This is a genomic window from Acinetobacter sp. Ac8 (assembly GCF_055392545.1).
This window is the reverse complement of record NZ_AP043689.1, coordinates 3,391,960-3,448,631: the sequence shown is the minus strand read 5'-3', so window position 1 is coordinate 3,448,631 and position 56,672 is coordinate 3,391,960. Positions and strand designations below refer to the sequence as shown.

Below are 56,672 nucleotides of genomic sequence, written 5' to 3'. Positions count from 1 at the left end.
CGCTATCCTGCGGTAAATGCTTCAATCGACGGTGATGATATTGTTTATCATGGTTACTATGATATCGGTGTTGCGGTTTCTTCCGATCGTGGTTTAGTGGTCCCAGTATTACGTAATACTGACCGTATGAACTATGCTGAAGTTGAATCAGGTATTGGTGCGTATGCTGCAAAAGCACGTGAAGGTAAATTAGCAATTGAAGATATGACTGGTGGTACTTTCACAATTACCAACGGTGGTACTTTCGGTTCATTACTTTCAACACCTATTTTGAACCAACCACAAACTGCTATTTTAGGTATGCACAAAATCCAAGAGCGTCCTATGGCTGTAAATGGTCAAGTTGAAATTCTTCCAATGATGTACTTAGCGCTTTCTTATGACCATCGTATGATTGATGGTAAAGAAGCTGTAGGCTTCTTGGTAACTGTTAAAGAGTTACTTGAAGAGCCAGCTAAACTAATCCTTGACCTTTAATTCTTTAGAATAACAACACGAGTTTAGAGTGATCCTTTAAACTCGTTTTTGGAGATAAGCATGTCTCAGTTTGATTTAGTGGTAATCGGCGGTGGACCAGGTGGTTATGAAGCGGCAATCCGTGCTGCTCAACTTGGTTTCAAAGTTGCGTGTATCGAAAAACGTGTACACAAAGGTAAGCCATCTTTAGGTGGTACTTGCTTAAACGTAGGTTGTATTCCTTCTAAAGCACTTCTAGATTCTTCACATCACTATGAAGACACTCTTCATGGCTTAGATGTTCACGGTATTACAGTTGAAAATGTCCAGCTTGATCTTCAAAAGCTTCTTGCTCGTAAAGACAAAGTTGTAGATAACTTAACTGGCGGTGTTGCTCAATTGCTGAAAGGCAATGGTATCGAGTGGTTACAAGGTACGGGTAAATTACTTGCTGGTAAAAAAGTTGAATTCACACCATTAGAAGGTGGTGATGTTCAAGTTTTAGAACCTAAATTCGTAATTCTTGCAACTGGTTCTGTACCTGTAAATATTCCTGTAGCAAAAGTTGATGAAGACCTTATCGTTGATTCAACAGGTGCGTTAGAATTCCAAGAAGTGCCTAAACGTTTAGGTGTAATTGGTGCAGGCGTAATCGGACTAGAACTTGGTTCAGTATGGCGTCGTCTTGGCTCTGAAGTTGTAGTGTTTGAAGCATTAGATGCATTCTTACCAATGGCGGATAAAGCGTTGGCAAAAGATTATCAAAAACTTTTAACAAAACAAGGTTTAGATATTCGTATTGGCGCTAAAGTTTCAGGTACTGAAGTGAATGGTCGTGAAGTGACTGTTCAATATAACCAAGCAGGCGAAGATAAAACTCAAACTTTTGATAAATTAATCGTTTGTGTTGGTCGTAAAGCCTATGCAGAAGGTTTATTGGCTGAAGATTCAGGCATTAAATTAACTGAACGTGGTTTGGTTGAAGTGAACGATTGGTGTGCAACGTCTGTAGACGGTGTATATGCAATTGGTGACTTGGTACGTGGTCCAATGCTTGCGCATAAAGCAATGGAAGAAGGTGTAATGGCAGTTGAGCGTATGCATGGTCATGCTGCTCAAGTGAATTATGACACCATTATTTCAGTGATTTATACACACCCTGAAGCTGCGTGGGTAGGTTTGACTGAAGAGCAAGCTAAAGAGAAAGGCCATGACGTTAAAACTGGTCAATTCCCATTTGCTGTGAATGGTCGTGCTTTAGCTGCCAATGAATCTGCTGGATTTGTGAAGTTTGTTGCAGATGCAAAAACGGATCGCTTATTGGGTATGCATATCATTGGTCCTGGTGCTTCTGACATTGTTCACCAAGGTATGATTGCACTTGAATTTGTATCTTCTGTTGAAGATTTACAATTGATGACTTTTGGTCACCCAACTTATTCTGAAGTCGTTCATGAAGCAGCGCTTGCTGTTGATGGGCGTGCGATTCACGCGATTCAGCGTAAACGTAAATAACACAAAAAAGAGCGGTTTCGACCGCTCTTTTTACTTTTGATGGTTGTTTTTAATTGAATAATCATCTAAAAATAAAAGAACAAACTTTAATAAATGCCGATAGTTATTGCGATGGAAGTCTAATTATTGGTGTGTCATAACAATGTGAAAAGTAGTAAAAGGTAAAACATGAATCTACATGAGTATCAAGCGAAAACGCTGTTAAAAAAATATGGTATGCCAGTTCAAGAAGGCATTTTAATCACTACGCCCGAAGAAGCATCTGCTGCCTTTGAGCAAATTAGTGGCAAATTCGCTGTGATGAAGGCCCAAGTCCATGCAGGTGGTCGTGGTAAAGCGGGTGGCGTAAAAGTTGTTAAGTCAAAAGAAGAAGCAGCTGAATATGCAAAAAGCCTGTTAGGTACTCGTTTAGTCACGTATCAGACAGATGCCAATGGTCAGCCGGTAAATAGTATCCTTGTTTGTGAAGATGTTTATCCTGTAGAACGTGAATTGTATTTAGGTGCAGTGGTTGACCGTTCTAGTCGTCGTGTGACATTCATGGCGTCTACAGAGGGTGGCGTAGAAATTGAAAAAGTTGCTGAAGAAACACCTGAAAAAATTATTAAAGTTGAAGTAGATCCACTGGTTGGTTTATTGCCATTCCAAGCGCGTGATGTTGGTTTCCAATTGGGTTTAAAAGATAAGCAAATCAGCCAATTTGTAACCATCATGACAGGTGCGTACAAAGCATTTGTTGAAAATGACTTTGCACTATTTGAAATTAACCCACTTTCAGTTCGTGAAAATGGCGAAATCTTATGTGTAGATGCCAAAGTCGGTATCGACTCAAATGCACTTTATCGTTTGCCTGAAATTGCTGCGATGCGTGATAAATCTCAAGAAAATGAGCGTGAGTTAAAAGCATCTGAATTTGACCTTAACTATGTTGCTTTAGAAGGCAATATCGGTTGTATGGTGAATGGTGCTGGTCTTGCGATGGCAACAATGGACATCATCAAATTGTATGGTGGTCAGCCAGCAAACTTCCTTGATGTTGGTGGCGGTGCGACTAAAGATCGCGTCATTGAAGCATTTAAAATTATTCTTTCAGATTCATCTGTACAAGGTGTATTGATCAATATTTTTGGTGGTATCGTACGTTGTGACATGATTGCTGAAGCGATTATTGCAGCGGTTCAAGAAGTAAATGTAACCGTACCTGTGGTTGTTCGTTTAGAAGGGAACAATGCAGAATTAGGTGCTAAATTACTTGATGAATCAGGTCTAAAATTAATTTCTGCGAACGGCTTAGCTGATGCCGCAGAAAAAGTTGTTGCTGCTGTGAAAGCGTAAGGAGTATCAATCATGAGCGTATTAGTTAATAAAGACACAAAAGTATTGGTACAAGGCTTTACAGGTAAAAATGGTACATTCCATTCTGAGCAATCAATTGCATACGGTACAAAAGTAGTTGGTGGCGTAACACCGGGTAAAGGTGGTCAAACTCATATTGGTCTACCTGTTTTCAATACAATGCGTGAAGCAGTAAAAGAAACGGGTGCAAATGCAACATCAATTTATGTACCTGCTCCATTTGTACTGGATTCAATTGTTGAAGCAGTAGATTCTGGTATTGAGTTAATCGTGGTGATCACCGAAGGTGTTCCAACCTTAGACATGTTAAAAGCGAAACGTTACCTTGAAACTTATGGTAATAATGCACGTTTAATCGGTCCAAACTGTCCAGGTATTATCACACCAGGCGAATGTAAAATTGGGATTATGCCAGGGCATATTCATCAACCAGGTAAAATCGGGATCATTTCTCGTTCTGGTACATTGACTTATGAAGCAGTTGCTCAAACGACTAAGCTTGGTTTAGGTCAGTCTACTTGTATTGGTATCGGTGGTGATCCGATTCCAGGTATGAACCAAATTGACTGCTTGAAACTTTTCCAAGAAGATCCACAAACAGAAGCAATCATCATGATTGGTGAAATTGGTGGTAGTGCGGAAGAAGAAGCTGCTGAGTATATTCAATCTAATGTGACTAAACCTGTTGTTGGTTATATTGCGGGTGTAACAGCGCCTAAAGGTAAGCGTATGGGTCACGCAGGAGCGATTATCTCTGGTGGTAAAGGTACTGCTGAAGAGAAGTTTGCTGCATTTGAAAAAGCGGGTATGGCATATACGCGTAGCCCAGCTGAACTTGGTTCAACTATGTTTGATGTCTTAAAAAAGAAAGGCTTAGTTTAATTTAAAGTTTAAATTTTTAAGCTAAAAAATGGGAGCCAATCGGCTCCCATTTTTATTGGTTGTAGAGTATTGGTTGTCGCTTCTTGATGGTTAGCGTTTAATCTTGTGAGCAAGATAGAAAAAAGGGAATTTATATGAGCGTGGTGATCTGTGATTAGCCTTTGACTAAACCACCATCCACAATCAAATTTTGTCCTGTTACAGCGCGAGACCACGGTGATAAAAACATCAGTACGGCATCTGCAAACTGCTCAGGTGTGGTGACTTCTTGTAAGGGCGTAGAAGCAGCGATCAAATCAAACACTTGATCAGGTGTTGCACTGCTGGCATCAGTCTTGCGTAATAGACCACCTGAAAGCATATTTACATTAATGCCATATTGACCTAAATCGTGTGACGTTGTGCGGGTAAAGGCCAAAAGTGCTGCTTTAGCCGCAGTATAATCATGATAGGGAACCACAGGATTCTGCACAAGATTGGTTCCAATATTGATGATTCGACCAAAATGATCTTTTTTCATATCTTCTAGTGCAGCTTGGGTGGTGTTTAAAGCGGCTTTTACTGCACTGTCCAATTGCTGTTGCATACTGTGCCAGCTCAACGTTTCAACTTTTGGACGTAGATCACCATCAAATTTAAATGCCAATAGCGCATTATTAATCACTGAGGTGATTGCATGTCCATAATGCAGTTTTGCTTTTTTAAACATCGTGTTGACTTGATCTGCATCAGTTACATCTGCTTTGTAAATAAAAACCTGTTCGGCATGTTCCTTGGCAAGTTGTTGAGCGGATTCTTCACTATTGAAATAATTCACCACAACTCTTGCGCCTTCACGAATCAAAGCATGGGTAATTGCAAGTCCTAAACCACGTGCGCCACCAGTCACTAAAATAATTTGATCTCGTATTTCCATGTTCAAATCAACTCATTTGATATCAATTTAATTTTAGCACTTTTATTGATCAGACTCTTCGATTGAGAGATGAGTTACAAAGTTTATCAATTGCACTGAATCAAGATGAAAAATATAAAAAATATCTAGAGGAATTTAAGCATCTTAGTGCATTAATTACATATGAATATTCAAATAATTAAACTTTTTAAATCCTATCGATGAAATGATGGCTCAGAATGATAGTGGATTGGTTTAACATATTGATCATATTATCTATAATTAAAATGATACGCATTTGATATTGGATGTGCTTTATCCATTCTGATCTATATGTAGGCTACAATTAGGCTGATCATTTAAATTACTTATAAACAAATAGAGGAGACAACCATCTTGTTTTATGATTGGTATAACTCCGCTAAAAATGATGAATTGATTAGACCAAACATGCGACCTATTTACCTGCTCAATTTAATGGTCATGTATATATTTTTTATAAACTCAAATGTTTATGCTTTTGATGATCTGGCACTTATGCCAGAAGATGCACAAAATCAAGTTGTGGAATATCAAGATGAATTATTGGGACAACCAGATCAATTGCAAGATGAGCAATTATTTAAAATTGAAAATCAAGAAAATAGCCTAAGTGATACTGAAATAATCACTGCGCGAAATGATATTTTTTTTGAACAAGATCAATTGCAAAAAAAGTTAGCAGAACAGCATGAGCATGAATTGGCAGATTATTCAATTTTAACCAATAAATTTTATGAAAATGAGCGTATTCGTGTGTTTAATTATACTGCTTATAATGTACAACAATTAAAGACCTCATTGCTCAATCCTTCAAATGATAATCCTGCGTCAAGTGAGCTTTATCTTTCTTTTGGTTATGGTATTGAATTTAAGATCAATGCTTTAAACAAAGTGGGTTATGAATACATCTCTAGTTTTCCTTATGATCGTGGTCAATTATTGCGTCTGTTTTGGATTAGAACACTGACCTATTAACTATAAATATCTTATCGATCATTTTTATTACCATGAAGAAATCATGTTGGAAATACTACAACTTGAAACATAAGCTTGTTTAGCACTACACATTAAAAGACTAACTTAAACAAAATGAGATGAAGAGGTGAGTCATCATGTTAAACAAAGTTATTGTGTTGGGTGTAGTTGCTATTTCATTAACTGGCTGTATTGTTGCACCATTTGATGATGGTCATCGCGGTGGTCATGGTCGTTATGATCAGCGACATGATTCGGATCATCGCTGGGATCAGCGTCGTGATGGTCGTTATGACCGAGATCGCAATGATCGTGACTGGAATTGGAAAGGGCGTTAATTCTTTATCTTCAATATAAAAATGGGCAATCTATGCCCATTTTTTTTAATTAATTTTTATTTTTGTAGGGTGGCACTGTTGCACTTTACATTGAAAGTTTAAATATATTTGTGTAGGCAATACTATCCTTTTTTGTAGGGGGATGCCACAGGAGAGCAATACCCTAGATTATTTTTTTAAATAAACCTGCTTGTACTACACCAGCTTTGGTTTGTTTCTGTAATTGCCATGTTGAGGGTAAATTCAGTTGATTTAAGCCACGATCTGCTTCTACATAAATCAATGCTTGATCAGATAAGTATTGATCCGCTTTTTGAGCCAATTCATCCCATAAATTTAAACTATAGGGTGGATCTAAAAACATTAAATCAAACTGTTCATTTAAATTAGATAAGGCTTGTTGTGCTGTTTGAATTTTCAGCTGACAGTTGTCAGCTTTAAGCAACTGAATATTGTCTTTTAAAAATTTAGCTTGCGTGGCATTGGGTTCAATCATGATGACATGACGTGCACCACGTGAAAGTGCTTCAAATCCTAAAGCACCTGAACCAGCACAAAGATCTAAGACTTTGGCATTTTGAATATCCCACATCAGCCAGTTAAACAATGTTTCACGAACTCGATCAGGGGTAGGACGTAAACCATCGATATCAGCAAAAGGAAGAACTCGACGTTTCCATTCTCCACCAATAATACGTAATTGGTTTTTCACTTTATTATTCACTGATATCAGCCTCAGGTACAGGTGGAGGAGTGGGTTGAGCTGTAGTCGTATTATGACCTTGAGCTGGTATACGGTTTTGGCTAGCCGTATTGGATTGTGTATTAGGCTTCGGTTTAGGCAAGGCATTTGGATCTGCTGCAAGTGAAACATCACCACTTGGCAGTTCACCCGGTTTGATGCCTGCTGTCATTAAGCCACCACTGACTTGATGGTTAAGCGGTACAATTGGATTCTTTTTGCGAGTCAGCAACCAGTAATCAAACACAGGACGAGCAATCTTGGCGGCAGAACCACCATGCTTACCATTTTCCCAAATCACAGCAATGGCAATTTCAGGGTTTTCAGCAGGTGCAAAGCCAACAAATAAACCGTGGTCTAACTGGCGTGCTGAAAGTGCAGCTTCATTATAGCGTTTGCCTTGGGCAATACTCTTGACCTGTGCTGTACCGGTTTTACCTGCGATTTGGTACATTGGTGTACGGATACCACGACCTGTACCTGTTTGAATAACATCAACCATTGCATCACGCATTTTAATCCAGTCTTCATCTGTACCACTGAAGTTGATTTTTCCTGTCGGGGCATTGAGTACTTCATGCTTTTTCGCCCCTTTGGATTCACGTAATACATGCGGTGTGACATGTGCACCGTGGTTGGCGGTAATTGCTGTTGCCATTGCAAGTTGTAATGGAGTCGCGGTAAACGCACCCTGACCAATACTGACAGAAATGGTTTCACCTTTAAGCCATTTGCTTTTTCGGGTACGCATTTTCCATTCAGGACTTGGATATAGACCTGTACTTTCGCTTGGTAAATCTACTCCGGTTTTTTCACCGAAACCAAATTGGCGCATCCATTCATTCATGCGATCTATACCCATCTGGTAAGACAAGATATAGAAGTAAGTATCACAAGAAACCACAATGGATTTATGTAAGTTGACTGAGCCATGTCCAGTCTTTTTCCAGTCACGGAATTTATGTGAATCACCGGGTAAATGGAAATAGCCAGGATCGGAAATTGCAGTTCCCCAATCCACCGTTTTAAAGTGAATACCGCCTAAGCCTTCCATCGGCTTAATGGTAGAGCCGGGAGGGTAAGTTCCTTGGACCGCACGGTTATAGAGCGGTTGATCTAGGTTGTCACGCAAGGCTGTATAGTCTGCGTGACCAATACCTGTTACAAATAAGTTTGGGTTAAAACTTGGGCTTGACACCAGTGCTAATATTTCACCAGTACGTGGGTCAATTGCGACGATTGCACCACGACGATCTTTAAGCTGTTCTGCTGCAATGGTTTGCAGACCATAATCGAGCGAAAGATATAAGTCATTGCCTCGAGTCGACTCTTTACGGCCTAAATGACGTAAGACATTACCATGTGCATCGGCTTCAATCGATTCATAACCAGGAACACCATGCAGTAAATCTTCATAGGATTTTTCTACACCAATTTTCCCGATCAGGTTCGTTCCAGCATAACTATCTTTATCAATTGCTTTGAGTTCTTTATCGTTAATACGACCCACATAGCCAATAACATGGGCAAATAGCTCACCATGTGGATAATAGCGGGTCATTTGTGTTTCGATATCAACACCCGGGAATTGAAACTTGACTTCACTAAAGCGCGCAATATCTTGTTCTGTTAGGTTTAGCTTTAAGGTGACTCGTTCTGTTTTTTTAGAGGCTTTAATCCGACTGTTAAAACGGTCAATATCTTCTTGATTGAGATTTAAAATTGGAATTAAACGCTTAACCGTATCATCTATATCTTCGACATCGGCTTTGCTGAGGGTTGCAGTAAAAACAGGGTAGTTATCTGCCAGTAAAATCCCATTACGATCATAAATATAGCCACGTGCTGGTGCGATAGGCTGGAGTCGAATACGGTTTTTATCTGATGCTTCACTAAATTCTTGGTGATGGAAAATTTGCAGATAAGCATAACGTGCAACCAGAAGGCACATAAAAAATGAAACAATACCAATCGCAAAAAAGACACGACTACGAAAGATGCGTTTTTCTTGTTGGACATTTTTTAGAGGAAACTGCTGCTTCATACGTCGTCGGCTTTAGTACTTAAAGATGGGTGAATTTAGGGGTCAAACATTTTACCCCAGATTGAGTCTTAAAAATTAAAAAACACAAATAACTCATCAAAATATATTTTAACTCAGTCTCTGCAACAAATTTGTTATGCCTTATACAGGTCCATTGACATTTCACCTGAAAAATACGCATCGTTGTAAACATAGAGGAATTGTCAACAGAGCCTATATGGATTTGACCTTAGCGACATTAAATTTATAGCGTTTTGTATATGAGTGCCAAAATAATTCTGTTAAAGTCGAGCCTTAAGGATAAATAGATTCGACCTAAGTTAAGATTAGGGATAATGGAGAAAATAATGAAAAAAATCTTTCCCTTATTAATGTTAGTAGCTGTCGGAAATTTCGCGCATGCTGATGTTAAAGATTATTTGCCAGATATGAAGGGAATTTTACCAGAGGCAAAGTTTAAGCCTGAAGATGCTTCTAAATGGAATATCGGTGCGGGTGTAACGCAACAGATGGTCCATGCGAATGGTGAATGGGTAAATCCTTATGGAATTGCGTATACTAAATTAGGTGTTTTTTATAATGGCGACCATGAATTTGCTGGTCAAGTCGGCTATAGAATTCCTGTAGTATTAAATGGTAAAGATAAAAATGGATTCTATCTTGGGGTCTATGGCGGAACACTTAAAAGTAAAAAAGTGGACGGAAGTGATGAAGTCCAATATGGTGGTGGTGCCGATTTATCTTATGTTTTATTGAATAAAGAGCGTATAAGTACATTTAGTGTGGGGATGGGTGCAGGTAGTGAACTTCATAATAAAAATGGAGATATGGTCCTGGAAACTCGTCCACAAATACAATTTGCTTATACCTTAAGTGTCGGGTTCTAAAGTTTTTATGATTTTATCCATATCCTTCGACCGCAAATAGAAATAAATACGAGAGTCATGCATGTTGGAATACGTTAATGGTTTGTGGCACGCTTTTACAGCTCGACCTGATCATCTTGCCATTTTAAGTATCATCCCAGTGACAGCCTTTGTAACGTGGGCACACGTTTGGATGGCACTGAAAATGGTATTTTATCCAATCACGTTTTGGGGATTCCATATTGGTCCCTTACCTGTGGGTTGGCAAGGGATTGTGCCACGCAAAGCTGGGCGAATTTCAGGCATCATCACAGACAATACATTATCCAAACTGGGTTCTTTGCGTGAATTTTTAGATGCAATGGACCCTGAAGATATGGCTCGGATTATCGGTGAACAAGTTGGTTTTGAGCTTGAGCATTTGATTGATGAGGTGATGTTAGATCGTAATGCTGTTTTGTGGGAAAACTTACCTTATTCGATTAAACGACGAATTTATGGTCAAGCGCATAAACAATTGCCGGGTGTCTTAAGAGAACTCGTGACCGAACTGACCATGAACGTCGAGTCACTGGTCAACATGCGGGATATGGTCGTGACTCAAATGGAAGGCGATCGCCGTTTGATGGTCCGTATGTTTTTAAAAGTTGGGCAAAAAGAAATTAACTTTATTTGGCATATTAGTGCTGTAATCGGGAGTTTCTTTGGTATTTTCCAAATGTTTGTTTATGTCTTTGTACCACAACATTGGACGGTACCTTTCTTTGCAGCAGTTTGGGGCTTTTTAACCAACTGGATTGCAATCTGGATGGTTTTCAACCCAGTAGAGCCACATTACGTACGCTATCCCCAATTTTTTGAACGGACAAAAGATCGAAAATTTCCATGGATTAAACCTGTTATTCCAAGAATTGGCACTTATAATGTTCAGGGTGCGTTTATGAAACGCCAAGAAGAAGTGTCAGATGTTTTTGCAAGTGTCGTGACTGAAGATTTGATTACGTTAAAATCAATCATGACTGAAATGATGTATGGTCCTAAGAAAGAAAAAACCCGTCGTATTGTAAAGCGTCATATTAACGAAATTATGGAAACTCCATTGGTTCGGACCTCTTTACAATTGTCTTTAGGACTAAAAGAGTATGCAAAACTCAAGACAGACTTGATTGATCGGTCAATTGAAATTACGATGGTGCCTGTTTGCGACCCTGCGTTTAATGCGAGCCGTGCACAGAAAATTTTTCAGATGTTTAAAGAGCGGATTAGAGAGTTAACCCCAAAAGAGTTTCAAAACCTGTTACGTCCTGCATTTCAGGAAGACGAATGGATTTTGATTGTACTCGGTGGTGTGACTGGATTTTTTGCTGGTCTAATACATTTATTTGTGGCTTTCTTATAAATTTGATGCCATTACGATGATAAGTTTTAATTTGTCATGGCAAACGGTATCATACATATTGTTTTAAATGAGGATGTTTTTTTATGCGCATTATATTACTCGGACCACCTGGAGCAGGTAAAGGTACACAAGCTCAGTTGATCTGTAAGCGCTACAATGTCCCACAAATTTCAACCGGTGATATGCTCCGTGCTGCAATTCGTGAAGGTACTGAATTAGGTCTTAAAGCTAAAAGTGTAATGGAATCAGGTGGTTTAGTATCTGATGAGCTTATTATCGGTTTAGTGAAAGAACGTATTGCACAACCTGATTGTGTAAATGGTTGTATTTTCGATGGTTTCCCACGTACGATTCCTCAAGCTGAGGCTTTAGAGAACGAAGGGATTAGCATTGACCATGTGATCGAAATTGAAGTACCAGACGAAGAAATCGTAAAACGTCTTTCTGGTCGTCGTCAGCATCCAGCATCTGGTCGTGTTTATCACACCATTTATAACCCACCGAAAGTGGAAGGTAAAGATGATGAAACTGGCGAAGATCTTGTGCAACGTCCAGATGACGAAGAAGCAACGATTCGTAAGCGTTTAGGCTCTTATCATAATGAAACTGAACAGCTTGTTGGTTTCTATCAAGGACGTGCAGCTTCTGGGGAGAATGCACCGACTTATAATAAATTGAACGGTTTACGTCCAATAGAAGATGTCCAAAAAGATTTATTTGCGATTTTAGATAAATAAGACCGCATTCAAAGCATTTTTTTAAGCTTTGACAATAACAGAGACCTGATTCATATTAGGTCTCTTTTTTTGCAAGAGTGGCGTAGAGAGTGAAGTTTGTATTAATTGCCTTGGTCATTTTGAGTATATTGCTTCTTTTAGGCTTATTGTATATGAGCTTTAAATTGCTACGCAAAGCACAAAGAGAAGAGCTTCAACAACGCCGTGAAATGAAAAAATCAGGCAATTACCAAGTGCATCCACAGGTGGCTGAAGAGTGGAAACGGCTTGAAAAGTTAAAGAAAGATTTGGAAAATAAAAAGTAAAATAATTAGGGAGATTCATGCAGAGGATAAATTAATCCTTATCTATCATCGCGCTTCATTCTTCCAAATTGATGAATTTAACTGATGAATTTGTATAATTGAGATGTGTAAACAATTAATTCTAAGTGTTTTGATTATCCATCTACATGCTAAATTCACAGCATTCATATTATAAGAAGACTGTCCAAATGAAATTGATTGCCATAGCAGCACATCGTAGCGAATATTTAGAGCCTATTCATTTTTCAAAGGGGACTTTGCTGAACATAGGCGAAAAGTATCAAGGCTCGGAGAATTGGGACAATTGGTATTTCTGCACAGTCGACAATGGATTAGAGGGGTGGGTTCCTACTCAAATCATTGAATGGATCAATAAGCATCAAGGCTATGCAATCGCAGATTACACCGCGAAAGAACTCAATGTAGATCATGGCGATCTATTGCTTGGAGAAGAACAACTAAATGGCTGGATTTGGTGTAGCAGATTATCTGATGATCAGTCTGGTTGGGTGCCCTTAGAGGTGTTAAGTCAGATTTGATTGAGAACTATTTTAAGATGCTAGCTGTTTCTTCAGAAAATAACTTCCTTAGAAAAATGACAAAGCATGATCTTAATTAAACGATGATTATGCTTTGCTAAAATCTCTTGTTTATTCGCTACTTTGTTTTGACTTCGCGTGCAGCGCCAAACTCATATTTATCAGGCCAATTACAAACATCTGACACAATACATTCATTGCATTTGGGTTTACGTGCAATACAGCAGTAGCGGCCATGTAAAATTAACCAATGATGCGAGTCTATAATAAATTCTTTTGGAATCACTTTAATTAAACGATGTTCGACCTCAAGCACGTTTTTACCTACTGCCAGTCCAGTGCGATTGCCAAGACGGAAGATATGCGTATCTACAGCCATTGTAGGCTGACCAAAGGCGGTATTCAGTACAACATTGGCAGTCTTACGACCTACGCCGGGTAAGGCTTCTAAATCAGCACGATTGTCTGGAACTTGGCTATTGTGCTTCTCAATCAGAATTTTACAGGCTTTAATCACATTTTCAGCTTTGGCATTATATAAACCGATGGTTTTAATATATTGCTTTAAACCATCTACACCCAATGCATAAATCTGTTCAGGAGTATTGGCGACAGGGAATAACTTATCAGTGGCTTTGTTGACACTTACATCTGTGGCTTGAGCCGATAAGGTAACGGCGATAAGCAACTCAAATGGGTTTGAGTAATTGAGTTCTGTTTTAGGATTTGGGCGTTGCTCACGTAATCGTTCAAAGAAAATCTGAATCTGCTTTTTGGTCATATTCTTTACAGTCATGATGCATCCTCTTGCAAAACAGATAACTGTTGAATCAATTCATTTAATTGATGTTGCTTATTTTCATCTGCTCGAACACTTAATTGTTTCTCTAGTTTTTTAATTTGAGTCCGTAGCTTAGCCAATTCAATGGTGGTTTTCGCATCTGTAACAATTGGATTTTTTATTGTGGGTTGGTTGATTTCAATGGTAGGTAAAGCCTGACTTTGCTGTGTTATTTGTGCAAAGAGTTCAGTGTCAATTTCTGCACGAACCACAGGACCTTTACGATGGATGCGTTGCTTTTCTTCACGTTGAATATGTGCATAGTAACGACCACGTAAGTCATTTTGTTCTAAGAGACGTTGTTCGTCATTTGGAATTGGCTGAATGTCTTCAACTAAATCAATGCAATCTACTGGACAGGGAGCAATGCATAGTTCACAGCCAGTGCATAGATCTGTAAGTACGGTATGCATCAGTTTACCAGAACCAATAATGGCATCTACAGGGCAAGCACTGATGCATTTGGTACAACCAATACATTCATCTTCACGAATAATGGCTTTCATGCGTTGTGGACGGCCATCGCTTTGAATTGGCCAGACACTTGGTTCAGCAATGAGTTTATTACGATTGAGTATATCAGCAAGCGCATCTGCAACAGGTTGCCCACCTGGCACACATTTATTGGCTTCTTCGCCTTTTTCTACAATAGATTTTGCATAAGGTAGACACCCATCACGGTGACCACAGAGTCCACATTGTGTTTGTGGCAAAATGGCATCTATTTGCTGAATGAAGGAAAGCGATGAATTCATGTGAATAAAACTTTAAAGAAAAATGAACAAATGCTTGGTAAAAGCGAAGAATATTTTGCAATTTTAGCATGTTTTGTAGTGAAAATCTTTGCTCTAATTTGGCGCTAAAAATGCGCTAATTTAGATCAAAATATCGAATATTTTTTGGTTAAAAACGCCAACAAATTGACATTTTATTTGGGGTTGATTAGAAATTATCATATTGAATTTAAATATTATTTGAAAAAACATTTGAAAAAAGGTTGTGGATTATATACAAAAGGGATTAAATACTTTGCGCCAAAATTTATCATTTTATTAAAAGGGTTGACCTTTTTTGTATCATTTTCTGCTGAGGAATGAGCGTTGAAATATAATAGCCTGAATGACTTTTTAAATTACGTTAAAGCACGTGATCCAAATCAACCAGAGTTTTTACAAGCTGTGGAAGAAGTTATGACCAGTTTGTGGCCATTTATTGAGAAAAACCCAGAATATGCTGAGCACGGTTTGCTTGAACGTCTTGTTGAGCCAGAACGAGCGATTCAATTCCGTGTTTCATGGGTAGATGACAAGGGTCAAACTCAAGTTAACCGTGCTTTTCGTGTTCAATATAATTCTGCTATTGGTCCATTTAAAGGCGGCATGCGGTTTCATCCATCTGTAAATCTTTCTATTTTAAAATTTTTAGGTTTTGAGCAAACGTTTAAAAATGCCTTGACCACACTGCCTATGGGCGGTGGTAAAGGTGGTTCTGATTTCGATCCGAAAGGCAAGTCAGACGGCGAGATCATGCGTTTTTGCCAAGCATTAATCATCGAACTTTACCGTCATCTTGGTTCTAATACAGATATTCCAGCAGGGGATATTGGTGTGGGGGGCCGTGAAGTGGGTTACATGGCGGGTATGATGAAAAAGCTCAGTAATGACACTTCATGTGTATTTACGGGTAAAGGTTCATCATTCGGTGGTTCTTTGGCTCGCCCAGAAGCAACAGGTTTTGGTACAGTTTATTTTGCTGAAGAAATGCTAAAAACTCGTGGTGAAAGCTTCAAAGATAAAATTGTGGTGATTTCAGGTTCGGGCAATGTGGCGCAGTTTGCTGCAGAAAAAGCCATGTACTTAGGTGCGAAAGTGGTTTCATTGTCTGACTCAAACGGTACAGTACATGTAAAAAATGGCTTTACTAATGAGCTTCTTGCTGAAGTGATGGAACTTAAAAACGTAAAACGTGGACGTATTTCTGAGTTTGCTTCAAAACACGGTTTTGAATATTTAGAAGGTCAACGCCCTTGGTCAATTCAGTGTGATATTGCATTGCCATGCGCAACTCAAAATGAATTAAATGAAGAAGATGCAGATGTACTGCTTGCCAATGGTGTAATCTGTGTTGCTGAAGGTGCCAATATGCCTTCAACACTAGAAGCTGTAGAAAAATTTGTAGAAGCAAAAATCCTTTATGCACCAGGTAAAGCATCAAATGCAGGTGGTGTTGCCACTTCTGGTCTTGAAATGTCACAAAATTCGATTCGTTTGGGGTGGACATTTGAAGAAGTGGATGAGCGCCTACATGCAATTATGAAAGAAATTCATCGTAACTGTGTGAAATACGGTACTCAAGCTGATGGCACAGTGAACTATGTAAATGGTGCAAATATTGCTGGTTTTGTTAAAGTTGCCGATGCAATGTTAGCGCAAGGTGTGTTCTAATTTTAGTTTGATTTTGAACTTAAAACCGATGCTTTTGCATCGGTTTTTTTATCTGAGTAATTTGAAAAACAGCGACAAGCTTATTTGCTCGGAATGGTTTCAACAATTGAGTCGAGTTCATATTGGTATTGAGACTGATCAGCTGCAGGATTGGCAATTTCTGTGCGTTTGACCTTAATAATTTGAGTAGACTTTGAATTATGGGTAAAGCCGTCAATAGAGTCATAAAAATAACTCGCTTCTTTCTCAGTATAATTCTTTTGACCAGTTTCGCTTAATGTTAATTCACGGACTAAAAGACAGGTTTGTGGTGCAACACCAGTACAAGGTCGAGTTTCAGGACTGACCTCTAAAAAAATAATTTGTGGTTGAGTTGCTGTATTTGAAACTTGGGTCTCTATAGATGCAGGCGTTGGAACTTTTTGAGTTGTGGATTCTTGGCTACATGCCATGACGAGCAACGGTAAGAGTAGTGCAATGCTTAATTTGTGATTCATGATTTTACCTTTATCGATCTTGCTGTATTAAAAAATGAGCTTTGCTGCAATCACTATGGATTGTTAAGTTTCTATTATTGAATGTATATATTCACTGCTTTTTTTAATTATTATGCAGTGTTGAATGTTCTGCATCGATTAAAATTGAGGCGCAAACCTTAAGATAGAAATATTTTGATTATCTGGCTGAAAAAACATAAAACTGATTTAAATCTAGGTGTTTATAAATAGTTAAACAAAGAAAAGCTGAAGTTCAACTTCAGCTTTTCTATACAATTATTTTACAGTTTCACGTTCGATAATCATGTCTTGTACATAAGCGTATTTAGACTGATCAGCAGCAGGGTTTTTAATCTCATAACGTTTTACACGAACCACTTGGCGCTCAGCAGGGCTATGAGTAAAGCCTTCGATTTGGTCATAGAAATATGTCCAATCTTTATCTACTTGGGTTTTTACACCATTGTCAGCATATTTGATTTCGCGTACTTGTAAACACTGCATTTTTCTTACACCAGCAGAACATTCTTTAGTTTCTGGGCTGATTTCTAAGAAAATTGTTTCACCTTGGCTTTGGTATTTAGTTTCAGGTGTCATTTTACCTGTAAATACAACTTTACCACCTGTCGCGTTTACCAAAGTAAGCGTTGGGCTTTCAGTGTTTGCTGTATCGAGTACAAATGCTGTTTTATTTGATTGGAACAATGCCGCAGCAAAACTTTCTTGTTTCATTAATTCAGGAGAACACATCATATTGGTTGATGCGATATTGCCAGTAACCAATAAACCGTTTTCAACTTTTGCACTGGTCATTAGTCGGTTACAGCCAGTCGCAACACTTAGACGTTGGTCTGCAAAATTAAGTACGATAGGTTGTTTGGTATCTGCTGGTTGATAAGACCATTGATAAGCATTTAATGTTTGCTCTGCATTACCTTGTTGTTGTAATACTTTCACAGCGGTATCACCCAATTTTTGAATATCGCCAGATTGGCAAGCCGCTAGGGCTAAAGGAAGTACAGCTAATGCTAAATATTTGAATTTCATATTCTATTCACGTTTTAAAAAACTATGCATAGGATAAACCATGAAACACTAAAAGATATGGATACAATTTATTAATTCGGTTTCAATATGTATCCATATAACTAAAAGTTAAACAATAATTAACAAATTGTTATCATTTCTGCTGAATTGTGATCAATCAGCTTATTTAGTCAAAACGATAAATATCCATACCTAGCGCACCCATTGAAAAACTACTGTGCACAATACTAAAGCGATGGCCTGTACCCATGGCGAAAAAAAGAGGCGCAAAGTGCTCAAGTGTTGGGTGATTTTTCTGTAGATAAGGAATGCTATCCCATTCCAATACAGCATCATAATTACTATGGTTGAGTTTGCTCACCACATAATTTCTAAATGTAGATGCCCATTCAGGAACGTTCTCATCTTTGCCGTTCCATGACAATTCTCTTAAATTGTGAGTGATACTGCCTGAACCAATCAATAAAATTTGTTTTTCACGGAGTGGGGCAAGTGCTTGACCAATTTGGTAGATTTGATCAGCATGCATATTCATCGGTAAAGAAATTTCAATGACTGGAATATCCGCCTCAGGATACATATGTAATAAAGGCATCCATACACCATGATCACGAGGTCGAGTACTATTTGCATGTGCAGGGAGGTGAGCTTCAGCCAAGAGATGTAGAATTTCTTCCGCCAATTCAGGATTTCCTGGTGCGGGATAGCGAATCTCATACAGCGCTTGAGGAAAACCACGAAAGTCATGCCATGTTTCAGGGCGTACACCTGTATTGACTTCTAAAGCCTCACTTTCCCAGTGGGCGGACATCACCATGATGGCTTGTGGTTTTGGCAAATTTAGACCAAGACGATGTAGTGCAGGACCGACTTGTTCAGGATCTAGCGCAAGCATGGGAGAGCCATGTGAAATGAATAAACCTGGGAGTGTTTGTAAGTTCATATCTTTGTGCCTAAATGATCATTAAATACAGCGTGAATTGCCCATTCTAGCTAAAATGCATGCTCTCAATAAGCCTTTTATTTCAACAGACTGTTTCAACAATGCAACTTTTGCCCAATTATATGACTAGCCAGCACGATGATACGGATGATTATGGTTAATACTCATCGCACGATAAAGTTGTTCAATCAGCATAACCCGAACCAATGGATGGGGCAGAGTTAGTTTTGACAGTGACCAGTGCCAAGCAGCAGCTTTTCGCACAGCTTCAGAATGCCCATCTGGTCCGCCAATGGCCAGTGCAACATCATAACCTTCAAGCATCCAACCTTTCATGGTTTCAGCCAGCTTTTCAGTACTAAATTCACGTCCGCCTACTTCAAGTGCAATCAATACTTCATTGTGTTTCAGTTGGCTGAGAATACTATCACCCTCAATTTGGCGATATTTTAAAATATCTGCTTCTGAATCATTTTTGCCACGCTTTGCCATCGGAAGTTCAATAATTTGCGTCTGTACAAAAGGTTGGATTCTTTTGAAGTAATCCTCAAAACCAGTTAATACCCAAGCAGGCATTTTTTGACCAATGGTCAGAATACGGATTTTCATATTAACAATTTCTAACGTGGTAATTGCATCATTATAGCGCGATATTGGTTATTCTCAGGCGTACAACAAGAACTGAATGTCTAATTGCTGTTTTTTTAAATTATAGCCATACCAACACGCTTTTTAATTGGATTTATACATGCAAATAGCTTATCCAAATTTTTTAAATTTAAACTATCTTTTCATTATATTGATCAGTTGTGGGCTTTCAACAGGGAGTGTCGCTGCAGAACAACGCTATGATCAGCAAGCTGAACCTGATCGTTTAAACAGTTATTTACAACAAGTGATTCACCCACAAGCGTTTCGAAATTATCAAAATATTCAAGAGCTCGATCGAGTTGCGGCATTCATTAAACAACAACTTGAACAGTTTGCGATTCCTTGTGAATACCAGCCTTATCAAGTCAAAGGCAAAACCTATCGAAATGTAATCTGTCACTTACAAATGGGTCATGCCAAAAAAGTGATTGTTGGTGCACATTATGATGTTTATGGGAATTTCAAAGGTGCTGATGATAATGCTTCTGGTGTGGTGGGGCTGATTGAGATTGCGCGAATTTTAGCAGCCAATAAGGCCAGTCTTAAACAGAATGTTGATTTTGTCTTTTATACATTGGAAGAACCTCCGTATTTCCGTACTGAACATATGGGGAGTTATATCCATGCACAATCCATTTTAAAACAAAAAGATCAAATTCAAGCGGTGTATATTTTGGAAATGATTGGATATTTTGACCATAAAAATGTTCAGGATTATCCATCGGGATTAGCTTTGTTTTATCCCAAACATGGAAATTTTATTGGCGCAGTGAGTAATTTCACTTCACGTGGTTTGGGCGAAAAATATTGTGATGCCATGAAAGCGTTAAAACGCCTTGATTGTCAAAGATTGATAGCGCCATCATTTGTACAAGGCGTGGATTTCTCAGATCATTTGAATTATTGGCGCTTCGATATCCCTGCTATTATGATCACAGATACGGCTTTTTTTAGAAATAAGCATTATCATACCCAAGAGGATACTGTTGAAAAACTCAATTTAAATAAGATGGCGGAAGTCATCAATGGTGTGGTGTATACAGTTTTACAAGACTGATATTTTTCAATCTGGTTATATCATTTGCTATTTTGATCAAAGGAGAGCTTATGCAATACGGTGCAATGCAATTGCTCTCGATGTGGATTAAGGATCGGAAAATACAGAATCAATCGGTACATACCTTAGATGCTTATTTTCGAGATGTATCCAACTTTATTGATTTTTGCTATGACAAGCAGATCGAGTTAAAACAAGTCGAAGCTGCTGATTTAAGAGAGTATGTAGCTTATCGTGTCGAAAAAGATCAGCTTTCGACCAGTAGTTTACAACGGCATTTAACTTCAATTCGTCAGTTTATGAAGTGGGCCAAACAAGGTGGTTATTTAGAAATCAATGCAGCGGATGATTTTCAGATAAAGCGGCAAGCTCGACCATTACCAGGGATGATTGATATTGAAACAGTCAATCAAATTATGGATCAGCCCGAACCTGAAAAGCCAATAGAAAAGCAGTTGTGGTTACGAGATAAGGCTATTTTGGAATTGCTCTATTCGAGTGGCTTACGATTGGCAGAAGTGCAAAGTTTAACCATACGAGATATTGATTTTACCCGTCATTTATTGCGTATCACGGGTAAGGGGAATAAAACTCGAATTGTACCTTTCGGCTCTAAAGCGAGAGAGAGTCTGATTGAATGGTTAAAAATCTATCGAATCTGGCAGGGGGAGTTTAGCCCTGAATCTTTGGTATTTATTACTCAACGCGGCACAAGTATTAGCCCACGTCAGATTGAAAATCGAGTCAAATACCAAGCACTACGTGCAGGGGTAAATGTTGATTTACACCCACATTTATTGCGTCACTGCTTTGCCAGCCATATGTTATCCAATAGTGGAGATCTGCGTGCAGTGCAAGAAATGCTAGGACATAGCAATTTAACCACAACACAGATTTATACCCACGTCGATTTTGATCATCTGGCACAAGTCTATGATCAAGCGCATCCAAGAGCTGCTGCATCAAAAATAAAAAATTAATTTTGAATATAAGGCTTTATTAAGCGTTGATCTTTGTATTTTGTAGCGAATAGACCTGTTGAGAAGTACTGTTGTTTTTTTAATAAAATGCACAGTGCTTAAACACATTTAGCACAGAAAAAAGTCGAATAGATAATTGTTTTTAAAAATGCTCTCATGTATATCTAGGTTTGGTATTTATTCAATACATTTCTATTGATTCAATTTTGCAAAAAAATTAGGTCTTTCAATGATCCCTGAACTTGAACAAAAATATAAGCAACTGACTGACGCTCAAAAAGAAATTTTTAAGGGCTATGGCTTACGTCAAATTAAACATTTTGTAGAATTCAGCCTCCCCAAAATTGAGGCAACCTTACCGCAAGAAGGAAAAGTATTGGGTATCAATGCTGAGGGTAAAGTTCAAGCTGTAAATACCGCAACCAATCAGACCTATTTATGGATATCAGACCAACAATGGCAAGCGGCACAAACAGTGTCTAATCATATTGATTTAAAAGAAGACTTTATTGAGATTTGGCAAGTGCTGGAGCTCAAAAATCAAGATTTGATTGATTTAAGCCATATTCATCGTGATTTTTTAGCAAGCATGGCGAAATAATGCAAAACTAAAATTGAAAATCTTGTTTTTGAATTCGATAGAGCTTCTCTTCATGTAGTGGATGGTGCTCATCAAAATCAGGATGCAGAAAGTCATGAGAAAAGCTCATTCCAATTTTTTTCATGACATTTTGCGAAGCAAGATTATGTTTAGATGTAAATGCAACAATCTCTTGAAAATTCAGTTCTTCAAATGCAAATCTTAAACAAGCTTGAGCTGCCTCAGTTGCATAGCCTTTATTCCAAAATTTTGGATCAAGCCGCCAGCCAATTTCTATACATGGTGAAAATTCAAATTTTGAGGGTTGTTGATGTAGTCCCACACACCCAATAAACTCTTGGTTTTCAATCAATTCAACGGCCCAAAGTCCCCAGCCTTTGATTTCGATTAAATATTTAATCTGATTTGCCAGTTCGTCACTTTGCTCACGATTTAAAATTTTGGGGAAAAATTGCATCACTTCAGGGTTTGCTGTGATTTTTGCAAATGCATCGTAATCAGAAGCTTGCCATTGTCGAAGTAAAAGACGATCTGTACATAATTCATAAATCATTTTTATTAAACATCCTGATCAAAGCACTGCTTAGATAGAAAAGAGCGATAATTGTTAACGCATTGCCTCAGTCATATTTGGTTCGATATGCAGATCTTTGTTTTACGATATAAAATTTTGCATCGCCCAAGATAACCCGCATATTGACCAGCGTTACAGCTTTGGATTTTGTATACGATAAAGTACATGTTCAGCCAAAGCATGGTTTTTGTCTAAAGCGGGATGCATAAAGTTTTCAACATAATCCATACCAAGTCGTTGCATCACTTTTTCCGAAGCTTGATTCAGTATAGATGTGAAAGAAACAACTTGTTCTAAAGCTAATTTTTCAAATGCAAATGCCAAACATTGCTGAGCTGCTTCTGTTGCATAGCCCTGATGCCAATATTGTTGTGCAAATCGCCAACCAATTTCAACACAAGGAGAGAAAGCATATCTTTCCGCTTGATTGGCTAGACCCACAAAACCGATAAATTGCTGATTTTCTTTTAACTCAACCACCCAAAATCCCCAACCATATTTGGTAATTGAGTCTTGAAATCGATGTGCCAAAAGGTCACTTTCATTTTTTGACAAGGTCGCTGGAAAATACCGCATAACGTCTGGATCAGCATTTAAATCTGCAAAAGCTTCAAAATCAGGAGCTTGCCATTGTCTAAGCATAAGTCTAGGCGTTTCTAATTGAACGGGGGGATTAAATGTTTTCATATTCACCAAATACGTATTTTTGAATTACAGATCTTCAAGAGGTAGCTGAAAGCTTTGTTTAATAATTTGACTTGGGACATCCGTTTTTACACTGGTAATACCATTCTTTTTGGTCAAATGTGTCGACTGAAATTTACGATAGCTTTCTAAATCAGGGACCACCACTTTTAACATCGCATCACATTCACCCAGAATAATATAACACTCCATGACCTGAGGCAGTTCTTTCATTGCTTCAATAAAGGTATCAATGGTTTCAGCATCTTGCCCTAACAACCAGATTCTTGAGAATAGCATCAATTGAAAGCCAATTTTTTGTGGATCCACCACTGTTGTATAGTTTTGGATAACTTTGGCTTCTTCTAAGAGTCGAACTCGTCTTAGGCATGATGAAGGCGAGAGCCCAATCTCACGAGCCAGATCATTATTTTGGATTCGACCATTGGCTTGTAAAGCACGAATGATATTTTTATCAATACGGTCTAGCTTGATTAGAATAGTCTTAGATGAAATTTTCATAAATTAGAATTTAATTTGAAAAATAATCATCATTATAGAATATTTGAAATCCTATTTTAAGCATTTTAAAAGATACTGTTTTCTTCTCGCAGTCAAACTTCATAAAGGGAAAAGAGATGTCTGTATTTGTACTTTTTGCCTTAACGGTACTTCCGTTAATTTTCACACCAGGACCAGATATGTTATTTATCCTGTCACAAGTGATAGGTAAAGATGCGAAAGCAGGCATGATGGCGACAATCGGTATTTGTTCTGGCTATCTGGTTCATTCGATTTTGGTTGCGCTTGGCATTGCCGCAATTATTGTTTCATTCCCAGTATTGTTTGAGACGATTCGATATTTGGGGATCGCCTATTTATTGTATTTAGCATTTCATTTGATTAAATCAGTATTTAGCCAAAAGACATTACGTATTGAGCAGAAAGCAGTTTCAAATCCTATTCGCAAAGGCTTTGTTACGGCATTGTTGAATCCAAAAGGCATGTTGATCTATTTTGCGATTTTGCCACAATTCATCGATAAATCAGGTAACATCGTGTTTCAAGGCTTAGCCTTGTCAGCAATTTTTATTGCTTTGATATTCTTGGTGTATTGTGGTTTGAGCCTTTTGATTGCTCAATTGACCAAAGAGCAGCACATCAATGAACGTAAGCAAAAATGGATTGATGGTGGTTCAGGAGCTTTGTTGACCATTGCAGCCGCATGGTTATTGGCAAATTAATCCAAGCAGAAACAAACGGGTGATTCTGAAAAGAAGCCCGTTTTTGCATATTTAGTATTTTGTTACAAGTTTAATGCCAAAAAGTTCACAAATTTAATCAATAAACATACTTAGAAAAATTGCTGAATCTGTCTAAAATGACAGAGTGTAGCAGTATCGATGAAAGACTAGTGTCATCCCTTTGATTGATTGATAATTTATCTTAATTCTTTTGATTATTTATACAGAATCAATACAAATAATGTTATTTATCAATATATAAATATTGTCGAAATAGTAGCCTTACGTGTCTAAGTTAAATTATTTAGAAAAAATGTGAACTGTACGTTCAAGCTTTTTTATGACTTTTTACAGTAGTTTTGCGAATTGTGACTTGACCGAAATGCCAATCACATTGCAAGATAGGACACCTAAATAATTTTAAATGAAGCGTTATTATAACTCTTCTTAACATTTACTTTTGCTAAAACAGCCGAGGATTACATGAAGGCTCTTGTTGCTGTAAAACGTGTGGTTGATGCCAACGTTAAAGTTCGCGTTAAACCGGACAATAGTGGGGTAGACCTTACTAACGTTAAAATGTCAATTAACCCATTCGATGAAATCGCAGTTGAAGAAGCGGTTCGCTTAAAAGAAAAAGGAACAGTTTCAGAAATCGTTGTTGTTTCTATTGGACCAAAAGAAGCGCAAGAACAAATTCGTTCTGCTATGGCGCTTGGTGCAGACCGCGGTATTTTAGTTGAGGCTGATGACAGTCAACTTGGCGCTTTAGAAGTTGCTAAAATCCTAAAAGCTGTTGTTGAACAAGAACAACCGCAACTTGTGCTTTTAGGTAAGCAAGCAATTGATGACGACTCTAACCAAGTTGGTCAGATGTTGGGTGCTTTACTTGGCGCTGGTCAAGGTACATTTGCTTCTGTAGTAACAGTAAATGGCGATAAAGTTCAAGTAACTCGTGAAGTTGATGGTGGTTTACAAACTGTTGAGTTAAATACTCCAGCGATCATCACTACTGACTTACGTTTGAATGAGCCACGTTATGCTGCGCTTCCAAACATTATGAAAGCACGTAAAAAGCCACTTGATACGAAAACTCCTGCAGATTTCGGAGTTACAGCAACTTCTAAACTTAAAACAGTTAAAGTTGAACCACCTGCAGAGCGTAAAGCTGGTGTACAAGTGAAGTCTGTAGACGAGCTTGTTGAAAAACTTAAAAATGAAGCGAAAGTGATCTAATACAGAAGGATAAAATCATGAGTATTTTAGTTATCGCTGAGCACGACAATAAGACACTTAACGGTGCAACTTTAAACGTTGTTGCTGCGGCTCAAAAAATCGGTGGTGATATCACTGTATTGGTTGCAGGTTCTGGTGCTCAAGCAGTTGCAGATGCTGCTGCGAAAGTTGCTGGTGTAAGCAAAGTTTTGCTTGCTGATGATGCGGCTTATGCAAACCAATTGGCTGAAAATGTAGCGAAACTTGTTGCTGAATTAGGTAAAGGTTATTCACATATCCTTGCTGCTTCAACAACAACAGGTAAGAACATCTTGCCACGCGCTGCTGCACTTTTAGACTCAAGCATGATTACTGACATCATTGCTGTTGAAGATCCTAAAACTTTCAAACGTCCAATTTATGCAGGTAATGCCATTGCTACAGTTCAATCTGACGAAGCAATTGTTCTTGCAACTGTACGTGGTACAGCTTTTGATCCTGTTGCTGCTGAAGGCGGTTCTGCTGCAGTTGAATCAGCGGCTTCTACAGGTGATGCAGGTATTTCTAAGTTCATTTCTGAAGAAATTGTGAAATCAGAACGTCCTGAATTAACTGCTGCGCGTATCGTTGTATCGGGTGGTCGTGGTGTTGGTTCTGGTGAGAACTATCATAAAGTACTTGATCCTCTTGCTGACAAGCTTAGTGCTGCTCAAGGTGCTTCACGTGCTGCGGTTGATGCTGGCTTCGTTCCTAACGATATGCAAGTTGGTCAAACTGGTAAAATCGTTGCGCCTGATCTCTACATCGCTGTAGGTATTTCTGGTGCGATCCAGCATTTGGCAGGTATGAAAGATTCTAAAGTGATTGTTGCAATCAACAAAGATGAAGAAGCACCAATCAATGCTGTAGCTGACTACTGGTTAGTTGGTGATTTGAATACTGTTGTTCCAGAGTTAGTTTCTAAACTTTAATTCTCGAATTAAGTTTCAAAAAAACGCGCTTAGGATTTCCTAAGTGCGTTTTTTTATTTTAGAAATTTATTGAATAAATAGATGGATGGTGTGCACGGATAAATAAAGTCGTGATGGTGGGTTATTCTCTATTCGAATAAAGAAACTCTGAGTAGCTTCTCTCATCAGTCCTTTTTATAGTCTAAATCAACTTAAAAGTTCCTTTATTGTCATTTTTTCTCATAGGGATAAGGAACCTTGCAAAATTCATATGATTCGCGCTACACGATCTTTTTTTGATTTATAAAAGTGGTTTTAAACATAAGCTGTCATAAAATAAAAATAGTGATCAAAAATGCTATTTTCATTTTTTCTGATCTTAATTTTTATGTTTAAGATGCTGTATCTTGAGTGATTATTTTATCAATAAGTAATTGATGTAACGAGATCAATGCTTTGGCGAAAAGAACAAGAGAGAAACAGTGGATAAATACCTTGAAGTCCAATTTTAAACCCGATAAGATCAAAGCATAAACACAATTAAATTTTCCATCGTATACTGGCGACATACAGAAAATTCCAGTGTAAATCAGCTGTTACAGGCATAACATTGTATTTAATCCTGTAGTGTCTCTTGACCATTCTTTTAATTCTATACTTGTTGGCGCGTTAGACTGGCTGATTCTGTCGTTTTAAATCCTTGCGTTTTTCCATTATTGCTCAATTCCTTATCATCTCACCTAGAATAGCTATAAATATGAAGTGTCCTAAATGTTACGCTGAGAATATCAATGAAGCCATGAAATGTGGTGTTTGTGGTACTCGTTTAAAACAGGTTAAACAGACCAACAATTTAACAGGCAATAGCAATGTTGAATTTTCTGTACGTCGTGAAAATAAGCAAGAGCAGTCAAATCCCACGCATAATATAAAACCTCGTCAGACTCCGCCGAACAATGAAACCGAGAGCAATCAGCATGCTTCTGTAGGTGATAAGGCGAGTGCGTTACTTGAATCGTGGCAGCAGAGAGTCGCAAATACTCAAAGAGAGTCGCAAAATCAGCCTAAAAAGAAAAATTTTAAAATTGTCTGGATACTTTTAGCTGTATTTATGTTTGGTCCCGCAGTGCTTGGGGTTATTTCAAGTGTAGTTATTCCTATCGTAATGTCTGTTATTGGGTCATCCAATCAAGATGAGGCCGCTACAACAGATGAAGCACTACCCGCAAGCGAAGAGGTGGTGTCTAATGAATACCAAGCACGTTATTTTGATATGCAAGCTTATCAAGCACGCTTAGCACAGTATTATGATGCCAAGCATCGTTTTGCGACGAGCCTAAAAGATATTGAAAAGTTTGAACAGACCCAGTTTAGTGATTTTATTTTTGATCAAATTGAAATTACACAGCAAGGGATTTTAGTGGGTAAATTCACTGATGCACCTGCAAGTCGAATATATATGGTTCCACAGCTTGAAAATAATCAAATTCGTGATTGGCAGTGTTATCGCGTAGCAATCAGTGATGATTTGCTGCAACACTGTGAATTGCTTCAGTCAGATCCATATAAATTATAGAAATTTACAACACTCTATATTTGGAAGTGTTTAGATTTTTTTGATCAGTGGGGTGGACTTAGTATCACTTTCTCATATTTTTTGCCATATCGGATTTTATATGGCAATTTTCATGTTTGAGTTGTTTTAATCGATCCGAAATAAAACTGTTTGATGTGATTTATTTTTACTGATAAACATCGCAAAAATAGTGAATGAAGCACACCATTGAGTATGATTGGATAGATAAAAATAGGTCAGGTTTTGAGATAAAAATACTCAATCATTTATAAATTTAGCGATGCTTAATTGAGCGCCCAATCAGGCGATTTTTTATTGTCAATAAATCGTTAAAATTGTTTAAAAATACTACAAAAAATCATGATTATAGTGTGGTCGGATAGGCACAAAATCGCTTGGTTTTATGCTATACTGTGCGACTGAATTTTAGATTTTGGCTCAACGCTTTTTGAGCTAAATTTTGACTAGCTAGATTATATAAATGAGCAGTTGCTGCTTGCACTGTTTGTAATAAGGAGTATGCATGAGCGTATCGGAAATTAGACCGATTGCCATTGAGGATGAACTAAAAAGCTCATATCTCGATTATGCCATGAGTGTTATTGTATCTCGTGCATTACCAGACGTGAGAGATGGTTTAAAACCTGTTCATCGTCGTGTGCTGTTCGCTATGCACGAGTTAGGCAACGACTATAACAAAGCCTATAAAAAATCTGCACGTGTTGTTGGTGACGTAATCGGTAAATATCACCCACATGGTGATTCAGCTGTTTATGAAACAATTGTTCGTATGGCTCAAGATTTTAGTCTACGTTATCAATTGGTTGATGGTCAGGGTAACTTTGGTTCTGTCGATGGTGACAGCGCAGCAGCAATGCGTTATACCGAAGTCCGTATGCGTAAGCTCACCCATGAAATGTTGGCTGACTTAGAAAAAGATACAGTCGAGTGGGAAGATAACTACGATGGCTCTGAGCGTATTCCTCAGGTTATGCCAACACGTATTCCTAACTTATTGATCAATGGTGTGACAGGTATTGCTGTCGGTATGGCGACCAACATGGCGCCACACAACATGACAGAAGTAGTTAATGCATGTTTGGCTTATGCAAATAATCCGAACATCTCAATTGAAGGATTGATGGAATATATTTCTGGTCCAGATTTCCCTACAGGCGGCATTATCTATGGTAAATCAGGAATTGTAGATGCTTACCGTACAGGTAAAGGTCGTTTGCATATTCGTGGTAAATACCATTTTGAAGAAGACCAAAAAACTGGTCGTACGACGATTGTTTTCACTGAAATTCCTTATCAGGTCAATAAAGCAAGAACCATTGAACGTATTGCTGAATTGGTCAAAGAGAAAAAACTTGAAGGTATTTCAGAACTTCGAGACGAATCTGATAAAGATGGGATGCGTATTGCAATTGACTTAAAGCGTGGTGAAAACGCTGAAGTTATTGTCAATAACTTATTTTTAAATACTCAACTTGAAAATTCATTCAGTATCAACATGGTTTGCCTAGACAATGGTCAACCTAAGCTGATGAATTTAAAAGACATCATTGCGGCATTTATTCGTCACCGTCAAGAAGTAGTGACACGCCGTACCATGTTTGAATTACGTAAAGCGCGTGAGCGTGGTCATATCTTAGAAGGTTTGACTGTTGCTTTAGCCAATATTGATGAAATCATCGAAACCATTAAGACTTCTGCGAATCCAGCTGAAGCACGTGAGCGTTTACTTGCTGGCGAATGGGCGGGTGGAAATGTTGTTGCATTGCTAGAAAAAGCGGGTGCAATTTCAGTTCGTCCAGATGAGATTGAAGGTGAAGATCCAAGTCGTCCATTTGGTTTGGATGGTCAGCTTTATCGTTTATCTCCAGCTCAGGTTGGTGCAATTTTAGAATTACGTTTACATCGTTTAACCGGTCTTGAACAAGATAAGTTACAAGCTGAATATTCTGAAATTTTAGCTCAAATTGCTGAACTTACAGCAATTTTAAATGACTTCAATCTTTTGATGAATGTGATTCGTGAAGAGCTTGCATTGGTTCTTCAGCAATATGGCGATGCACGTAAAACGGACATTGTTGAATCACGTATTGATTTCTCTCGTGAAGATTTGATTCCAGAAGAGCAAGTTGTTTTAACTGTTTCAAAAACAGGTTATGCAAAAACACAACCATTGTCTGATTATGCTGCGCAGCGCCGTGGTGGACGTGGTAAATCTGCAACATCGATGAAAGAAGACGATTATATTCAACATTTAATCGTGACATCGAACCATGCAACTGTTCTGTGCTTTACCAATGTAGGTAAAGTTTATCGCTTAAGAGTATTTGAAGTACCTCAAGCGTCACGTGGTGCAAAAGGCCGCCCAATGGTGAACTTATTACCACTGGATGCAGAAGAGACCATTACAGCGATTCTTCCTGTAATTGATGCTCCGAAGAAATTTACTGAGCGTTTAACTGAGTTTAGAACTTTTGTCCGTGCCAACGTTGCTCAACTGCGTGAAAACACAATTATCGACTCACATTACGAAGCACTAAAAGCTGCGTTTGCAGAGCTTGGTGAAAATCCAGATGACTTATCAGATGCTTTACGTAAGCAACTCAAAGAAATTGGTATTGAGCTTTCTGCTTCTGATCTTGATGATGAATTAATTGCTGAATTTGCTGAACGTGTAGAAAGTGTGCGTAAAAACTTCTATGTATTTATGGCAACAGCATCAGGTACAGTAAAACGTGTTGAATTAGAGCAGTTTGGTAATGTTCGTTCAAATGGTTTACGTGCGATTGAGTTGAAAGAAGAAGATACTTTAATTGGTGTTGCAATTACTGATGGTGAACAGCAAATCATGTTGTTCTCAAATGAAGGTAAAGCAATCCGTTTCTCTGAAACTGATGCTCGTGTGATGGGTCGTACTGCGAAAGGTGTTCGTGGTATGCGTGTGGCATTGGCTGCAGCACAAACAGAAGAAGATGTTGAAGTTGATGTAGATTCAGATGATGAAGATACTGCGGATTCAAATACTAATGTGGTGAGTCGAATCGTTTCGTTAGTTGTTGTACCAGAAACTGGCGAAGTATTATGTGCTTCTGCAAATGGTTATGGTAAACGTACACCAGTAGATGACTTCCCAACCAAAAAACGTGGTGGTAAAGGTGTTATTGCCATTAAAACATCTGAACGTAATGGTGAGTTAGTGGGCGCCGTTGCCATCGATGAATCTAAAGAATTGATGTTGATTTCTGATGGTGGAACACTGGTTCGTACCCGTGCTTCTGAAGTAGCGCGAACTGGTCGTAATGCCCAAGGTGTCCGTTTGATCCGTTTAGGTAATGAAGAAGTCTTGGTCGGTGTGGTTGCAGTTGAAGCTGTCGAAGCTGATGATGAGATTATCGATCAGTTAGACGCGATCGAAGGCGAGACTGCTTTAGAATCAGAGAATTTAATTGATTCTGAAAAATTAGTTGATGATGAAACTGTTATGGATGAAGGTGAAACTGAGTCTGATAATACTGAATCTGACGAGTAATTTTTAGAGAAATAAGAAGAGCGCTTAGGCGCTCTTTTTTTGTATTCTGATCAAGCTTATAAAATCTACAGTTCTGTTTAAATCTTATCAATTAAGCTAACTAAAACAGTTTTTTTCTAACGAAAACCAAATAAAAAATAAGTAAAAGTAAATATGAACAAAGCTATAATCGAGTTTTTGAATATAAAATAATATGCTTAAACTGATCTACTATGTTCCAGAATCACACCTTGAAGCAACCAAACTTGCAATTTTTCAAGCAGGAGCGGGTGGTATTGGCGATTGTGAACATTGCGCTTGGCAAGTGTTAGGAACAGGGCAATTTAAACCGTTAAGCGGTGCAAAGCCTTTTATTGGTGAGTTAGATCATTTAGAGCAATTGCCTGAATGGCGAGTGGAAACCATCGTTCCTGAACACAAGGCCAAACAAGTGGCAATCGCTTTAAAAGCAAGTCATCCTTATGAAGAACCTGCTTTTGAGTTTATTCAAATGATTGATATTGAATAATAGTTTAAAAATCTCAACCCTCTTTTGAACAGAGAGGAGGAATTTATAAGCTAAAATTAAACTTTTTGAATAAACAAATCACGATCAAAACGGTATTGTGGGAAGAATACGCCATCTTCAGCACGTTCACCGGCACTAATCACCATGACTGGAAATTCTTTATCACCTAGATTAAGGATCTTGCGAACTAAGGGTTCATCAAAACCTTCCATCATGCAACTGTCAAAACCGTAAGCACGTAAAGCCAATACCAAGTTTTCACAAGCCAAGGCTGTTGTTTTACTGGCCCAAAGCTTTGCATCAGCTGGGTTAAATGCTGTGACAGGAAGTTGTTTATCTAAAGTGCGTGCAACTTTAAAAGCTACCTTTTTAAAGTTGCCTAAAGCATTCAGATAACCTGTTTTATAGTTATATGCGATAAATTTATAATATTGTTTTACCGCTCTTGGCGCTTCAGGCATGGGGAAATGGGTTAAATTGTTTTTTGCCATTTCATCAATACGGTCAATACGTGCCACACATACAATCAGTTCTGCAGCTGTTTTTGCTGATAATTGGCTTAAACAAGCTCTGACTAATTGTTTCTTTTTCGCTTGAGACTGAACCACATAGAACGTCCAAGGCTGTAGATTTGATGAGTTTGGTGCCAATAAAGCCAAATCTAAACAAGCATCTAAAACATCGGCAGGAATTTGCTTTTCAGTGTATTTACGGACTGAGCGACGACTTTCTATGACTTTACGGAAATTTTCAATATCGATATCTTGTGGAGCGGGTTCGTAATAGCGCTTCTTGGTCGTTGTATCTTGTGACATGATCTTTACCCATAATTAAATGAACAGTTTTATTGGATTCAAAATGAGCAAAGCCACTGAATATTAGTCATGCAGTGGCTTTGATCAGATTACTCAATTAATTAAATTGAGAGAAGTTTGGCTTACGCTTTTGCATAAATGCAGCAACGGCTTCAGCCATTTCAGGTGATTTAACGCGTTGCATAAAGATCACCGCTTCATCATCCACGCATTGAATAATCTCTTCAAGATTATGCTTCATTAACGCTTTGGTTTGTTTGATTGAAGCCAATGGAAGTGCTGCAAGGGTTTGTGCTTGATGCAAAGCGTGACCATATACATCGTCTTCAATACTATTGATTAAGCCAGCATTGAGTGCTTTTTCACTGTTAAATTTTTGTGCAGTTAACAGCAATTCAGCCGCTTTATGATATCCCGCTTGTTGAATTAAGAGTTTGCTTGAAGCACCCTCTGGAGAAAGTCCCAAGCTAACAAATGGAATTTGGAATAGGGCAGTATTGTCTGCATAAACGAGGTCAGCATGTAAAAGTACTGTTACTCCGATCCCAATCGCCACACCACGGACTGCACAGATCAATGGTTTAGATAAACGTGCAGCAGATTTTAATAATACAAATGGAGGGCCATCACCTTCTTTACCTTCAAGTGGTTGTTGAATGAAAGCCATAAAGTCTTTCATATCATTACCCGCACTAAAGTCAGCATCTGCACCACGTAAGATCACCACACGAACATCACGATCTTGATCAGCTTCATCTAAGGCTTTTGCAATCCATAGATACAATTCACCATACAGTGCATTTTTTGCTTCTGGTCGATTAATTGCTAAAGTCAGTACACCATTCTCTAAATTTGCGTTTAAATGTTGATGTGGCTGTTGAATACAACTAAGTGTCATCGTACTATCCTTGCTTTAAAATTTAATTGGATTTTATGCCCTCATTATGTCGCATATTTGAAATTCTGTTGCAACTGATGAGTTCATAAAAAATTACTTTTATGACTTATAAATTTGATTATCTTGTTTATATTGGACGCTTTCAGCCCTTTCATCTCGCGCATATGCAAACCATTAAAATTGCATTACAACAGAGCCAATATGTAATTTTGGCCTTGGGTTCTGCGCAAAATGAACGGAATACTAAAAATCCTTTTCTGGCATCAGAACGGGAACAAATGATTTTGTCTAATTTTTCTGAAGCGGATCAAAAACGAATCAAATTTGTACATGTTATTGATGTTTATAATGATACTAAATGGGTAGAGCTGGTTAAGTCCTTGGTCAATGCTACAGTTTTAGAGACAGATAAGATTGGTTTAATTGGTCATTTTAAAGATGATTCATCTTATTACTTAAAACTATTTCCAGAATGGCAAATGGTTGAACTGGATAGTTTAGTCGGTTCTATCTCTGCGACCCCGTTACGTGAAGCGTATTATCGTGGTGAAATTTATCAGGTCGAATTTCCTTTGGGCACAGCTGAGTTTTTAGAGAAGTTTCAGAAAACTGAAATTTACCAACAATTAAAGTACAAATACCAAACGCAAGACAAATCAAATCTTTAATGTTTTTTGTGTGCATTGCAATACACTGAACAGAAATATATAGAATATGAATGGAGTATTGCATGCAGTTTAAATCAGTCGCTATAAACGCGGCTTTATTGGGTAGCTTCGTTATTTCGATTTCAAGTTATGCCGCGTCTTGGACATTGACACCCAATAGTGATGTTGGATTTCATATCGACTCATTGGGTATGAACATCGTCAAAGGGCAATTTAAGCGTGTTAATTCTGCCCTTAATTTTGATACGAGCGCTCCGCAAAATGCATCTACTGAATTTGTGATGGATGTAAATAGCCTAAGTATTAATAAATCTTCCTTGAAAAATATGATTATGGGTGAAGACTTATTCTATGCTGCTAAATATCCTTCCGCTTCTTTTAAAAGTACCGCATTTAAACCGCTTGCTAATAATAAGTATCTAATTTCAGGTAATTTAACCTTGCGGAATGTGACTAAGCCTGTAACTTTTAATGCGACAATTAAACCCAATCTAAATAATCCAAAATTACTGGATTTTAGCTCTACTACAGTCATAAAGCGTAGTGATTTTGGAATGAAAAAAGCTGTGGGTGGCGTTGGAGAAAAAGTGAATATCCAAGTGTCTGGGCAGTGGAAAGCACAATAGAAAACAGCCGAGATAGAAAGGGGCAGGGTGCGTTATTTTTTTAATCTCATCGTTATTTCGAGCCTGTTTTTTGAGTCTAATATTTTAGATGTTCAATTAAAAAATCAATGAATAAGCGGATGTGTCGTTGTTCATATTTATTCTTAGGATAAAGCAGGGAAAATTGCCGTTGAGTACCTGAATATTGTTGTAGGACTTCGACCAGCTTTCCTTGTTTTAAATCATTTTCAATAATAAAACGGCAGGTTTGCAATAGACCACCACCATGTTGAGCTAAGGTAATGGTGGCTAAAATATCTTCACTGCAATTCAAGTGTCCTTGCGTTTGAATCTCTATAACTTCATTTTCAATGAGCATAGACCAAGGCACTTCTTTTCCTGTGCTGGGTAAGATAAATTGAATACATTGATGATGTTGTAAATCGGCAATCTCAGTAGGTGTGCCATGTTTCTTTAAGTATTCAGGAGAGGCGACAATCAGTAAGTCGGCTTTTTCTAAACAACGAGCAATTAAATTGGATTCAGGCACATTACGCCCCCGAATAGCAAGATCAAAACCTTCGGTAATGAAATCTACATTTTTATTGGTGAGCTGTATATCCAAGTTAATTTCAGGGTAAAGCTGCTGGAATTTAGGTAACAGAGGTAGAACTCTAAAGTGACCGAAAGGTGTTGGTAAACTCATCCTGATTATTCCAGAAGGTTGAGCTGATTTATTTTTTAATCTTAATTCGACTTCAGCAATTTGTTTGAGGGCCTGCTGACACTCTAAAAAATATTCCTCACCCGCTTGGGTTAAACGAACATTGCGTGTTGTTCGATTAAACAGTTGAATCCCTAAGCGACCTTCTAAACGAGCAATGGATCGGCTTACCGCTGCGGGTGTTAAACCAGCTTGATAGGCAGCCTTGGAAAAACTTCGTTGTTCTGCAACGAGACAAAATATTTCAACACTACTCAACATTGTTCGTTTGAATGTTGTGTTCATTATATACACCATGTAATAACTGAATTGATATTATGAGTATTTATTGTTCATGATGTTAAGAATAGCATGAAGTTAAAGCAACTTAAGGAATAAGCAGATGCAACTTTTTTACACAGCGGGTGCATGTTCACTTGCGCCTCATATCGTATTACAAGAAATTAACCAAGATTTTAATTTAGTGAAAGTTTCTTTTAAAAATCATCAGACAGAACAAGGTCAGGATTTTTTGAAAATTAACCCGAAAGGTCAAGTGCCATTTTTAATCAGTGATGATGGCTTGCATTTAAGTGAGGGTGCGATCATTAGCCAGTATTTGGCTGAGGTTGCTAAACGTAGTGATTTATTACCTACATTTGGTGATTTAAAGCGCTATAAAGTATTGGAGTGGATGAACTACATTAGTTCGGAATTACATAAATCGTATGCACCATTTTTTCAAAAAGGGTTTGATGATACGAGTAAAAATATTTTTAAAGAGAAATTATTAAAACAATATACATGGGTCGACGAGCAAATTCATGATTCAGAAAATCTGTTGGGGCAAGGATTTACCATTGCAGAGATTTACTTATTTGTTGTGACTCGTTGGGCAACATTGATCAATTTAGACTTAAGTCATTTGAAATCTTTACAGGCTTTTATGGCGCAAATGCAACAACATCCATCTGTACAAAAAGCCATGCAAGCTGAAGGTCTTCTCTAGGAAAAAATCCAATGCCGTATGTTTTATAAATACTGAGTAAAACTACGGCAGCTCTAAGTTTGAAGTATGTGATTGAAGCAAAGTATTTCTATGATGTTTTAACACTACTTTATAGCGAAAATCGTGGCTGGGTTATTCTAAAAGTTTTTCGCTATACGTATTAAGATAAGATACTTTAATTTAGGATGGTCGTAGCTCTATAAAGCTTAATCCAGAATAGATTGAGTATTACTAATTAAATCCAATGTGAGTTTTTCCAGTTGCTTAGATTGTTGTTTCCAATGATGCCAATATAGATGTAAATCGGTTCTTGCTTTGGGCATGATTTCAAGCAATTGTCCTGTTGCTAATTCTTTTTGAATTTGCATTTTAGGTACCATGCCATAACCCAAATCGAGCAAAATCGCATCTACAAAAGATATTGCAGAAGGAATAAAGTGGCATGGATAGCTGCTTGGCATCAAACCAAAAACGTGTTGTAAAACTTCGGCATGTTCATGGTCTTTATCATTAAAAATAACAGCTGGGATATGCCGTAACGTTTCACGTTGAATACCATGCTGAAAGTAAGTGTGAATAAAATTCGGTGTAGCAACCATCCTATAGCTCATTGTACCTAAATGAATCGCCTCACAGCCTTTCATAGGTTTTGATTCGGTCGAGATACAGGCATTGACCAATCCCGCTTCAAGAAGGTGGTGGGTTTGGGTTTGATCATCAATTTTTAAGTCTATAACAATTTTTTCTGTAAGTAAGGTGTGTTGAATTGTGGGTAATAGCCACGTCACTAATGAATCGGCATTAGTGGCGATATTTAATTTAAAAAATTGTGATTGTGAACTTTGTCCTTGAAGATTCTGAATTAAATTTTGTTCCATCAAGCGATGATGTTGCAGGAAAAGTAACACTTCCTGACCTGCTTGAGTAACTTTACATGGTCTTTCTCGAATGATCAGCACTTGCCCTAGTTGTTTTTCCAAAGTTTGTAAACGTAGCGTTACCGCTGATGCTGTGATATTCAAACGAATCGCAGCTTGTTCAAAGCTACCTGTTTCGGCAACTGCTAGAAATGCTTCACTATGCTTACTTTGTAACATGCTGATCCTCAAAAAATTGGGCGTTTTTTATATAAAGATATAAGTTATTTAAAAAAACCCACATCAAGAATAACTAAGAAAAACTTAGCTAAGATGATATTTATTTAGAAATACTCATTTAAAGAGATAAGTTTGGATAATAGCACAGTCCATTCAAAACTTTAAAAGTGTAGTTTTAAAATGTTGCAAAGTTATATGCAGGGGTTGGCTGTTGGGTTTAGCTTGATTATTGCAATTGGCGCTCAAAATGCTTTTGTACTCAAACAAGGTTTAAAAAAGCAACATGTATTTTGGGTTTGCGTGGTCTGTGCCGCATCTGACTCGATTTTAATTTTATTGGGTGTACTGGGATTTTCTAAAGTCATTCAAACGCATCCAGAGTTTGTTGATTGGGCAAAATATTTTGGAGCAACGTTTTTATTGATCTATGGGGCGCAACATTTTCTACAAGCTTTTAGAACATCGACAGGTTTAAAACCGAGTGAAAAAAATGAATCCAAGCTGATGAAAATGCTTCTGATTTGTTTAGCTTTAACTTGGCTTAATCCACATGTTTATTTGGATACAGTGGTTTTAATTGGTTCTATATCGACAAAGTTTGAATCTACCGCACTTTATTTTGCGATTGGTGCAGTAACAGCATCGTGGTTATTCTTCTTTAGCTTAGGTTTTGGTGCACGCTTTTTACTCCCGGTTTTTCAAAATCAACGCGCATGGCAAATATTAGATTTTATTATTGCATTGGTTATGTGGGGAATTGCAATCTCTTTGCTGCTTTGATTGGTATTGTTGGATCTAGTCAGAGTAATGATCTTTTTATGAGGAAAGAGGGAACAATCTATATCGGGCTTGAGGATGTTCTCAATAAGAAGATTTAAAGTCCCTGACTCGTTTAAAGTCATGTTAACTTTAGAGCGAGTAGGGACTTTTGCAGTTAAGCTTTTTGTAGTGCTTTTAAGTCTTCTAAAACTTGTTCAGCATGTCCAGCCGCTTTAACTTTACGATACTCTTTAACCAGTTTGCCTTGATGATAAATAAATGTTGAGCGCTCAATCCCCATCACTTGTTTACCATACATATTTTTTTCTTTAATCACATCAAAGTGTTTACATAATACTTCTTCTTTGTCACTGATCAGATTAATGGTCAATGCTTGCTTCTCCGTAAAGTTTTGATGTGCTTTTACAGAGTCACGAGATACACCAATGATGGTGGTATTTAAAGCATCAAATTGATCTTTTATACAAGAGAAACCAACCGCTTGAGTGGTACAGCCAGGTGTAGAATCTTTTGGATAAAAATATAAAACTAACCAATCTGTAGAGAGCTCAGTGAGGTTGATTTCACCCGTCGTCGTTGGGAATTTCTGATTCGGAAGTTGTATTTGTTCAGTCATTGTTTGTCCTTAAATGCTGTTGTGTTTAAGTTCAAGTGCTAAAAAGGCATAATTTTCATGATAGAGAATATCACCTTTATTCAGTAAAAGCGGCTTTTTAAAAATTGGACCATCGATCAGCGTGGTATGAAATTCACCAGCTTCACCACATGGATCAATCCCACGTTCGATTAATTCATCCACAAAATCAGCTGTTAAAACTCTACCCAAATCTTCAACCCGCATACCGAGGTTTAAATTAATCGTCACAATGATGCTGACAAAACCCAGTTGAATAAATTCACCCACAATGTCGAGCCGAGGTTTTTGCCATAATGGCATACATAACTGCAATTGGCTTTGTTCACAGACAGATTGGTTCCATTGCGCATGTCCAATCAGATCAATATCACCAGTAACAAGTGCTTCTGCACCCAGTTGTTTGGTTTGATTGAGGAGATTTACAAATTGATGTTCATAGTCATTCCACGTGGCTGATGCTTTAAGTATAGGTAAACCAATCAGCTCGGCTTGGGCATCAATGATATCAAGCGGCATGGCATGAGAACGAGATCTTTGTCCATGTTCTTCTAGCATGACAATGAGAGCTACGGCTTGCCCACTTTGCAAAGCGTGATATAAAGCTAGGCTACTATCTTTCCCGCCACTATACGAAGCAACAAATTTTTGTTGCTGTATCACAGTATTCCATTGGTCCTGCATATGGTTTTGTATCATCCAATTGTAAAAAGAGCCTGCATGGGCAGGCTCTTTGCAACAAGAAGAAATTATTTCTTCGCTTGTGCTGCTTTCATTGCTTCTTCAGTTAAGGTTTTTAATTTACCTGTTAACTGAGGACCAAAACATGTTTGAAGGTCTTGGTTATTTTTTTGAACGAAAGCAAGTGTTGCTGGGCTTTTCTTTTGGTTAATGGCACTTTGAATTTGCCATTTTTGATCGTTGGTTAACTTACCATCAGATTCAACAGCACAGCTACAGTATTTACTTACTTCAGCAGAAGTTAATTTACCACCTTTAGCTGTTTCCGTTTTACACACGCCAATAAGTGCAGATTTAACATTTGCACTCTTATAGGCTTGTTGAACTGCATTTGATTCAGCAGCAAAAGCCGTAGATCCCATTAAAGCCGAAGCTGAAAATAAAGCAGAAAGAATAAGACTTGATTTTAAATTTTTCATAAACAGTACCTTGTTATTGCGGTATATAACGTGTTGGGTCTGCAATACCTGCATCCTTAAAACCTTCTTTACGAAGTCGGCAGCTATCACATTTGCCACAAGCACGTCCTTGGTCATCTGCTTGATAGCATGAAACCGTTTGACTATAGTCTACGCCATGTTCGATGCCTAAGCGTATTATATTCGCTTTGGATAAATGTAACAGAGGTGTTTCAAATTTAAGAGGTTTTCCTTCTACACCGACTTTCGTTGCAAGACGAGCCATGTTGGCAAAGGCCTCGATAAACTCTGGGCGGCAGTCAGGATATCCTGAATAATCAACAGCATTGATACCAATCACGATCGCTTGAGCATCAAAAACTTCTGCGGCTGCAAGTGCATAAGACAAGAAAATGGTGTTACGTGCTGGAACATAAGTTACAGGAATACCATCTGTTTCATGATCAGGAACATCAATGTTAAGGTCTGTAAGCGCTGAACCGCCTAAATTACCTAAATCGATATTAATCACACGATGTTCTACACCTGCACGTTGCGTTAAAGCGCGGGCTGCATCGAGTTCAGTGGTAGAGCGTTGACCATACATAAAACTTAGGGCAATACAGTCATAGTTTGCTTGAGCCCAAGCCAAACACGTCGTTGAGTCTAAGCCACCAGATAATAAGACTACGGCACGAGGGCGCATATCCAACTCTCCAAATATTAATAATTGACGATAAATTTAACGACCAGTTTCATCGTTCCAAAGCAATTTATGTAATTGCAACTGGAAGCGAACAGGGAGGTGGTCTTCTAAAATCCATTGTGCTAAATCGCGTGCAAGCTGAGGCAAACGTGCCGCACCTTTTTCCACTGCAAAAGCAGGAGAAAACCATACTGTGCTGACTTTTTGCGCTAAAGCGTATTGTTCAACTTGCTGTTTAGACCACTCATAGTCTTCACGATTACAAATCACAAATTTGATTTGATCATGTTGAGTTAAATGATCGAGGTTGCTGAGTAAATTTCGTGCAACCTCACCCGAAGTTGGGGTTTTTAAATCTAAAACTTTTGAAACACGTGGGTCGACTTTAGAGACATCTAAAGCGCCGCTGGTTTCTAAAGAAATTTCACAACCTAAATCTGCTAAACGTTGCATTAAGGGTAAGGCATTGGGCTGAGCGAGCGGTTCGCCACCTGTGACACAGATATAAGGCGTTTTATAATCTAATGTTGTTTGAATTATTTGGTCAAGCGATTGGCGTTCGCCACCTTCAAAAGAATAGGTGGTATCGCAATAGGTACAGCGTAATGGGCAACCTGTTAAACGAATAAAAACAGTCGGTAAACCCGCAGTGTTGGCTTCACCTTGCAATGAATAAAAAATCTCCGTGATACGCAGCCCCGCAGACGGATCAGAAACAGGAATAGTCGAAGAACGAAGAGAATTCATGAAATTTACCACAGATTACAAAATGAAAAATCTCTACGATCACGATTGACCGTAGAGATGAGAAGCGATTGCTACGCTAGATAACTAAAATTCCACGAGGGAATATAAATTAGTCTTCGCGAAGCAATTCGTTCAAGCTTGTTTTAGCACGCGTTTTAGCATCAACTTTCTTGACAATAATTGCAGCATATAAACTATATGTACCACATTTAGACGGTAGGCTGCCTGAAACAACGACAGATCCAGCTGGTACACGACCATAATGGATTTCACCTGTCTCACGGTCAAAAATCTTAGTCGATTGACCAATGAATACGCCCATTGAAATGACTGAGCCTTCTTCAACAATCACACCTTCAACGATTTCAGAACGTGCGCCAATGAAGCAGTTATCTTCAATGATTGTTGGGTTTGCTTGAAGTGGTTCAAGCACACCACCAATACCTACACCACCTGAAAGGTGAACATTTTTACCGATTTGCGCACATGAACCTACAGTCGCCCATGTATCAACCATTGTGCCTTCATCTACATAAGCACCAATGTTTACATAAGAAGGCATCAATACAACATTTTTCGCTTGGAAAGAACCTTTACGCGCAACAGCAGGTGGTACAACACGTACACCAGCAGCTTTAAATTGTTCTTCAGTCCAACCGGTAAATTTAGTCTCTACTTTGTCATAGAAACGAAGATCACATGATTCAATTGGCTTGTTATCGTTTAATTTAAAAGACAATAAAACAGCTTTTTTCAACCATTGGTGAACAATCCATTCACCGTCAATTTTTTCAGCTACACGAAGTGTACCGTTATCTAAGCCAGCAATGGCTTCTTCAACAGCTTGACGTACTTCAGCAGGACAATCTACTGCTGTAAAGTTGGCACGGTTTTCAAACGCTTGTTCAATGATCGTTGAAAGCTGAGACATGATCTTCCTTCCCAAAAAATTTTAAAAGATTCTACACCAAATTCGACTCAGATTAGATATAAAATCTAGTTTCAATCGAAAAAACTAATCTTATAATTTAAAATAAAACAACCAAATAAGTGAATTGTTAAGTTTTTATTTATTTTATTCCTTTTAAAAACAACAATTAATATCCAATTGTATCAAAAAATAACAAAAAGTAATCAATTTCTCTATTAATTGTGAAGAACGAATCACATATGATCGTTTCGAGTCCAACACATTAATGATTAAAGAACAAACTCTATTTTTTGAGGAGACATAAATGAAAGTGTTAAAATTATTGGCTGTTACAGCTGCATTATCTGCTTCTGGTTTAGCAATGGCTGATGGGTCTGTTGTTGACCAAGGTTATGCATTTGAAGCAAACCAATTAATCCCTACAGGCGCTCGTCTTGAAGTGGGTACAACTGGTTACGGTGGTGCTTTACTTTGGACTGCTAACCCTTATGTTGGTTTAGCATTGGGTTATAACGGTGGTGATATTTCTTGGTCTGATGATTTAAAAATCAATGGATCTAAGTATGACTTAGACATGGACAACAAATTAGCGTATTTAAATGCTGAGATTCGTCCTTGGGGTGCAAGCCAAAATGTTTGGGCACAAGGTCTATATGTTGCTACTGGTGTAGGCTACGTAGATAATGAATATGGTTTAGAGCGTCGTATTTCTCAGGGTCGTAATTTCTCTGTGAATAATACTGACTTTAATGCTACATCAGATGTTCAGATAAAAGGTAAGCAAAAATACGATAACCAATTTGCACCATATGTAGGTTTTGGTTTTGCTCCAAAAATCAACAAGAACTTCGGTGTATTTGGTGAAGTAGGTGCATACTATACTGGTAATCCTACTGTTTCACTGCAACAAGTGAGTGGTACAGACCAAGTCAACGGTAATGGCGATCGATTAAGTGATGCTATCCGTGGTGAAGAAAATAAAATTTCAAATGATGACAAATATAAATGGTTACCAGTTGGTAAAGTGGGCGTAAGCTACCACTGGTAATTTATTGTTGATCATGTAATAAAAAACGAGCTCCGGCTCGTTTTTTATTTTGAACTTGGTATTTTTGATAGCTGAATTTTTAGATGAATCAAAAGCGATAGCCCACTCGAATTCCATGTGCAAAAGCATCATTATGGCCCACTTCAGATAACGTTGAGTTTTGGACAATTGAAGTATTGGCGTCTAAGTTGCTAACTTTTGCTTTATTGAATTTAAAATATTTAACCCCATAAGAAATAAAGCTCTGGGGATTGATGTTATATAAAGCACCCAAGCCTAAAGCATAAAAACCGTCTGAAGGATTGAGTGTTCCAGCGGGATTAGCATTGCCTGAGTCCCATGAAATATCTGTAGTGGCAACCCATTGCTGTGAAAATACATGCGCAAGCCCAAGCTTTGCAGACCATTGATCCTTGTTGTAATCAATCAGATTAAAAGGTTTGATCAGTTCAGGGTATTGTTCAGCAGCAATCTTAACCACTGCACCAAATTGTCTTGGTTGAATTTCAAAATCTTTCCAATTGACCCACCTCAAATTGCCATAAAGAATATTCGATGGTGTTAAACCTGTCTGAAGATCCAGATTGACGGATTGAGGCGTGGTGATTTGTGTTTTAGCAAAAGGAATAATACTTAAAGCTTGCGCTGAAACATCCTCAGTGATTGCAGATTGATGATTGATCTTGGAACGATAGGTAATCGCAGTTTTTACTGCATACTCTGGAATTTGATAGCTTAAACCTGCGAGCCAACCATGACCTGAACTTTGTTTTAGCTGTGCATGATAGCCACTCATCGCTGAATAGTTTGCTCCAAAGACTTTGAGTTCACCCTCGAACTGTTGATAAATGCCACCAGCATATATATTCCAATTCGCACTAGGTTGATAACCCAATAGCATCGAAAGATTTTGACTTTTAAAATTAAATTGACCCGACTCTAAAAGTTGCTTTCCAGCAAAGCTCTGTGGGCGATATTCATAACTAAGATCAACACCATAAGGCTGATCATAAATCAGTCCAAATGAAAGTTGTGGAGCAATTTGCAGTTTTGCAGCAGCATTGACAAAGTGGTAATTGTTGACAAGGTTGCCTGTTGAAAAATCTTCAACGCCGAGTTGTTTGAATTGCTCATGTTGAGGGAGTTGCCCTGAAACATTTGCATAGAGCTCTGCATAAGACAATTCTACATAATGATTTGGTTCTAAAAAAGCAAGGATAGACTGGTCAGATTTCTCCATACCCGCGGCATGGCTAAAAAGAGGAACAAAACTTCCAAGGGTTAAGCCCCAAGCAATAGAATTCATTCATTCCCCCCGAAATAAATTGATCAGTGATAAAGATAAGACTAAATTTTATACTAAAAAGCCATGCTTATAATAAAATATTAAATAAAATCAAATAGATTAATTATTCTTAAGAGTTTGTGTTTAATTTTTAAATGATAAAAAAGAGAGCCGTAGCTCTCTATCTTTGATCATCATGACTATTTGATGGTTTATTTATTGGCGATTTATTCCTTGATGACTTCATTTCTTTCTTAATCATTTATCTCAAAGTTTAATCATCAGGATAGGCGATTTTTTTCAATGCTTTGATATCGGCTTCTGGAGAGCAGAGTGAAATAAACTCATAGCCATAGCCACGAAGTAAGTGGCCTTTACGAACTGCAATCCATGTTGTATTTAAACCAAAAATATCAGTATCGATTTGTTTTAGTCGTTTATCGCGTTCTGTGTCATAAGCAACATCATTGACAATACCGACACCCATTCCCAGTTCAACATAAGTTTTGATCACATCGGCATCCAGTGCTGACATGACGATATCTACATCTAAATTGGCATCTTCAAACGCTTTATCAATTTTAGAACGTCCTGTAAAACCGCCGTGATAGGTGATAATTGGAAATTCAGCCAATTTTTCCAAGGTAATCTCTTTAGGATTCAGCTTAGTCAGTGGGTGATCTTGTGGCGTAATGATACTGTGTTTCCAGTTATAGAAAGATACACTGCCCAAATTATCTTCAGTGGTCAGTGATTCAGTTGCAATACCGATATCAGCCAAACCAAGCAATAACATTTCAGAGATTTCAACAGGACTGGCTTGTTGCAAAATCAAATGAACTTTGGGAAATGCTTTTTTAAATAAATTGACAATCGGTGGTAACACATAACGTGCTTGTGTATGTGTTGTTGCGATTGTAAGCGTACCTTCATCAACTTTATTAAAATCATCGGCAAGACGTTTAATATTGTCAGCATCAATAAGCATGCGTTCAACAATACTCAACAGCGCTTGACCAGGTTCTGTCAAACCTAATAACCGTTTGCCTTTACGAACAAACAGCTGTACACCCAATTCATCTTCTAAATCTTTAATATGCTTACTGACACCAGATTGCGAAGTATAAAGTGCAGCAGATGCTTCGGTTAAGTTATAATTTTGACGAACTGTTTCTCGGATAATTCGTAATTGTTGAAAGTTCATGATGTTCGATACCTCAAATGTGGATGAATAGGGTAATATTCATCCTGTCGTCGATTACGCGACTTGATTTTCAAATAGGTGAAGTGTAGATGCACTTACCCAAACTGTTTGATTTGGTCGATATTGATGTAATTTTGCTTCATCAGGATTTAAAGCAATTTCAATCAGTTGTCCTTGACGATCTTGTAACTCTGCCATGACTTTACCCGCAATCCACAACTCACGTAAGAAGGTTGCTTGAATTGTATTTTCAGTCGGTTGCGTGTGAATTTTCAATTCATTTGGGCGAGCAAAGGCAATCACTTTACCATTTGCGGTTTGTGTCGCCGTAGGCAGTTGGATGCGATCTTCACCAATTTGAATGATGCCTTGATGGTTTTCACCTTCAAAACGGTTTGCTTGACCTAAAAAGTCAAATACAAACGGGGTTGCAGGCTTTTCATAAACTTCACGCGGTGAACCAATCTGTTCAATATCACCTTTGTTCATCACCACGATTTGATCAGCAACTTCTAAGGCTTCTTCTTGGTCATGGGTTACAAAGATTGACGTGATATGTAATTCATCATGTAAAGTCCGTAACCAACGGCGTAATTCTTTACGTACTTTGGCATCCAATGCACCAAACGGTTCATCTAAGAGCAATACACGTGGTTCAACAGCTAAGGCACGTGCCAATGCAATACGTTGGCGTTGACCACCAGATAATTGTGCTGGATAACGATCTGCCAAGAAACCAAGTTGTACCAAATCCAATAAACGGGTAACACGTTTTTTGATTTCAGTTTCATTTGGTCGAGTCGCCTTTGGACGAACACGTAAACCAAATGCAACATTGTCATAAACAGTCATATGACGGAACAGTGCGTAATGCTGAAATACAAAACCAACTTGACGTTCACGTACGTGAATATTGGTTGCATCTGTTCCTTCAAGGATAACTTGTCCTCTATCAGTTGATTCTAAACCAGCAATAATGCGCAGTAATGTGGTTTTACCACAGCCAGAAGGACCAAGCAGGGCAACCAATTGACCTTCTGGAAAATCTAGCGATATGTTTTTAAGTGCATGGAATGCACCGAAGTTTTTTTCAATATTTTTAACTTGAATACTCATGTGCAATTCCTTAAGAAACAGTTGATTCTTTACTTTCGCGATCTTGTTTTTCTTGGCGATATTCAACCCATGTTTTTAAAATTAGGGTAATGATGGCCAAAAATGCTAACAATGTTGAGACGGCAAAAGCAGCACTAATCGAATTTGGTTCGTTATATAAAATTTCAATATGCAACGGCAAGGTATTGGTTTCACCACGAATATGGCCTGAAACCACAGATACTGCACCGAATTCACCCATGGCACGTGCATTACACAAAATCACGCCATAAATGAGACCCCATTTAATATTTGGAATGGTAATTTTCCAAAAGGTTTGCCAACCCGAAGCACCGAGCACAATTGCAGCTTCTTCTTCTTCTGTTCCTTGTGCTTCCATCAATGGAATTAATTCACGTGCAACAAAAGGAACAGTAATAAATACAGTTGCGAGGATAATGGCCGGTGTCGCATAGAGGATTTTAATATCATGTTCAATTAACCATGATCCAATCCAACCTTGTGAGCCAAAGATCAAAACCAGCATTAAACCAGCAATGACGGGTGAGACTGAAAATGGTGTATCAATAATGGTGGTTAAAAATGATTTTCCACGGAAATTAAACTTGGCAACACACCATGCTGCTGTAACACCAAAAATCACATTCAAAGGTACTGCAATGGCTGCAGTCAATAATGTGAGTTTGACCGCAGATAGGGTATAAGGATCAACCAGTGAAGCAAAGTAGACTTGAATCCCTTGTTTAAATGCTTCAACAAAAATAAGCACCAACGGTAGAATTAAGCAGCCTAAAAAGAAAATCAGACCAATAATCAGTAGGATATTACGTACCCAGGCAGGTTCACGTGTCGCATCACGAGATTGCAGTTTTTCAGCCAAAGCATTGCTGTTGGTATTTAAGCTCATCGTGCTGTTCTCCCTGTACGGCGACTTGCCCAAGCTTGTACCAAGTTAATTAGGAACAAGATAAAGAAAGAAATCACCAGCATCACCACTGCAATTGTCGTCGCACCTGCATAATCATATTCTTCAAGACGGGTAATGATCATTAACGGAGCAATTTCAGTTTCGTAAGGAATATTGCCTGCAATAAAGATGACCGAACCATATTCACCTACACCGCGAGCAAATGCCAATGCAAAGCCAGTCAGTAATGCTGGAAATAAAATCGGTAAAATGATTCTTGTCACGATCTGAAAACGATTTGCACCCAATGCAGAAGCGGCTTCTTCTAGCTCAGTTTCAAGATCACTTAAAACTGGCTGTACTGTACGAACCACAAAAGGAATACCAATAAAAATTAAAGCAAGCGTAATACCTAGTGAGGTATAGGCAATTTTAATCCCTAAAGGCTCAAGCAAATGACCAATCCAACCTGTTGATGCATATAACGAGGTTAAGGCAATACCTGCGACCGCTGTAGGTAATGCAAAGGGTAAGTCCACCAATGCATCTACTATACGTTTACCAGGGAATGAATAACGGACTAAGCACCAAGCCAATAAAAAGCCGAAAATGACATTGATCAAAGCTGCAATTAGGGCAGTGGTAAAACTGAGCTGTAATGATTTTAAAATACGTTCAGAGCTCAAGATTTCCCATAAACCATCCCAACCTACGCCTAATGATTTTATGAATACGGCAGACAGTGGTATCAGTACGATTAATGATAGATACGCTAGGGTGAAGCCTAGTGAAAGACCAAAACCTGGCAGCACTCGGGATCGCTGCGACATGATGACTCCTCAAAAGAGAGAAAGCTTATTGAAATCAATAAGCAAATTTAAAACGATTTTGCAAGCTTAAAAGGCAATGATTAAATTGCAAATTTAAATAACAACTTGTTGTCATCAGCATTACTGATAAAGAAATTTTGCTGATTAAAAATTAAATGATCATAAATTTCAGGAAAGTGTCCAAAGCCTGATGCAACATTGATATGTCCAACCTGACCTAAATTTCGAGGTCGAATTTTCCACGCTTTCGCAAGCTTCTGTGCATCTTCAAAATTTAACCAAGGATCATTTTCAGAAATAATCATTTCAGCAGGGACTGTGATTTTCAATTCGTGAAAATAAGCTTCATAGTCACCGATACTGTTTCGAGCAAAACCAGCCTCACCAAAACGTGCTGGATTAGCTGGTGCAACTAAAATAATTTTTCTTACTTTAGTTGCGATTTCAGGGTGCTGCGCCAAAGCAGCAACCGTGGTTAAACATCCGAAACTATGTGCAACAATTTGAACAGGTTGCGTAGCATTGACGACAGTCGCAACAAATTGGGCAATCCAGTCTTTAAGAATAGGTAAGTTCCAATCTTGTTGTTGTACGCGCGAGCAAGACATGAGTTCACGTTGTAATTTAGACTGCCAGTGATCGTAATCACTACCACCAACGCCTGGAACAATAATTGTATGAATCATGTCTATGCTCCTGTTTCCTTTCGCTTAAGTTTATTTTAAACAGTTATTTGCTACTTGCATTGGCTTTTACGATTTGATCAAAAACACCATTATTTTCAAAATGTTGCTTTTGAACTTTAGTCCAACCACCAAACTCTTTATCAATTGTGACCAATTTTAACGGTTTGAATGTTGTCGCATACTTTTGCAAGATTGCTGCATTACGCGGACGGTAGAAGTTTTTCGCTGCAATGTCTTGACCAGCAGGTGAATACAGATAGTTTAAATATGCTTTCGCTAAGTTTAAGTTACCGTCTTTTTCAGCATTCTTTTCAACAATTGCGACAGGTGGTTCTGCCAAGATCGACAATGATGGAGTAATGATTTCAAATTTACCTGGTTGTTCACGTGTAGATAAATACGCTTCATTTTCCCAAGCCAATAACACATCACCAATACCGCGTTCAGCAAATGTCGTCGTAGAACCACGTGCACCAGAATCAAGTACTTTAGTTTGTTTATAAATTTGACGTACAAACTCTTGTGCTTTTGCGTCTGAACCATATTTATGTTTTGCCCAAGCCCATGCTGCTAAATAGTTCCAGCGTGCTCCACCTGAAGTTTTAGGGTTTGGTGTTACAATTTCTACACCTGGTTTTACCAAATCGCCCCAGTCTTTGATGCCTTTCGGGTTACCTTTACGGACGAGGAAAACGATTGTTGATGTGTACGGTGTAGAGTTTTGTGGGAATTTCTTCTGCCAGTCTTTTGGCAATAAATTTGTATTTTGTGCAATCGCATCGATATCTGCGGCCAATGCTAAAGTCACAACATCTGCTTGCAAACCATCAATAACCGCACGCGCTTGTTTACCAGAGCCACCATGTGATTGTTTAAACTGGATGTCTTGACCCGTTTTAGATTTCCAAAACGTTGCAAATTGTTTGTTAAAATTATCGTACAATTCTCGTGTTGGATCATAAGATACATTTAAAAAATCTTTTGCAGCAACGCTGAAAGATGTGGTTGAGATCAGTACTGCTGCCACAGCAAATTTAAGTTTAGAGAACTGCATTTTTTTGCCCCATTTAATTCTGAAGTTCGGTAAGATGGAGTGAGGATAACGCTAGTCTTTATCCATAAAAAATAATAAAAAACGAATTTTATATGAATAAAAGAGAAAAAGAAAATGCTGATATTGCTTATAGTATTCGTGCAAAGCCATAGGAAATTGCTTAATGATCTGTTTTAAAAATGCTCAATTTGTTGATTCTATTTCACTTTTAGATCGAGCATTTCATTATGGAGATGGTTGTTTTAGCACAGTTCGATTACATCAAGATGTTATGGAGTTGGAACTTTTACATCGTGCTCGATTGAAGTTGGCGGCTGAACGTTTATTTTTAGATGTGAATTTTGAGTTGTTGGATCAGACGCTACAATGTTTAAGACAAAAAAATGGAATATTAAACGGTACATTGAAGATCATCATTAGTCGAGGCGATGGCGATCGTGGCTATGCGATGCCTGAACATGAGGCCGATCTTTATGTGGTTTATTATCCAAAAACAACCGCGTGCTTCCAGCCTGAATTAATTCACAGTGGTGTATTGGATCAAGCAATTGGTTTATTGATGCCGAATTTGGTGGGTTTAAAAACCTTAAACCGTTTAGAACAAGTGTTACTGAAAAAAGAAGCTCAGGCAAAAGGCTGGTTAGAAGCATTAGTCACAGATGTACAAGGTTCAGTTGTTGAAGGTGTGAGCAGTAATTGTTTTATTCGGATAAACAATAGATGGATTACGCCTGAACTTCGTTATAATGGCGTACATGGTGTGATGCGTGCCGAGATTTTGTCACGGATGCAACATTATGGTGTCACCTGTGAACAGCGTTTTATCGATATGGATGAAATTCGACATTTTCAAAGCCTGTTCTTTTGCAATGCCCTCAGTCCAATGAAAGTGGTCGAAACGTTGAATCATCAACATCTAGACACTCAATCCTGTGTTGAGTTATTTAATACTTTAAATTTAAGTCAGTTTAATTCTCATGCCTAAAACCAAACCTAAGCCAAAATCTAAAAAGAAAACTCAAGCCCAAGTGAGCAATAACATCTATAAAGGCATTGCGATCGTTCTGGTTATTTTTTTGATCATGACTGCAATCATTTTAAAAATGAGTATTTTTAAAGCGTATCCAGTGACGGGTCAAAAACAAAAGCTGTCTATTTCAAATGGTGAAACCTATACCGGTTTTATTGATCAATTGGCCAAGGACGATAAGGTTAGTTTTCCAATCATTCTTAAGCTTTATCGGAAAATTTTCATTCATGACACCATGAAAGCTGGTGTGTATGAAGTCACTAAAGGTATGAATGTACGCCAAGTATTAGAAATGGTTTCTAATATTGAAAATGCACAGATGAGTCGACTTTTGGTGATAGAAGGGACGACAGCGAAGCAATTAATTCAGTCATTGAAAAAAGATCCATTGGTTGAAAAATCGGTGATTCAGCTTCCGAGTGGTGAAATGCTGAAAGCATTAAATATTCCTTATGATCACCCAGAAGGTTTATTTGCGCCTGATACTTATTTCTTTGATAAAGGTGCAACGGATAAGCAAATCTTGACTGACCTGTACCAACGTCAAATGAAAATTTTAGATGAAGCTTGGGAAAAACGCGCGCCAGACTTACCTTATAAAAATAAATATGAAGCCTTAATCATGGCCTCGATTATTGAAAAAGAAACCAGTGTAGACAGCGAGTTACGTCAGGTTTCAGGTGTGTTCTATCGTCGTTTAAAACTGGGCATGCGTTTACAAACCGATCCTACCGTGATTTATGGGATGGGTGATAAATATACGGGTAAGATTTCAAAGCAGGATTTACGTACTCCGAGTGCTTATAATACATATACGATCAATGGTTTACCGCCAACACCGATTGCTTTACCAAGCAAAAAAGCCATTGAAGCGACGATGCATCCAGATAACTCTGAAAACATTTACTTTGTTGCCACAGGTAATGGTGGGCACAAATTTACAGCCAATCTGAATGATCATAATCGTGCAGTGCAAGAATATATTCAAGTTATGCGGTCTAAGAATTAAGGAATGAGCATGTTTATAAGTTTTGAAGGTACTGAAGGTGTAGGAAAAACCACGCTCATTCAAAAGTTATTTGATTACTTTCAACAACAAGGTCAACAGGTTGTTTTAACACGTGAGCCTGGTGGTACGCCTTTAGCTGAACAAATCCGTTCATTATTGCTGTCGGTCAATCATGAAGTACAGATGAGTAATGACACGGAGTTATTGCTGATGTATGCAGCACGAGCACAACATTTGGAAGCTGTGATTTTACCTGCCTTGGCTGAGGGCAAGATTGTACTGTGTGACCGTTTTGTCGATTCAAGCTTTGCTTATCAATGTGCAGGTCGCGGGTTAAGTCGAGATAAGTTACAACTGCTCAATGAAAATTTTGTTTCTAAAATGCCAGATATTACTTTTTGGTTGGATGCGCCAATTGAATTGGGAATGAACCGTGCCCGCGCACGCGGTGCATTAGACCGCTTTGAACAAGAAAAAGTGGTGTTTTTTGAATCGGTACGCAGTGGGTTTTCTGAAATTCATTTGCGTGATTCTCAACGAATGAAACGCTTAGATGCGACTCAAGCACCAGAGCAAGTATTTGCTGAGGCGTTGAGCTACTTAAAATAAATACCAATTAATCCTCTAAATAAGTGAAATTGAGCAATTTATTCTATTGATTTGAACGATAGCGTTAATGTTTTGGACCGATAAAGTCTTTATATTGTTTTAGGTCAGGGATATAAAGACTTTAATTATGAAAAGCTCGAAAGCTGAAATCGTACAATTCTTACAGCAATTTTTTTCACCTAGCTTACAACGTTGTGAAATTGAAGAAGTAACTGAAAAAGGGGCTTCTTTGGTTTGGCACGTCAGTGATCAAGATATACGACCAGGTGGAACTGTTTCAGGTCCAACCATGATGGCCCTAGCAGATTTTGCACTTTATGTTGCGATTATGGGTGAAATTGGTTTAGTCGGTTTGACAGTTACGACCAATATGAATATTAATTTTTTACGCAAGCCAACGGGTGGTGTTGATATTCGTGGCGTGTGTAAATTGATGAAAGTGGGTAAAGCTTTAATTGTCGGTGAGGTCTGGATTTATTCTTTAGGTTCGGATGATCCTGTTGCACATGTGACAGGAACGTATTCTGTTCCACCACAAAAATAAATCATTCAGGGATTTTAAAAATGCGTATTGGACGAAATTTTTTATAGTCCTTACTGGGTTTTCTGATGGTGTGTTAATGCTCACTATTTTTAGTGCTGGTTAAATTGTTTTGATCATCAATCTATATTTTTGGTTATAGCGTCATTAACAATAGACTTCTTACGTTAGTTCTTTTTTAGGCCATAGATCATCATAAAATCCCCCTCATCCTAGCCTTCTCCCAAAGGGAGAAGGGACTTTCAATACCAATCTGATTCACTCAACATGGTCATTTTTTGATTTATGAAAGATCTTTAATGGATACTTAAATCATGTATAGGCACGGAATCATGAATACCAAAAAGAATAATAAACAATCAAATGTATTGATTGATATAGATGCAATTACAACTTGAGTGATATATTGAGTTCTGCAAGGGATAATGCTAATTTATTCATAATAAATAGTTTATTTTGAAAATTAATATAGATTAAATGGAATAAAGAATATGTCATCAGGTCATGAAGTCGTAGATTTGTTTAAGGAACAGGTTTTTCCTTTATCAGATAAATTGACGGAGATGTTGAATGAACACTATTCACATCAAACTGAACGCCGTGGTTGCGGTTATACGCAGGCTACACGCGTATTGGCTGAGTACATTAATTTTCCGCGTGATCAAGTTGAAGCAACTGATTTAAAAATATTTAAAGATTATGATTTTAAGAAATTAAAAAAGATCCTTGAGCAAAAAAATGCTTATGGATTAGACATTGATGATTGGCATAACTTAGATCAAAATAAATCGATTCAAAATTTTCTTACTCAAGCCAAAGATGATGAGTTTAAAGCCTTAGTTGAACAAGAAGTTGCAATCCAAGCAAACTTAAGACGCTTATCGCAACAAGCACAATTAGAAGAAAGCCATGTGATTTGCGCTATGTTGGAAGATGTGATTTTACCCAAAACAGCAGATGAAACAGGTTATGTTGAAATAGCGACGATTGACGGCAAGCCTAAAGTGGGCTCATGTCCAATGGCAGAAGCATTTTTCTTAAAGATTGCCCATCGTTCCATGTTAAGACAAGGCTCAATCAACATTTTTGTAGATGATCAAAATCGTCCGCTGTTGATTGAAAAAATGAACATGGGGGATAATCATTCCTGTATAAATTTACAACCTTTATTGATGAATGGAATTCGTATTCCGATTGGTTCTTTATTTTCTGTCGATTATGATATTGAACAAATTGCCAACAAAGTCCCCAATCAAGAGTTTAAAGGCTATATTATTCCTTATAAAGAGATTCAAGGTTTTTGGTTTTTGCGATTAACGACTTTAGCCATTTCACCTGAGAATCGACAAAGGGCATTTACGACACATTTTGAACAACAAGTGAATAATGGGCTGTTTAGTCCTGACACAACACTTATAAAACAACTCAATGATGTTGCCAAATCACAATTGAGAGCACTCAGTCTCGGATAGCTTTATGTTAAATGTTTGTTTTTCTCCACGCTATTTTGCTCAAACACATACCAATAGCATGGAAAAACTTGTTGCAGTCGCAGAGCAACTACAGCAATTTAATCATTATAAATTTCATGAACCACAACAAATTGATCCAGAAATTTTAAAGGCCTTACATTCGCCTAAATATGTTGAGGCTTTTTTAACAGGACAACCGGCAAAACTGGCAACGTTTGCTGGTTTTAAGCCTTGGAATGAACAATTAAGGGATGCGGTACTCTCCATCAATGCTGGGCAATTGTTGGCAACTGAACTGGCATTCCAACATGGGATTGCCGCCAATATTGCACAAGGGTTTCACCATGCCAATTATGAATATGGCGGCTCATATTGTACTTTTAATGGTTTGGCATTAATTGCACAACATTATGCAAATAAGCGCATCTTTATTTTGGATTGCGATCAGCATGGTGGTGATGGGACGGCTGATTTTACTCGCAGATTAGATAATTTATATAATTTTAGTATTTATGGTTTGGCTTTTGGCTACCCCACGTATGAGCGGGCGGAAAGCCGTCATATTCACACCAAGCATGGAAGTTTTGCTCAATATACCATGGCATTGCATGAAGCGTTTCAGCGAGCCAATGAATGGAAAGCAGATATTATTATTTATCAGGCAGGGATGGATTGTCATCAAGCAGATCCTTATGGTTC

61 protein-coding genes (2 of these 61 only partly in view) are annotated in these 56,672 nt (G+C 38.0%); 32 read left to right on the top strand and 29 right to left on the bottom strand.

Annotated elements, in window-relative coordinates; all coding sequences use genetic code 11:
* The 4 genes from odhB to sucD form a co-directional block, all read left to right on the top strand.
* On the top strand, positions 1-477 hold the end of the coding sequence (gene odhB / locus ACZ5QH_RS16480) for a 2-oxoglutarate dehydrogenase complex dihydrolipoyllysine-residue succinyltransferase (protein ID WP_004717280.1). 738 nt of this gene lie to the left of the window's left edge; the window shows 477 of its 1,215 coding nt (coding positions 739-1,215); the start codon falls outside the window, past its left edge; the stop codon is at positions 475-477.
* Between the two features lie 60 nt (positions 478-537).
* Entirely contained in the window at positions 538-1,971 is a 1,434-nt protein-coding gene (gene lpdA, locus ACZ5QH_RS16475; RefSeq protein WP_004717278.1) for a dihydrolipoyl dehydrogenase, read from the top strand.
* Positions 1,972-2,139: 168 nt separating this feature from the next.
* Entirely contained in the window at positions 2,140-3,306 is a 1,167-nt protein-coding gene (gene sucC / locus ACZ5QH_RS16470; RefSeq protein WP_004717276.1) for an ADP-forming succinate--CoA ligase subunit beta, read from the top strand.
* Between the two features lie 12 nt (positions 3,307-3,318).
* Positions 3,319-4,209, top strand: coding sequence for a succinate--CoA ligase subunit alpha (sucD, locus tag ACZ5QH_RS16465; protein ID WP_004717274.1), 891 nt, complete (start codon positions 3,319-3,321; stop codon positions 4,207-4,209).
* A gap of 154 nt (positions 4,210-4,363) precedes the next feature.
* Here the strand turns inward: sucD and ACZ5QH_RS16460 are convergent, their stop codons facing one another.
* The gene (locus tag ACZ5QH_RS16460) at positions 4,364-5,125 is read right to left on the bottom strand and encodes a 3-oxoacyl-ACP reductase (RefSeq protein WP_004717273.1); all 762 of its coding nucleotides are present in this window, start codon (positions 5,123-5,125) and stop codon (positions 4,364-4,366) included.
* A 516-nt stretch (positions 5,126-5,641) separates the two neighbouring features.
* On the opposite strand from ACZ5QH_RS16460, the gene ACZ5QH_RS16455 reads away from it, so the two are divergent.
* Together ACZ5QH_RS16455 and ACZ5QH_RS16450 are read left to right on the top strand one after the other, a co-directional pair.
* Complete coding sequence (locus ACZ5QH_RS16455; RefSeq protein ID WP_303576291.1) at positions 5,642-6,121, top strand: hypothetical protein; 480 nt, start codon at positions 5,642-5,644, stop codon at positions 6,119-6,121.
* A gap of 137 nt (positions 6,122-6,258) precedes the next feature.
* On the top strand, positions 6,259-6,459 hold the full coding sequence (locus tag ACZ5QH_RS16450; RefSeq protein ID WP_004823192.1) for a hypothetical protein: 201 nt from the start codon (positions 6,259-6,261) through the stop codon (positions 6,457-6,459).
* Between the two features lie 163 nt (positions 6,460-6,622).
* Here ACZ5QH_RS16450 and rsmD read toward each other — a convergent pair whose 3' ends face one another.
* Both rsmD and mrdA read right to left on the bottom strand, forming a co-directional pair.
* On the bottom strand, positions 6,623-7,171 hold the full coding sequence (rsmD, locus tag ACZ5QH_RS16445; RefSeq protein WP_244013553.1) for a 16S rRNA (guanine(966)-N(2))-methyltransferase RsmD: 549 nt from the start codon (positions 7,169-7,171) through the stop codon (positions 6,623-6,625).
* A 4-nt stretch (positions 7,172-7,175) separates the two neighbouring features.
* Complete coding sequence (gene mrdA / locus ACZ5QH_RS16440; protein ID WP_034612504.1) at positions 7,176-9,245, bottom strand: penicillin-binding protein 2; 2,070 nt, start codon at positions 9,243-9,245, stop codon at positions 7,176-7,178.
* A 347-nt stretch (positions 9,246-9,592) separates the two neighbouring features.
* Between mrdA and ACZ5QH_RS16435 the strand changes: the two genes are divergently transcribed.
* From ACZ5QH_RS16435 to ACZ5QH_RS16415, 5 genes are all read left to right on the top strand, one after another.
* A complete protein-coding gene (locus ACZ5QH_RS16435; protein WP_004823189.1) occupies positions 9,593-10,132 on the top strand; it encodes a hypothetical protein in 540 nt (179 codons plus the stop codon).
* Between the two features lie 61 nt (positions 10,133-10,193).
* Positions 10,194-11,510 (top strand): DUF445 domain-containing protein, encoded by a 1,317-nt coding sequence (locus tag ACZ5QH_RS16430; protein WP_004717262.1) that lies wholly within the window; start codon positions 10,194-10,196, stop codon positions 11,508-11,510.
* 83 nt (positions 11,511-11,593) lie between these two features.
* On the top strand, positions 11,594-12,247 hold the full coding sequence (adk, locus tag ACZ5QH_RS16425; RefSeq protein WP_004717260.1) for an adenylate kinase: 654 nt from the start codon (positions 11,594-11,596) through the stop codon (positions 12,245-12,247).
* A gap of 89 nt (positions 12,248-12,336) precedes the next feature.
* Positions 12,337-12,552 carry a hypothetical protein gene (locus tag ACZ5QH_RS16420; protein ID WP_303576290.1) on the top strand — a complete coding sequence of 72 codons (216 nt, stop codon included), beginning with the start codon at positions 12,337-12,339 and terminating at the stop codon, positions 12,550-12,552.
* A gap of 188 nt (positions 12,553-12,740) precedes the next feature.
* Positions 12,741-13,091, top strand: coding sequence for an SH3 domain-containing protein (locus ACZ5QH_RS16415; protein WP_262086606.1), 351 nt, complete (start codon positions 12,741-12,743; stop codon positions 13,089-13,091).
* 118 nt (positions 13,092-13,209) lie between these two features.
* On the opposite strand, the gene nth is transcribed toward ACZ5QH_RS16415, so the two are convergent.
* Together nth and ACZ5QH_RS16405 are read right to left on the bottom strand one after the other, a co-directional pair.
* Positions 13,210-13,887, bottom strand: coding sequence for an endonuclease III (gene nth, locus ACZ5QH_RS16410; RefSeq protein WP_303576289.1), 678 nt, complete (start codon positions 13,885-13,887; stop codon positions 13,210-13,212).
* Positions 13,884-14,687 (bottom strand): RnfABCDGE type electron transport complex subunit B, encoded by an 804-nt coding sequence (locus ACZ5QH_RS16405; RefSeq protein ID WP_004823183.1) that lies wholly within the window; start codon positions 14,685-14,687, stop codon positions 13,884-13,886. The genes nth and ACZ5QH_RS16405 overlap by 4 nt, the downstream gene beginning before the upstream one ends.
* A 345-nt stretch (positions 14,688-15,032) precedes the next feature.
* Here ACZ5QH_RS16405 and gdhA point away from each other — a divergent pair, with 345 nt between their 5' ends.
* Entirely contained in the window at positions 15,033-16,376 is a 1,344-nt protein-coding gene (gene gdhA, locus ACZ5QH_RS16400) for an NADP-specific glutamate dehydrogenase (protein ID WP_004823182.1), read from the top strand.
* A gap of 80 nt (positions 16,377-16,456) precedes the next feature.
* Here gdhA and ACZ5QH_RS16395 read toward each other — a convergent pair whose 3' ends face one another.
* The 4 genes from ACZ5QH_RS16395 to rlmH form a co-directional block, all read right to left on the bottom strand.
* Positions 16,457-16,873: a DUF4377 domain-containing protein gene (locus ACZ5QH_RS16395; protein ID WP_004823181.1), complete on the bottom strand. Its 417-nt coding sequence runs from the start codon at positions 16,871-16,873 to the stop codon at positions 16,457-16,459.
* Positions 16,874-17,149: 276 nt separating this feature from the next.
* Entirely contained in the window at positions 17,150-17,920 is a 771-nt protein-coding gene (locus ACZ5QH_RS16390) for an META and DUF4377 domain-containing protein (RefSeq protein WP_004717248.1), read from the bottom strand.
* A 166-nt stretch (positions 17,921-18,086) separates the two neighbouring features.
* Complete coding sequence (locus tag ACZ5QH_RS16385; RefSeq protein WP_303576288.1) at positions 18,087-18,863, bottom strand: dioxygenase family protein; 777 nt, start codon at positions 18,861-18,863, stop codon at positions 18,087-18,089.
* Between the two features lie 126 nt (positions 18,864-18,989).
* Complete coding sequence (gene rlmH / locus ACZ5QH_RS16380; RefSeq protein WP_004717243.1) at positions 18,990-19,472, bottom strand: 23S rRNA (pseudouridine(1915)-N(3))-methyltransferase RlmH; 483 nt, start codon at positions 19,470-19,472, stop codon at positions 18,990-18,992.
* Between the two features lie 139 nt (positions 19,473-19,611).
* Here rlmH and ACZ5QH_RS16375 point away from each other — a divergent pair, with 139 nt between their 5' ends.
* From ACZ5QH_RS16375 to ACZ5QH_RS16365, 3 genes are all read left to right on the top strand, one after another.
* A complete protein-coding gene (locus tag ACZ5QH_RS16375) occupies positions 19,612-20,571 on the top strand; it encodes a M28 family peptidase (protein ID WP_303576287.1) in 960 nt (319 codons plus the stop codon).
* Between the two features lie 80 nt (positions 20,572-20,651).
* Complete coding sequence (locus ACZ5QH_RS16370) at positions 20,652-21,551, top strand: tyrosine recombinase XerC (protein ID WP_162242547.1); 900 nt, start codon at positions 20,652-20,654, stop codon at positions 21,549-21,551.
* Between the two features lie 229 nt (positions 21,552-21,780).
* A complete protein-coding gene (locus ACZ5QH_RS16365) occupies positions 21,781-22,152 on the top strand; it encodes a hypothetical protein (RefSeq protein ID WP_004717237.1) in 372 nt (123 codons plus the stop codon).
* A gap of 7 nt (positions 22,153-22,159) precedes the next feature.
* Here ACZ5QH_RS16365 and ACZ5QH_RS16360 read toward each other — a convergent pair whose 3' ends face one another.
* From ACZ5QH_RS16360 to ACZ5QH_RS16350, 3 genes are all read right to left on the bottom strand, one after another.
* Positions 22,160-22,705: a GNAT family N-acetyltransferase gene (locus ACZ5QH_RS16360; RefSeq protein WP_303576286.1), complete on the bottom strand. Its 546-nt coding sequence runs from the start codon at positions 22,703-22,705 to the stop codon at positions 22,160-22,162.
* Between the two features lie 153 nt (positions 22,706-22,858).
* Positions 22,859-23,413, bottom strand: coding sequence for a GNAT family N-acetyltransferase (locus ACZ5QH_RS16355; protein ID WP_303576285.1), 555 nt, complete (start codon positions 23,411-23,413; stop codon positions 22,859-22,861).
* Between the two features lie 24 nt (positions 23,414-23,437).
* Positions 23,438-23,932, bottom strand: a complete 495-nt coding sequence (locus ACZ5QH_RS16350; RefSeq protein WP_004717233.1) for an Lrp/AsnC family transcriptional regulator — start codon at positions 23,930-23,932, stop codon at positions 23,438-23,440.
* Between the two features lie 116 nt (positions 23,933-24,048).
* Between ACZ5QH_RS16350 and ACZ5QH_RS16345 the strand changes: the two genes are divergently transcribed.
* The 6 genes from ACZ5QH_RS16345 (at position 24,049) to ACZ5QH_RS16320 (ending at position 32,450) form a co-directional block, all read left to right on the top strand.
* Entirely contained in the window at positions 24,049-24,654 is a 606-nt protein-coding gene (locus tag ACZ5QH_RS16345) for a LysE family translocator (protein WP_303576284.1), read from the top strand.
* 483 nt (positions 24,655-25,137) lie between these two features.
* Positions 25,138-25,890 carry an electron transfer flavoprotein subunit beta/FixA family protein gene (locus ACZ5QH_RS16340; RefSeq protein WP_004823176.1) on the top strand — a complete coding sequence of 251 codons (753 nt, stop codon included), beginning with the start codon at positions 25,138-25,140 and terminating at the stop codon, positions 25,888-25,890.
* A gap of 17 nt (positions 25,891-25,907) precedes the next feature.
* Entirely contained in the window at positions 25,908-26,840 is a 933-nt protein-coding gene (locus ACZ5QH_RS16335) for an FAD-binding protein (RefSeq protein ID WP_303576283.1), read from the top strand.
* A 736-nt stretch (positions 26,841-27,576) separates the two neighbouring features.
* The gene (locus ACZ5QH_RS16330; RefSeq protein WP_303576282.1) at positions 27,577-28,395 is read left to right on the top strand and encodes a zinc ribbon domain-containing protein; all 819 of its coding nucleotides are present in this window, start codon (positions 27,577-27,579) and stop codon (positions 28,393-28,395) included.
* 523 nt (positions 28,396-28,918) lie between these two features.
* On the top strand, positions 28,919-31,942 hold the full coding sequence (gene gyrA, locus ACZ5QH_RS16325) for a DNA gyrase subunit A (RefSeq protein WP_303576281.1): 3,024 nt from the start codon (positions 28,919-28,921) through the stop codon (positions 31,940-31,942).
* Between the two features lie 193 nt (positions 31,943-32,135).
* Positions 32,136-32,450: a YqfO family protein gene (locus ACZ5QH_RS16320; protein WP_303576280.1), complete on the top strand. Its 315-nt coding sequence runs from the start codon at positions 32,136-32,138 to the stop codon at positions 32,448-32,450.
* A gap of 56 nt (positions 32,451-32,506) precedes the next feature.
* Here the strand turns inward: ACZ5QH_RS16320 and ACZ5QH_RS16315 are convergent, their stop codons facing one another.
* Positions 32,507-33,265 (bottom strand): nitroreductase family protein, encoded by a 759-nt coding sequence (locus ACZ5QH_RS16315; RefSeq protein ID WP_234623260.1) that lies wholly within the window; start codon positions 33,263-33,265, stop codon positions 32,507-32,509.
* Positions 33,266-33,362: 97 nt separating this feature from the next.
* Positions 33,363-34,163, bottom strand: coding sequence for an enoyl-CoA hydratase (locus tag ACZ5QH_RS16310; protein ID WP_004717217.1), 801 nt, complete (start codon positions 34,161-34,163; stop codon positions 33,363-33,365).
* 101 nt (positions 34,164-34,264) lie between these two features.
* Here ACZ5QH_RS16310 and ACZ5QH_RS16305 point away from each other — a divergent pair, with 101 nt between their 5' ends.
* Both ACZ5QH_RS16305 and ACZ5QH_RS16300 read left to right on the top strand, forming a co-directional pair.
* Positions 34,265-34,831: a nicotinate-nicotinamide nucleotide adenylyltransferase gene (locus tag ACZ5QH_RS16305; protein ID WP_034612542.1), complete on the top strand. Its 567-nt coding sequence runs from the start codon at positions 34,265-34,267 to the stop codon at positions 34,829-34,831.
* Between the two features lie 62 nt (positions 34,832-34,893).
* The gene (locus tag ACZ5QH_RS16300) at positions 34,894-35,457 is read left to right on the top strand and encodes a YceI family protein (protein ID WP_303576279.1); all 564 of its coding nucleotides are present in this window, start codon (positions 34,894-34,896) and stop codon (positions 35,455-35,457) included.
* A gap of 76 nt (positions 35,458-35,533) precedes the next feature.
* On the opposite strand, the gene ACZ5QH_RS16295 is transcribed toward ACZ5QH_RS16300, so the two are convergent.
* Positions 35,534-36,445 (bottom strand): LysR family transcriptional regulator, encoded by a 912-nt coding sequence (locus ACZ5QH_RS16295; RefSeq protein ID WP_303576278.1) that lies wholly within the window; start codon positions 36,443-36,445, stop codon positions 35,534-35,536.
* Positions 36,446-36,542: 97 nt separating this feature from the next.
* On the opposite strand from ACZ5QH_RS16295, the gene gstA reads away from it, so the two are divergent.
* Complete coding sequence (gstA, locus tag ACZ5QH_RS16290; protein ID WP_303576277.1) at positions 36,543-37,148, top strand: glutathione transferase GstA; 606 nt, start codon at positions 36,543-36,545, stop codon at positions 37,146-37,148.
* A 206-nt stretch (positions 37,149-37,354) separates the two neighbouring features.
* Here the strand turns inward: gstA and ACZ5QH_RS16285 are convergent, their stop codons facing one another.
* Positions 37,355-38,245 (bottom strand): LysR family transcriptional regulator ArgP, encoded by an 891-nt coding sequence (locus ACZ5QH_RS16285; RefSeq protein WP_303576276.1) that lies wholly within the window; start codon positions 38,243-38,245, stop codon positions 37,355-37,357.
* A 180-nt stretch (positions 38,246-38,425) separates the two neighbouring features.
* Here ACZ5QH_RS16285 and ACZ5QH_RS16280 point away from each other — a divergent pair, with 180 nt between their 5' ends.
* Positions 38,426-39,025 (top strand): LysE/ArgO family amino acid transporter, encoded by a 600-nt coding sequence (locus ACZ5QH_RS16280; protein ID WP_303576275.1) that lies wholly within the window; start codon positions 38,426-38,428, stop codon positions 39,023-39,025.
* Between the two features lie 154 nt (positions 39,026-39,179).
* On the opposite strand, the gene ACZ5QH_RS16275 is transcribed toward ACZ5QH_RS16280, so the two are convergent.
* From ACZ5QH_RS16275 to dapD, 6 genes are all read right to left on the bottom strand, one after another.
* Entirely contained in the window at positions 39,180-39,641 is a 462-nt protein-coding gene (locus ACZ5QH_RS16275) for a peroxiredoxin (RefSeq protein WP_004823156.1), read from the bottom strand.
* A 9-nt stretch (positions 39,642-39,650) separates the two neighbouring features.
* Entirely contained in the window at positions 39,651-40,343 is a 693-nt protein-coding gene (locus ACZ5QH_RS16270) for a Dph6-related ATP pyrophosphatase (protein WP_004823155.1), read from the bottom strand.
* Between the two features lie 65 nt (positions 40,344-40,408).
* Positions 40,409-40,819 carry a hypothetical protein gene (locus ACZ5QH_RS16265; RefSeq protein WP_004717195.1) on the bottom strand — a complete coding sequence of 137 codons (411 nt, stop codon included), beginning with the start codon at positions 40,817-40,819 and terminating at the stop codon, positions 40,409-40,411.
* A 13-nt stretch (positions 40,820-40,832) separates the two neighbouring features.
* Positions 40,833-41,504 (bottom strand): 7-cyano-7-deazaguanine synthase QueC, encoded by a 672-nt coding sequence (gene queC / locus ACZ5QH_RS16260; RefSeq protein ID WP_004717194.1) that lies wholly within the window; start codon positions 41,502-41,504, stop codon positions 40,833-40,835.
* Between the two features lie 36 nt (positions 41,505-41,540).
* A complete protein-coding gene (gene queE / locus ACZ5QH_RS16255; RefSeq protein ID WP_303576274.1) occupies positions 41,541-42,251 on the bottom strand; it encodes a 7-carboxy-7-deazaguanine synthase QueE in 711 nt (236 codons plus the stop codon).
* 109 nt (positions 42,252-42,360) lie between these two features.
* The gene (gene dapD / locus ACZ5QH_RS16250; protein ID WP_034612558.1) at positions 42,361-43,182 is read right to left on the bottom strand and encodes a 2,3,4,5-tetrahydropyridine-2,6-dicarboxylate N-succinyltransferase; all 822 of its coding nucleotides are present in this window, start codon (positions 43,180-43,182) and stop codon (positions 42,361-42,363) included.
* A 304-nt stretch (positions 43,183-43,486) separates the two neighbouring features.
* On the opposite strand from dapD, the gene carO reads away from it, so the two are divergent.
* A complete protein-coding gene (carO, locus tag ACZ5QH_RS16245; RefSeq protein WP_034612559.1) occupies positions 43,487-44,230 on the top strand; it encodes an ornithine uptake porin CarO in 744 nt (247 codons plus the stop codon).
* 88 nt (positions 44,231-44,318) lie between these two features.
* Here the strand turns inward: carO and ACZ5QH_RS16240 are convergent, their stop codons facing one another.
* From ACZ5QH_RS16240 to ACZ5QH_RS16210, 7 genes are all read right to left on the bottom strand, one after another.
* Positions 44,319-45,536, bottom strand: a complete 1,218-nt coding sequence (locus tag ACZ5QH_RS16240; RefSeq protein WP_303576273.1) for an OmpP1/FadL family transporter — start codon at positions 45,534-45,536, stop codon at positions 44,319-44,321.
* Positions 45,537-45,789: 253 nt separating this feature from the next.
* Positions 45,790-46,719, bottom strand: coding sequence for a CysB family HTH-type transcriptional regulator (locus ACZ5QH_RS16235; RefSeq protein ID WP_004717184.1), 930 nt, complete (start codon positions 46,717-46,719; stop codon positions 45,790-45,792).
* A 54-nt stretch (positions 46,720-46,773) separates the two neighbouring features.
* Entirely contained in the window at positions 46,774-47,835 is a 1,062-nt protein-coding gene (locus ACZ5QH_RS16230) for a sulfate/molybdate ABC transporter ATP-binding protein (protein WP_004823148.1), read from the bottom strand.
* 10 nt (positions 47,836-47,845) lie between these two features.
* Positions 47,846-48,742, bottom strand: a complete 897-nt coding sequence (gene cysW / locus ACZ5QH_RS16225) for a sulfate ABC transporter permease subunit CysW (RefSeq protein ID WP_151957150.1) — start codon at positions 48,740-48,742, stop codon at positions 47,846-47,848.
* On the bottom strand, positions 48,739-49,572 hold the full coding sequence (cysT, locus tag ACZ5QH_RS16220; RefSeq protein WP_004717179.1) for a sulfate ABC transporter permease subunit CysT: 834 nt from the start codon (positions 49,570-49,572) through the stop codon (positions 48,739-48,741). Before cysT ends, cysW begins: the two co-directional genes overlap by 4 nt.
* Positions 49,573-49,652: 80 nt before the next feature.
* Positions 49,653-50,258, bottom strand: a complete 606-nt coding sequence (locus tag ACZ5QH_RS16215) for an RBBP9/YdeN family alpha/beta hydrolase (protein WP_303576270.1) — start codon at positions 50,256-50,258, stop codon at positions 49,653-49,655.
* 43 nt (positions 50,259-50,301) lie between these two features.
* Positions 50,302-51,312: a sulfate ABC transporter substrate-binding protein gene (locus ACZ5QH_RS16210; RefSeq protein ID WP_004823146.1), complete on the bottom strand. Its 1,011-nt coding sequence runs from the start codon at positions 51,310-51,312 to the stop codon at positions 50,302-50,304.
* A 163-nt stretch (positions 51,313-51,475) separates the two neighbouring features.
* Between ACZ5QH_RS16210 and pabC the strand changes: the two genes are divergently transcribed.
* The 6 genes from pabC to ACZ5QH_RS16180 all read left to right on the top strand — a co-directional run.
* Positions 51,476-52,297 (top strand): aminodeoxychorismate lyase, encoded by an 822-nt coding sequence (pabC, locus tag ACZ5QH_RS16205; protein WP_096734779.1) that lies wholly within the window; start codon positions 51,476-51,478, stop codon positions 52,295-52,297.
* On the top strand, positions 52,290-53,351 hold the full coding sequence (mltG, locus tag ACZ5QH_RS16200) for an endolytic transglycosylase MltG (protein ID WP_209827218.1): 1,062 nt from the start codon (positions 52,290-52,292) through the stop codon (positions 53,349-53,351). Before pabC ends, mltG begins: the two co-directional genes overlap by 8 nt.
* A 9-nt stretch (positions 53,352-53,360) precedes the next feature.
* Complete coding sequence (gene tmk / locus ACZ5QH_RS16195) at positions 53,361-53,960, top strand: dTMP kinase (RefSeq protein ID WP_303576269.1); 600 nt, start codon at positions 53,361-53,363, stop codon at positions 53,958-53,960.
* A 127-nt stretch (positions 53,961-54,087) separates the two neighbouring features.
* Positions 54,088-54,504, top strand: a complete 417-nt coding sequence (locus ACZ5QH_RS16190; protein ID WP_151803289.1) for a PaaI family thioesterase — start codon at positions 54,088-54,090, stop codon at positions 54,502-54,504.
* A gap of 488 nt (positions 54,505-54,992) precedes the next feature.
* A complete protein-coding gene (locus ACZ5QH_RS16185) occupies positions 54,993-55,973 on the top strand; it encodes a hypothetical protein (RefSeq protein ID WP_303576268.1) in 981 nt (326 codons plus the stop codon).
* Between the two features lie 4 nt (positions 55,974-55,977).
* A protein-coding gene (locus ACZ5QH_RS16180; RefSeq protein WP_244013540.1) for an arginase family protein crosses the window boundary here: on the top strand, positions 55,978-56,672 show its 5' portion. The gene runs 187 nt beyond the window's last position; the window shows 695 of its 882 coding nt (coding positions 1-695); its start codon is at positions 55,978-55,980; its stop codon lies beyond the right edge, outside the window.

Excerpts from the sequence above, each read along its gene's own strand:
- lpdA (WP_004717278.1), top strand. The coding sequence starts at position 538 with ATGTCTCAGTTTGATTTAGTGGTAATCGGCGGTGGACCAGGTGGTTAT.
- sucC (WP_004717276.1), top strand. The coding sequence starts at position 2,140 with ATGAATCTACATGAGTATCAAGCGAAAACGCTGTTAAAAAAATATGGT.
- sucD (WP_004717274.1), top strand. The coding sequence starts at position 3,319 with ATGAGCGTATTAGTTAATAAAGACACAAAAGTATTGGTACAAGGCTTT.
- ACZ5QH_RS16460 (WP_004717273.1), bottom strand. The coding sequence starts at position 5,125 with ATGGAAATACGAGATCAAATTATTTTAGTGACTGGTGGCGCACGTGGT.
- ACZ5QH_RS16455 (WP_303576291.1), top strand. The coding sequence starts at position 5,642 with ATGCCAGAAGATGCACAAAATCAAGTTGTGGAATATCAAGATGAATTA.
- ACZ5QH_RS16450 (WP_004823192.1), top strand. The coding sequence starts at position 6,259 with ATGTTAAACAAAGTTATTGTGTTGGGTGTAGTTGCTATTTCATTAACT.
- mrdA (WP_034612504.1), bottom strand. The coding sequence starts at position 9,245 with ATGAAGCAGCAGTTTCCTCTAAAAAATGTCCAACAAGAAAAACGCATC.
- ACZ5QH_RS16435 (WP_004823189.1), top strand. The coding sequence starts at position 9,593 with ATGAAAAAAATCTTTCCCTTATTAATGTTAGTAGCTGTCGGAAATTTC.
- ACZ5QH_RS16430 (WP_004717262.1), top strand. The coding sequence starts at position 10,194 with ATGTTGGAATACGTTAATGGTTTGTGGCACGCTTTTACAGCTCGACCT.
- adk (WP_004717260.1), top strand. The coding sequence starts at position 11,594 with ATGCGCATTATATTACTCGGACCACCTGGAGCAGGTAAAGGTACACAA.
- ACZ5QH_RS16415 (WP_262086606.1), top strand. The coding sequence starts at position 12,741 with ATGAAATTGATTGCCATAGCAGCACATCGTAGCGAATATTTAGAGCCT.
- nth (WP_303576289.1), bottom strand. The coding sequence starts at position 13,887 with ATGACTGTAAAGAATATGACCAAAAAGCAGATTCAGATTTTCTTTGAA.
- ACZ5QH_RS16405 (WP_004823183.1), bottom strand. The coding sequence starts at position 14,687 with ATGAATTCATCGCTTTCCTTCATTCAGCAAATAGATGCCATTTTGCCA.
- ACZ5QH_RS16395 (WP_004823181.1), bottom strand. The coding sequence starts at position 16,873 with ATGAATCACAAATTAAGCATTGCACTACTCTTACCGTTGCTCGTCATG.
- ACZ5QH_RS16390 (WP_004717248.1), bottom strand. The coding sequence starts at position 17,920 with ATGAAATTCAAATATTTAGCATTAGCTGTACTTCCTTTAGCCCTAGCG.
- ACZ5QH_RS16385 (WP_303576288.1), bottom strand. The coding sequence starts at position 18,863 with ATGAACTTACAAACACTCCCAGGTTTATTCATTTCACATGGCTCTCCC.
- rlmH (WP_004717243.1), bottom strand. The coding sequence starts at position 19,472 with ATGAAAATCCGTATTCTGACCATTGGTCAAAAAATGCCTGCTTGGGTA.
- ACZ5QH_RS16375 (WP_303576287.1), top strand. The coding sequence starts at position 19,612 with ATGCAAATAGCTTATCCAAATTTTTTAAATTTAAACTATCTTTTCATT.
- ACZ5QH_RS16370 (WP_162242547.1), top strand. The coding sequence starts at position 20,652 with ATGTGGATTAAGGATCGGAAAATACAGAATCAATCGGTACATACCTTA.
- ACZ5QH_RS16365 (WP_004717237.1), top strand. The coding sequence starts at position 21,781 with ATGATCCCTGAACTTGAACAAAAATATAAGCAACTGACTGACGCTCAA.
- ACZ5QH_RS16360 (WP_303576286.1), bottom strand. The coding sequence starts at position 22,705 with ATGATTTATGAATTATGTACAGATCGTCTTTTACTTCGACAATGGCAA.
- ACZ5QH_RS16355 (WP_303576285.1), bottom strand. The coding sequence starts at position 23,413 with ATGAAAACATTTAATCCCCCCGTTCAATTAGAAACGCCTAGACTTATG.
- ACZ5QH_RS16350 (WP_004717233.1), bottom strand. The coding sequence starts at position 23,932 with ATGAAAATTTCATCTAAGACTATTCTAATCAAGCTAGACCGTATTGAT.
- ACZ5QH_RS16345 (WP_303576284.1), top strand. The coding sequence starts at position 24,049 with ATGTCTGTATTTGTACTTTTTGCCTTAACGGTACTTCCGTTAATTTTC.
- ACZ5QH_RS16340 (WP_004823176.1), top strand. The coding sequence starts at position 25,138 with ATGAAGGCTCTTGTTGCTGTAAAACGTGTGGTTGATGCCAACGTTAAA.
- ACZ5QH_RS16335 (WP_303576283.1), top strand. The coding sequence starts at position 25,908 with ATGAGTATTTTAGTTATCGCTGAGCACGACAATAAGACACTTAACGGT.
- ACZ5QH_RS16330 (WP_303576282.1), top strand. The coding sequence starts at position 27,577 with ATGAAGTGTCCTAAATGTTACGCTGAGAATATCAATGAAGCCATGAAA.
- gyrA (WP_303576281.1), top strand. The coding sequence starts at position 28,919 with ATGAGCGTATCGGAAATTAGACCGATTGCCATTGAGGATGAACTAAAA.
- ACZ5QH_RS16320 (WP_303576280.1), top strand. The coding sequence starts at position 32,136 with ATGCTTAAACTGATCTACTATGTTCCAGAATCACACCTTGAAGCAACC.
- ACZ5QH_RS16315 (WP_234623260.1), bottom strand. The coding sequence starts at position 33,265 with ATGTCACAAGATACAACGACCAAGAAGCGCTATTACGAACCCGCTCCA.
- ACZ5QH_RS16310 (WP_004717217.1), bottom strand. The coding sequence starts at position 34,163 with ATGACACTTAGTTGTATTCAACAGCCACATCAACATTTAAACGCAAAT.
- ACZ5QH_RS16305 (WP_034612542.1), top strand. The coding sequence starts at position 34,265 with ATGACTTATAAATTTGATTATCTTGTTTATATTGGACGCTTTCAGCCC.
- ACZ5QH_RS16300 (WP_303576279.1), top strand. The coding sequence starts at position 34,894 with ATGCAGTTTAAATCAGTCGCTATAAACGCGGCTTTATTGGGTAGCTTC.
- ACZ5QH_RS16295 (WP_303576278.1), bottom strand. The coding sequence starts at position 36,445 with ATGAACACAACATTCAAACGAACAATGTTGAGTAGTGTTGAAATATTT.
- gstA (WP_303576277.1), top strand. The coding sequence starts at position 36,543 with ATGCAACTTTTTTACACAGCGGGTGCATGTTCACTTGCGCCTCATATC.
- ACZ5QH_RS16285 (WP_303576276.1), bottom strand. The coding sequence starts at position 38,245 with ATGTTACAAAGTAAGCATAGTGAAGCATTTCTAGCAGTTGCCGAAACA.
- ACZ5QH_RS16280 (WP_303576275.1), top strand. The coding sequence starts at position 38,426 with ATGTTGCAAAGTTATATGCAGGGGTTGGCTGTTGGGTTTAGCTTGATT.
- ACZ5QH_RS16275 (WP_004823156.1), bottom strand. The coding sequence starts at position 39,641 with ATGACTGAACAAATACAACTTCCGAATCAGAAATTCCCAACGACGACG.
- ACZ5QH_RS16270 (WP_004823155.1), bottom strand. The coding sequence starts at position 40,343 with ATGCAGGACCAATGGAATACTGTGATACAGCAACAAAAATTTGTTGCT.
- ACZ5QH_RS16265 (WP_004717195.1), bottom strand. The coding sequence starts at position 40,819 with ATGAAAAATTTAAAATCAAGTCTTATTCTTTCTGCTTTATTTTCAGCT.
- queC (WP_004717194.1), bottom strand. The coding sequence starts at position 41,504 with ATGCGCCCTCGTGCCGTAGTCTTATTATCTGGTGGCTTAGACTCAACG.
- queE (WP_303576274.1), bottom strand. The coding sequence starts at position 42,251 with ATGAATTCTCTTCGTTCTTCGACTATTCCTGTTTCTGATCCGTCTGCG.
- dapD (WP_034612558.1), bottom strand. The coding sequence starts at position 43,182 with ATGTCTCAGCTTTCAACGATCATTGAACAAGCGTTTGAAAACCGTGCC.
- carO (WP_034612559.1), top strand. The coding sequence starts at position 43,487 with ATGAAAGTGTTAAAATTATTGGCTGTTACAGCTGCATTATCTGCTTCT.
- ACZ5QH_RS16240 (WP_303576273.1), bottom strand. The coding sequence starts at position 45,536 with ATGAATTCTATTGCTTGGGGCTTAACCCTTGGAAGTTTTGTTCCTCTT.
- ACZ5QH_RS16235 (WP_004717184.1), bottom strand. The coding sequence starts at position 46,719 with ATGAACTTTCAACAATTACGAATTATCCGAGAAACAGTTCGTCAAAAT.
- ACZ5QH_RS16230 (WP_004823148.1), bottom strand. The coding sequence starts at position 47,835 with ATGAGTATTCAAGTTAAAAATATTGAAAAAAACTTCGGTGCATTCCAT.
- cysW (WP_151957150.1), bottom strand. The coding sequence starts at position 48,742 with ATGAGCTTAAATACCAACAGCAATGCTTTGGCTGAAAAACTGCAATCT.
- cysT (WP_004717179.1), bottom strand. The coding sequence starts at position 49,572 with ATGTCGCAGCGATCCCGAGTGCTGCCAGGTTTTGGTCTTTCACTAGGC.
- ACZ5QH_RS16215 (WP_303576270.1), bottom strand. The coding sequence starts at position 50,258 with ATGATTCATACAATTATTGTTCCAGGCGTTGGTGGTAGTGATTACGAT.
- ACZ5QH_RS16210 (WP_004823146.1), bottom strand. The coding sequence starts at position 51,312 with ATGCAGTTCTCTAAACTTAAATTTGCTGTGGCAGCAGTACTGATCTCA.
- pabC (WP_096734779.1), top strand. The coding sequence starts at position 51,476 with ATGATCTGTTTTAAAAATGCTCAATTTGTTGATTCTATTTCACTTTTA.
- mltG (WP_209827218.1), top strand. The coding sequence starts at position 52,290 with ATGCCTAAAACCAAACCTAAGCCAAAATCTAAAAAGAAAACTCAAGCC.
- tmk (WP_303576269.1), top strand. The coding sequence starts at position 53,361 with ATGTTTATAAGTTTTGAAGGTACTGAAGGTGTAGGAAAAACCACGCTC.
- ACZ5QH_RS16190 (WP_151803289.1), top strand. The coding sequence starts at position 54,088 with ATGAAAAGCTCGAAAGCTGAAATCGTACAATTCTTACAGCAATTTTTT.
- ACZ5QH_RS16185 (WP_303576268.1), top strand. The coding sequence starts at position 54,993 with ATGTCATCAGGTCATGAAGTCGTAGATTTGTTTAAGGAACAGGTTTTT.